General features: G+C 59.6%; 51 protein-coding genes and 3 pseudogenes (2 of these 54 cut by a window edge). 24 read left to right on the forward strand and 30 right to left on the reverse strand.

What is annotated here, in order from left to right; all coding sequences use genetic code 11:
- The 4 genes from uvrD to P3G59_RS29110 all read left to right on the forward strand — a co-directional run.
- Positions 1-678, forward strand: the end of a protein-coding gene (gene uvrD / locus P3G59_RS29095; protein ID WP_277759906.1) for a DNA helicase II. It extends 1,506 nt beyond the left edge of the window; only the last 678 of its 2,184 coding nucleotides appear in the window; its start codon lies beyond the left edge, outside the window; the stop codon is at positions 676-678.
- Between the two features lie 74 nt (positions 679-752).
- Positions 753-1,193 (forward strand): EamA family transporter, encoded by a 441-nt coding sequence (locus P3G59_RS29100; RefSeq protein ID WP_016984014.1) that lies wholly within the window; start codon positions 753-755, stop codon positions 1,191-1,193.
- A 176-nt stretch (positions 1,194-1,369) separates the two neighbouring features.
- The gene (locus P3G59_RS29105; RefSeq protein WP_277759907.1) at positions 1,370-2,245 is read left to right on the forward strand and encodes a Tim44 domain-containing protein; all 876 of its coding nucleotides are present in this window, start codon (positions 1,370-1,372) and stop codon (positions 2,243-2,245) included.
- A 138-nt stretch (positions 2,246-2,383) separates the two neighbouring features.
- Complete coding sequence (locus tag P3G59_RS29110) at positions 2,384-2,791, forward strand: SMI1/KNR4 family protein (protein ID WP_003187120.1); 408 nt, start codon at positions 2,384-2,386, stop codon at positions 2,789-2,791.
- Between the two features lie 20 nt (positions 2,792-2,811).
- On the opposite strand, the gene P3G59_RS29115 is transcribed toward P3G59_RS29110, so the two are convergent.
- On the reverse strand, positions 2,812-4,575 hold the full coding sequence (locus P3G59_RS29115) for a cation:proton antiporter (RefSeq protein WP_277759908.1): 1,764 nt from the start codon (positions 4,573-4,575) through the stop codon (positions 2,812-2,814).
- Between the two features lie 279 nt (positions 4,576-4,854).
- On the opposite strand from P3G59_RS29115, the gene P3G59_RS29120 reads away from it, so the two are divergent.
- Positions 4,855-5,337 carry an acyl-CoA thioesterase gene (locus P3G59_RS29120; RefSeq protein ID WP_145593770.1) on the forward strand — a complete coding sequence of 161 codons (483 nt, stop codon included), beginning with the start codon at positions 4,855-4,857 and terminating at the stop codon, positions 5,335-5,337.
- A 127-nt stretch (positions 5,338-5,464) separates the two neighbouring features.
- Here P3G59_RS29120 and pdxY read toward each other — a convergent pair whose 3' ends face one another.
- Positions 5,465-6,337, reverse strand: coding sequence for a pyridoxal kinase PdxY (pdxY, locus tag P3G59_RS29125; RefSeq protein ID WP_277759909.1), 873 nt, complete (start codon positions 6,335-6,337; stop codon positions 5,465-5,467).
- A 117-nt stretch (positions 6,338-6,454) separates the two neighbouring features.
- Here pdxY and P3G59_RS29130 point away from each other — a divergent pair, with 117 nt between their 5' ends.
- On the forward strand, positions 6,455-6,868 hold the full coding sequence (locus tag P3G59_RS29130) for a DUF3301 domain-containing protein (protein WP_026000521.1): 414 nt from the start codon (positions 6,455-6,457) through the stop codon (positions 6,866-6,868).
- 39 nt (positions 6,869-6,907) lie between these two features.
- Here the strand turns inward: P3G59_RS29130 and P3G59_RS29135 are convergent, their stop codons facing one another.
- On the reverse strand, positions 6,908-7,873 hold the full coding sequence (locus P3G59_RS29135) for a CobW family GTP-binding protein (protein ID WP_277759910.1): 966 nt from the start codon (positions 7,871-7,873) through the stop codon (positions 6,908-6,910).
- Between the two features lie 30 nt (positions 7,874-7,903).
- Here P3G59_RS29135 and P3G59_RS29140 point away from each other — a divergent pair, with 30 nt between their 5' ends.
- Positions 7,904-8,260, forward strand: a complete 357-nt coding sequence (locus P3G59_RS29140) for an NADH:ubiquinone oxidoreductase (RefSeq protein ID WP_277759911.1) — start codon at positions 7,904-7,906, stop codon at positions 8,258-8,260.
- A 4-nt stretch (positions 8,261-8,264) separates the two neighbouring features.
- Here P3G59_RS29140 and P3G59_RS29145 read toward each other — a convergent pair whose 3' ends face one another.
- Together P3G59_RS29145 and zigA are read right to left on the reverse strand one after the other, a co-directional pair.
- Entirely contained in the window at positions 8,265-8,909 is a 645-nt protein-coding gene (locus P3G59_RS29145) for a DUF1826 domain-containing protein (RefSeq protein WP_277759912.1), read from the reverse strand.
- Positions 8,909-10,114: a zinc metallochaperone GTPase ZigA gene (gene zigA, locus P3G59_RS29150; RefSeq protein WP_277762218.1), complete on the reverse strand. Its 1,206-nt coding sequence runs from the start codon at positions 10,112-10,114 to the stop codon at positions 8,909-8,911. Before zigA ends, P3G59_RS29145 begins: the two co-directional genes overlap by 1 nt.
- Before the next feature lie 219 nt (positions 10,115-10,333).
- On the opposite strand from zigA, the gene P3G59_RS29155 reads away from it, so the two are divergent.
- Positions 10,334-10,711: a glutamine synthetase gene (locus tag P3G59_RS29155; RefSeq protein ID WP_277759913.1), complete on the forward strand. Its 378-nt coding sequence runs from the start codon at positions 10,334-10,336 to the stop codon at positions 10,709-10,711.
- On the opposite strand, the gene P3G59_RS29160 is transcribed toward P3G59_RS29155, so the two are convergent.
- Positions 10,708-11,910 carry an N-acetylmuramoyl-L-alanine amidase gene (locus P3G59_RS29160; protein WP_277759914.1) on the reverse strand — a complete coding sequence of 401 codons (1,203 nt, stop codon included), beginning with the start codon at positions 11,908-11,910 and terminating at the stop codon, positions 10,708-10,710. The two genes, P3G59_RS29155 and P3G59_RS29160, sit on opposite strands and share 4 nt — an antisense overlap.
- An 84-nt stretch (positions 11,911-11,994) precedes the next feature.
- On the opposite strand from P3G59_RS29160, the gene folE2 reads away from it, so the two are divergent.
- The 5 genes and pseudogenes from folE2 to P3G59_RS29485 form a co-directional block, all read left to right on the forward strand.
- Positions 11,995-12,891, forward strand: coding sequence for a GTP cyclohydrolase FolE2 (folE2, locus tag P3G59_RS29165; protein ID WP_277759915.1), 897 nt, complete (start codon positions 11,995-11,997; stop codon positions 12,889-12,891).
- On the forward strand, positions 12,888-13,556 hold the full coding sequence (locus P3G59_RS29170) for an ATP-binding cassette domain-containing protein (RefSeq protein ID WP_277759916.1): 669 nt from the start codon (positions 12,888-12,890) through the stop codon (positions 13,554-13,556). Before folE2 ends, P3G59_RS29170 begins: the two co-directional genes overlap by 4 nt.
- Complete coding sequence (locus tag P3G59_RS29175) at positions 13,556-14,422, forward strand: metal ABC transporter permease (RefSeq protein ID WP_277759917.1); 867 nt, start codon at positions 13,556-13,558, stop codon at positions 14,420-14,422. The genes P3G59_RS29170 and P3G59_RS29175 overlap by 1 nt, the downstream gene beginning before the upstream one ends.
- 11 nt (positions 14,423-14,433) lie before the next feature.
- Positions 14,434-15,309, forward strand: coding sequence for a metal ABC transporter substrate-binding protein (locus P3G59_RS29180; protein ID WP_277759918.1), 876 nt, complete (start codon positions 14,434-14,436; stop codon positions 15,307-15,309).
- 27 nt (positions 15,310-15,336) lie between these two features.
- Positions 15,337-15,529, forward strand: a pseudogene (locus tag P3G59_RS29485) (hypothetical protein); the annotation flags it as partial.
- Positions 15,530-15,611: 82 nt separating this feature from the next.
- Here P3G59_RS29485 and P3G59_RS29185 read toward each other — a convergent pair.
- Entirely contained in the window at positions 15,612-16,130 is a 519-nt protein-coding gene (locus P3G59_RS29185) for a DUF3617 domain-containing protein (protein WP_007912033.1), read from the reverse strand.
- 131 nt (positions 16,131-16,261) lie between these two features.
- On the opposite strand from P3G59_RS29185, the gene cls reads away from it, so the two are divergent.
- Complete coding sequence (cls, locus tag P3G59_RS29190) at positions 16,262-17,701, forward strand: cardiolipin synthase (protein WP_277759919.1); 1,440 nt, start codon at positions 16,262-16,264, stop codon at positions 17,699-17,701.
- A 34-nt stretch (positions 17,702-17,735) separates the two neighbouring features.
- Here cls and cfaB read toward each other — a convergent pair whose 3' ends face one another.
- The 6 genes and pseudogenes from cfaB to P3G59_RS29220 form a co-directional block, all read right to left on the reverse strand.
- A complete protein-coding gene (cfaB, locus tag P3G59_RS29195) occupies positions 17,736-18,923 on the reverse strand; it encodes a C17 cyclopropane fatty acid synthase CfaB (protein WP_277759920.1) in 1,188 nt (395 codons plus the stop codon).
- An 85-nt stretch (positions 18,924-19,008) separates the two neighbouring features.
- Positions 19,009-19,122, reverse strand: a pseudogene (locus P3G59_RS29200) (DUF2063 domain-containing protein); the annotation flags it as partial.
- 24 nt (positions 19,123-19,146) lie between these two features.
- Positions 19,147-21,057 (reverse strand): heavy metal translocating P-type ATPase, encoded by a 1,911-nt coding sequence (locus P3G59_RS29205; protein WP_277759921.1) that lies wholly within the window; start codon positions 21,055-21,057, stop codon positions 19,147-19,149.
- Positions 21,054-22,103: a protease modulator HflK gene (locus tag P3G59_RS29210; protein WP_277759922.1), complete on the reverse strand. Its 1,050-nt coding sequence runs from the start codon at positions 22,101-22,103 to the stop codon at positions 21,054-21,056. Before P3G59_RS29210 ends, P3G59_RS29205 begins: the two co-directional genes overlap by 4 nt.
- Complete coding sequence (locus P3G59_RS29215) at positions 22,100-23,134, reverse strand: protease modulator HflC (protein ID WP_277759923.1); 1,035 nt, start codon at positions 23,132-23,134, stop codon at positions 22,100-22,102. The genes P3G59_RS29210 and P3G59_RS29215 overlap by 4 nt, the downstream gene beginning before the upstream one ends.
- Positions 23,131-25,092: a protease modulator HflK gene (locus tag P3G59_RS29220; RefSeq protein WP_277759924.1), complete on the reverse strand. Its 1,962-nt coding sequence runs from the start codon at positions 25,090-25,092 to the stop codon at positions 23,131-23,133. The genes P3G59_RS29215 and P3G59_RS29220 overlap by 4 nt, the downstream gene beginning before the upstream one ends.
- A 209-nt stretch (positions 25,093-25,301) precedes the next feature.
- On the opposite strand from P3G59_RS29220, the gene lpdA reads away from it, so the two are divergent.
- Positions 25,302-26,702 (forward strand): dihydrolipoyl dehydrogenase, encoded by a 1,401-nt coding sequence (lpdA, locus tag P3G59_RS29225; RefSeq protein ID WP_277759925.1) that lies wholly within the window; start codon positions 25,302-25,304, stop codon positions 26,700-26,702.
- Between the two features lie 130 nt (positions 26,703-26,832).
- On the opposite strand, the gene P3G59_RS29230 is transcribed toward lpdA, so the two are convergent.
- Positions 26,833-27,306, reverse strand: a complete 474-nt coding sequence (locus P3G59_RS29230; protein WP_277759926.1) for an Lrp/AsnC family transcriptional regulator — start codon at positions 27,304-27,306, stop codon at positions 26,833-26,835.
- Between the two features lie 144 nt (positions 27,307-27,450).
- Here P3G59_RS29230 and P3G59_RS29235 point away from each other — a divergent pair, with 144 nt between their 5' ends.
- Complete coding sequence (locus tag P3G59_RS29235; protein WP_277759927.1) at positions 27,451-28,080, forward strand: LysE family translocator; 630 nt, start codon at positions 27,451-27,453, stop codon at positions 28,078-28,080.
- Here P3G59_RS29235 and P3G59_RS29240 read toward each other — a convergent pair.
- The 6 genes and pseudogenes from P3G59_RS29240 to P3G59_RS29265 form a co-directional block, all read right to left on the reverse strand.
- Positions 28,077-30,215, reverse strand: a complete 2,139-nt coding sequence (locus P3G59_RS29240) for a hypothetical protein (RefSeq protein WP_277759928.1) — start codon at positions 30,213-30,215, stop codon at positions 28,077-28,079. The two genes, P3G59_RS29235 and P3G59_RS29240, sit on opposite strands and share 4 nt — an antisense overlap.
- Positions 30,202-31,386 (reverse strand): DUF3142 domain-containing protein, encoded by a 1,185-nt coding sequence (locus tag P3G59_RS29245; protein ID WP_277759929.1) that lies wholly within the window; start codon positions 31,384-31,386, stop codon positions 30,202-30,204. Before P3G59_RS29245 ends, P3G59_RS29240 begins: the two co-directional genes overlap by 14 nt.
- A gap of 143 nt (positions 31,387-31,529) precedes the next feature.
- Positions 31,530-32,681 carry an acyltransferase gene (locus tag P3G59_RS29250; protein WP_277759930.1) on the reverse strand — a complete coding sequence of 384 codons (1,152 nt, stop codon included), beginning with the start codon at positions 32,679-32,681 and terminating at the stop codon, positions 31,530-31,532.
- Positions 32,671-33,519, reverse strand: coding sequence for a class I SAM-dependent methyltransferase (locus P3G59_RS29255; protein WP_277762219.1), 849 nt, complete (start codon positions 33,517-33,519; stop codon positions 32,671-32,673). Before P3G59_RS29255 ends, P3G59_RS29250 begins: the two co-directional genes overlap by 11 nt.
- Positions 33,511-34,776 (reverse strand): annotated as a pseudogene (locus tag P3G59_RS29260) (glycosyltransferase); the annotation flags it as partial. The gene P3G59_RS29255 and the pseudogene P3G59_RS29260, both read right to left, overlap by 9 nt.
- Positions 34,770-36,350, reverse strand: a complete 1,581-nt coding sequence (locus P3G59_RS29265) for a glycosyltransferase (protein ID WP_277759931.1) — start codon at positions 36,348-36,350, stop codon at positions 34,770-34,772. The pseudogene P3G59_RS29260 and the gene P3G59_RS29265, both read right to left, overlap by 7 nt.
- A gap of 416 nt (positions 36,351-36,766) precedes the next feature.
- Here P3G59_RS29265 and P3G59_RS29270 point away from each other — a divergent pair, with 416 nt between their 5' ends.
- Genes P3G59_RS29270 through P3G59_RS29305 form a run of 8 tightly spaced genes read left to right on the forward strand, consistent with a single transcriptional unit; the run spans position 36,767 to position 45,755 of the window.
- Positions 36,767-37,681: a GDP-mannose 4,6-dehydratase gene (locus P3G59_RS29270; RefSeq protein WP_277759932.1), complete on the forward strand. Its 915-nt coding sequence runs from the start codon at positions 36,767-36,769 to the stop codon at positions 37,679-37,681.
- On the forward strand, positions 37,678-38,649 hold the full coding sequence (gene gmd, locus P3G59_RS29275) for a GDP-mannose 4,6-dehydratase (protein WP_277759933.1): 972 nt from the start codon (positions 37,678-37,680) through the stop codon (positions 38,647-38,649). The genes P3G59_RS29270 and gmd overlap by 4 nt, the downstream gene beginning before the upstream one ends.
- Before the next feature lie 3 nt (positions 38,650-38,652).
- Positions 38,653-40,095 carry a mannose-1-phosphate guanylyltransferase/mannose-6-phosphate isomerase gene (locus P3G59_RS29280; RefSeq protein WP_277759934.1) on the forward strand — a complete coding sequence of 481 codons (1,443 nt, stop codon included), beginning with the start codon at positions 38,653-38,655 and terminating at the stop codon, positions 40,093-40,095.
- Positions 40,096-40,893: an ABC transporter permease gene (locus P3G59_RS29285; protein ID WP_277759935.1), complete on the forward strand. Its 798-nt coding sequence runs from the start codon at positions 40,096-40,098 to the stop codon at positions 40,891-40,893.
- Positions 40,893-42,146, forward strand: coding sequence for an ABC transporter ATP-binding protein (locus tag P3G59_RS29290; protein ID WP_277759936.1), 1,254 nt, complete (start codon positions 40,893-40,895; stop codon positions 42,144-42,146). The genes P3G59_RS29285 and P3G59_RS29290 overlap by 1 nt, the downstream gene beginning before the upstream one ends.
- Positions 42,143-43,510: a glycosyltransferase family 1 protein gene (locus tag P3G59_RS29295; RefSeq protein WP_277759937.1), complete on the forward strand. Its 1,368-nt coding sequence runs from the start codon at positions 42,143-42,145 to the stop codon at positions 43,508-43,510. The genes P3G59_RS29290 and P3G59_RS29295 overlap by 4 nt, the downstream gene beginning before the upstream one ends.
- A complete protein-coding gene (locus P3G59_RS29300; protein WP_277759938.1) occupies positions 43,494-44,624 on the forward strand; it encodes a glycosyltransferase family 1 protein in 1,131 nt (376 codons plus the stop codon). Before P3G59_RS29295 ends, P3G59_RS29300 begins: the two co-directional genes overlap by 17 nt.
- A complete protein-coding gene (locus P3G59_RS29305; protein ID WP_277759939.1) occupies positions 44,625-45,755 on the forward strand; it encodes a glycosyltransferase family 4 protein in 1,131 nt (376 codons plus the stop codon).
- Positions 45,756-45,888: 133 nt separating this feature from the next.
- Here the strand turns inward: P3G59_RS29305 and P3G59_RS29310 are convergent, their stop codons facing one another.
- The 10 genes from P3G59_RS29310 to atpA all read right to left on the reverse strand — a co-directional run.
- Positions 45,889-47,919 carry a pyridoxamine 5'-phosphate oxidase family protein gene (locus P3G59_RS29310; protein WP_277759940.1) on the reverse strand — a complete coding sequence of 677 codons (2,031 nt, stop codon included), beginning with the start codon at positions 47,917-47,919 and terminating at the stop codon, positions 45,889-45,891.
- A gap of 46 nt (positions 47,920-47,965) precedes the next feature.
- Positions 47,966-48,592, reverse strand: a complete 627-nt coding sequence (locus P3G59_RS29315) for a glutathione S-transferase (RefSeq protein WP_277759942.1) — start codon at positions 48,590-48,592, stop codon at positions 47,966-47,968.
- 105 nt (positions 48,593-48,697) lie between these two features.
- Positions 48,698-49,624: a LysR family transcriptional regulator gene (locus P3G59_RS29320; protein WP_277759943.1), complete on the reverse strand. Its 927-nt coding sequence runs from the start codon at positions 49,622-49,624 to the stop codon at positions 48,698-48,700.
- Between the two features lie 121 nt (positions 49,625-49,745).
- Positions 49,746-51,578 carry a glutamine--fructose-6-phosphate transaminase (isomerizing) gene (glmS, locus tag P3G59_RS29325; protein ID WP_277759944.1) on the reverse strand — a complete coding sequence of 611 codons (1,833 nt, stop codon included), beginning with the start codon at positions 51,576-51,578 and terminating at the stop codon, positions 49,746-49,748.
- A 2-nt stretch (positions 51,579-51,580) separates the two neighbouring features.
- Entirely contained in the window at positions 51,581-52,357 is a 777-nt protein-coding gene (locus tag P3G59_RS29330) for a DeoR family transcriptional regulator (RefSeq protein ID WP_141126027.1), read from the reverse strand.
- A 158-nt stretch (positions 52,358-52,515) separates the two neighbouring features.
- Complete coding sequence (gene glmU / locus P3G59_RS29335) at positions 52,516-53,883, reverse strand: bifunctional UDP-N-acetylglucosamine diphosphorylase/glucosamine-1-phosphate N-acetyltransferase GlmU (RefSeq protein WP_277759945.1); 1,368 nt, start codon at positions 53,881-53,883, stop codon at positions 52,516-52,518.
- A 118-nt stretch (positions 53,884-54,001) separates the two neighbouring features.
- Positions 54,002-54,427: a F0F1 ATP synthase subunit epsilon gene (locus P3G59_RS29340; protein WP_007911962.1), complete on the reverse strand. Its 426-nt coding sequence runs from the start codon at positions 54,425-54,427 to the stop codon at positions 54,002-54,004.
- A gap of 45 nt (positions 54,428-54,472) precedes the next feature.
- The gene (gene atpD / locus P3G59_RS29345) at positions 54,473-55,852 is read right to left on the reverse strand and encodes a F0F1 ATP synthase subunit beta (RefSeq protein WP_007911961.1); all 1,380 of its coding nucleotides are present in this window, start codon (positions 55,850-55,852) and stop codon (positions 54,473-54,475) included.
- Between the two features lie 27 nt (positions 55,853-55,879).
- Positions 55,880-56,740: a F0F1 ATP synthase subunit gamma gene (atpG, locus tag P3G59_RS29350; protein ID WP_007911960.1), complete on the reverse strand. Its 861-nt coding sequence runs from the start codon at positions 56,738-56,740 to the stop codon at positions 55,880-55,882.
- Between the two features lie 50 nt (positions 56,741-56,790).
- On the reverse strand, positions 56,791-57,295 hold the final stretch of the coding sequence (gene atpA, locus P3G59_RS29355; RefSeq protein WP_103302851.1) for a F0F1 ATP synthase subunit alpha. 1,040 nt of this gene lie beyond the right edge of the window; the window shows 505 of its 1,545 coding nt (coding positions 1,041-1,545); its start codon lies off the right edge, out of view; its stop codon occupies positions 56,791-56,793.

Below are 57,295 nucleotides of genomic sequence, written 5' to 3' on the forward strand. Positions count from 1 at the left end.
AAAGGCCAGGCCCGGGTAGAAAACCTTGAGGAACTGGTCAGCGCCGCGCGCAACTTCGAGAACACCGAAGAAGACGAAGAGCTGACGCCACTGGCAGCTTTCCTCGGCCACGCTTCGCTGGAAGCCGGCGACACTCAGGCCGACGAGCACGAAGACAGTATTCAGTTGATGACGCTGCACAGCGCCAAAGGCCTGGAATTCCCTTACGTGTTCCTCGTGGGCATGGAAGAAGGCCTGTTCCCGCACAAGATGAGCCTGGAAGAGCCGGGTCGCCTTGAGGAAGAGCGGCGCCTGGCCTACGTCGGCATCACCCGGGCGATGCAAAATCTGGTGATGACCTACGCTGAAACCCGACGCCTGTACGGCAGTGAAACCTACAACAAGGTTTCGCGTTTCGTACGCGAAGTGCCGAAAGGTCTTATTCAGGAAGTGCGTTTGTCGAATAGCGTCAGCCGTCCGTTCGGCGGTAATCAGTCGATGAGCGGCAGCAACCTGTTCAGTGGCAGCGAAATCCCGGAAACGGGTTTCAGCCTAGGTCAGGCGGTACGCCATTCGATCTTTGGTGACGGCGTGATCCTCAACTTCGAAGGTGCCGGCGCGCAGGCTCGGGTGCAGGTTAACTTCAGCGAAGGCAGCAAGTGGCTGATGCTGGGTTACGCCAAGCTGGAAGCTATTTAAAGGCAGCCCGTCGTTGCTCATCGTTCCCACGCAGAGCGTGGGAACGATCGGACACGAACACTGGAGGCAACAACATGGGCTCGGGCTTCTTTTCTTCCTGGACATTCTGGGCCCTGCTCTCGGCCACTTTCGCCGCATTGACGGCGATCTTCGCGAAAGTCGGCATCGAAAACGTCAATTCCGACTTCGCCACTCTATTGCGCACGATCGTGGTACTGGTCAGCCTGGCCTTGATTTTGTACGCAACGGGCCAATATCAGTCATTAGGATCGATATCCGCCAAGAGCTACCTGTTCCTGCTGTTGTCCGGACTGGGCACGGGCGCGTCGTGGTTGTGCTACTTCCGCGCGTTGAAGGTCGGCCCGGCCTCACTGGTCGCGCCGGTGGATAAACTCAGTGTGGTGCTGGTGGCGGTGCTCGGCGTGATCCTGCTAGGCGAGAAACTTGATCTGCGCCAGTGGGGCGGTATCGGCCTGATTACCGCCGGTGTGGTGATGCTGGCGTTTCGTCGCTAAGCAGATTTCTCACTGAACCTGTCTCGATTTCCTACAGACAAAAGTACATGGCCTTATTGCCCCGACCGAGCTGAACGTAACCTGTCAGGCAAAAGCCCGAAACACTCTCTCGCTAGCCAGTAACACTTCAGCTGTGCAACATGGCGCGCGTGTCTCCACAAACGGGAATTCCCTTTATGAAACGTTTTCTTAGCATCGCCATGGCGTTGTGCATCGGCCTGACGATGAGCCTCGACGCCAACGCCAAGCGCTTTGGTGGTGGCAAAAGCGCCGGCGCTGCGCCGACGCACCAGACCAGCCAGATGGCTCCTTCTTCTCCAGGTGTCGGCGGCGCTGCTGCGACCGCAGGTGCTGCCGGTGCCGCAGGCGCTGCGGCCAAGGCCGGCGGTGCTTCGAAATGGCTCGGCCCACTGGCCGGTATCGCCGCCGGTGGCCTGCTCGCGTCCATGTTCATGGGTGGCGGCTTCCAGGGCATGCAGATCTTCGACATCCTGATCATGGCCGTGATCGCGTTCGTGATCTTCCGCTTCATTGCCGCGCGTCGACGCAAGCAGCAGGAGCAATTCGCTCCGGCCGGCGCGCCAATGCAGCGTGAAGTGTTCGAGCAGAAGCCTGCGGCCATGGGTTCGATCTTCGGTGGTTCGGCCGCACCGGTTGCCGCTCGTCCGGTAATCAACGCGCCGGCCTGGTTCAACGAAGAGCGCTTCCTTGAAGCTGCACGCAGCCACTTCCAGGCACTGCAACAGCACTGGGACGCCAACGAAATGGACAAGATCGCCGAGTTCGTAACCCCGCAAATGCTCGAGTTCCTCAAGCGTGAGCGTGCGGATCTGGGCGACGCGTTCCAGTCGACCTACATCGACAACCTCCAGGTACAACTGGACGGCGTCGATGACCGTGCCGACAAGACCATCGCGACCCTGACCTTCAACGGTGTATCGAAGACCTCGCGCTTCGACCAGGGCGAAGTGTTCAGCGAAAGCTGGAACATGGAGCGTCCGCAGGGCGACAACCAGCCTTGGCTGGTCGCCGGTATCCGCCAGAACGGCTGATCCCTTCCAGGCGTCACCTGCCGTAATAAAAAACCCCAGCCTCGGCTGGGGTTTTCTATTTCGCGGTTGCATCTATAGCGAGCTACTGTATAAACTGGCCCATATAAACCGCGCCATTCAAGCAAGAGGATCCCGGACATGGAAGAAATCATCGAACAACTGCGTGAAGCCAACGAACCCGTGCCGGTTCCTTTGGAGTTGCCTGACGAAGATCTGCTGGTCGAAATCGAAGAACAACTGTTCATCGACATTCCGTTTGTCTTCAGAGAGTTTTTGCTGACCGTCAGCGATGTGGTTTATGGCAGCCTCGAACCGGTGACTGTCACCGACCCACAATCCCACACCTACTTGCCGGATGTTGCCGCCAACGCCTGGGATGCCGGTGTTGATCGCAGCCTGATTCCAATCTGTCAGGACGGCGACGACTACTACTGTGTCGAGGAGGATGGCACGGTGGTGCTGTGGCAGGCCGAAGAAGAGTTGATTGCCGAGGAAACCTGGGAATCGGTGTGGCACTGGGCGCGGGACGTCTGGCTGGAAAGCTGATCGCCAGCCGCCCCGGGTGGTCAATGCCCCGACGACTCCTTGTGGTTATCGAGGGTTTCCAGCAGCGCCACCTGCATCCGCGTGTGCACGCGGATGAACCAGCGCCAGAGCAGCGCCGCCACGGCGGCCGCGACCACGGCGATCAGTACCAGCAACTTGTTGGTCGGCAAAATACTGGCCGACAAGGCTGCCAACAACAGGAAAATCACCAGCAGCGAGAGAATCGGGATCACTTCGGAGATCACCCGGCGCACTCGCTGCGTGTGACGCCCGGCCATCTCCGGCTTCACGCCCATCTCAGCCAGCAGCATCGACAATGCCTTGAGCTTGCGATACGCCGCAATCAAAAACGGCAGCGAGACCAGCAACGCGCCGCCCCAGATCAACGCCTTCTGCCAGCTCGGATCGCTGATCCAGTCCTGTAGCCAGGCCGAGAGGCGTTCAGCGAAGAATGCCCCGCTAAAGAAGATCGCAATCACCAACGCCAGATTGACCCCGACCTGGAGCAAAATCTTGCGGATAATCGACGCCAGCATCGCGCCCTCGCCTTGCGGCTGGATACTGCGCAACCATTCACCGTACATGCCCAGCACACGACCGAGACGCTTGGGCACGGCCGCCGACAATTTGATCGACAGCGGATCGGCCGCGCGAATCAGATACGGTGTCAGCAGCGTGGTGATCACCGACACGGCGACAGCGACCGGATAGAGGAAGTTACTGGTGACCTGCAAGGTCATACCAAGCGCGGCGATGATGAAGGAAAATTCGCCAATCTGTGACAGCCCCATCCCGACGCGCAGTGAGGTGCGTCCGTCATTGCCGGCGATAAAGGCCCCGAGGCCGCAGGAGAACATCTTGCCGAGCACAACCGCCACGGTGATCACCGCAATCGGCCACGCATATTCGAGAAGAATCATCGGATCGAGCATCAGGCCGATGGCAACGAAGAAGATCGCACTGAACAGATCGCGAACCGGCTCGATCAGCCGCTCGATCTTCAGCAATTGCCGCGACTCGGCCATGATCGCGCCGATCAGGAACGCTCCGAGCACCATGCTGTATTCAAGCTTGACCACCAGCAGGCAAAAGCCGAAACACAGGCCCAGCACAGTGATCAACAGCATCTCGTTGCTTTCGAATTTGGCCACGTAAGCCAGCAAACGCGGCACCAGCAGAATGCCGATGACCAACGCGACGATCATGAACAGCGACAGCTTGCCGACCGTGGAAAACACTTCACCGGAGCTGACGGTACCGCTGACGGCAATGCTGGAAAGCAGCGCAATGATGCCGATACCGAGGATGTCTTCGACGATCAGCACGCCGAAGATCAACTGCGCAAAACGCTCATTCTTCATCTTCAGGTCATTGAGCGCCTTGACGATGATGGTGGTCGAGGAAATCGCCAGGATTGCGCCGAGGAACAGCGAGTCCATGGTGTTCCAGTCGAACCAGCGGCCGATTTCATAGCCGATCCAGATCATCAGGACGATTTCGAGGAACGCCGCAATAAACGCCGTGGCACCGACCTTGAACAACTTGCGCAGGCTGAACTCCAGCCCGAGGCAGAACATCAGGAAAATCACTCCAAGCTCAGCGAGGGTCTTGATGGTTTCTTCGTCGTGGATCAGGCCGAACGGCGGAGTGTGCGGGCCGATGATGAATCCGGCGACGATATAGCCGAGCACCACCGGCTGCTTGAAGCGATGAAACAACACGGTCACCACACCTGCGACCAACATGATCACTGCCAGATCCTGAATAAAACTGATGGCATGCATGGCGTGGGCTCCTTGAATGACAAGGCTCGCGGGCAGACGTCAGAAAAGTCTGGGCGAGCTAAGTAAAAATCCGCTTTTGATGTGGGAATTGCCCTTGAGGCGGGCTTTTGCAGGGTAACACCGCGACTTCCGGCTGGAAGGCGGTGCAATATATGGAAACAGATCGATTCCGGCGTGACGGCGGCGAGTCGCCCGGCGTCCCGATAACGGTGCTTTAGAAAAGCGACCAGGCACCCGCAGAGGTGCTTCCAGCAACCAGCCTTGATCCGTGAGAACGTTATGGAACCCGGAAACGCCCAGCTGTCGATGACGGTACTGATGACCCCCGACATGGCCAACTTCTCTGGCAATGTCCACGGCGGCACCCTGCTCAAATACCTCGACGAAGTGGCCTACGCCTGCGCGAGCCGCTATGCCGGCCGCTACGTGGTGACGTTGTCGGTGGATCAGGTGATTTTCCGCGAGCCGATCCATGTCGGCGAACTGGTGACCTTCCTCGCTTCGGTCAACTACACCGGTAACACGTCGATGGAAGTCGGCATCAAAGTGGTGACCGAAAACATCCGCGAACGCTCAGTGCGCCACACCAACAGCTGCTTCTTCACTATGGTCGCCGTGGATGACCAGCGTAAGCCGGCCGCCGTGCCGCCGCTGCAACCGCAGAACAGTGAAGACAAGCGCCGCTATATTCAGGCGCAGCAGCGCCGGCAGATTCGCCAGGAGCTGGAGAAGCGCTATCAGGAGATCAAGGGCGACGCCTGATCAGTCTTTGAATTGATGCTGTCTGAGCTTTAGCCTTCGCGAGCCAGCTCGCTCCCACACTGGATCTGTGGCGTACACAAAACCAAATGTGGGAGCGAGCTTGCTCGCGAATGGGGGCAGCGCGGTCTTACAGACTGATCGCGGTTGCCTCGAACTTCACCCGTGGATGCGCAATCCGGTCCTGCGCCCGCACCAGTTGCAACTCATAACTGGCGCACGCCTGAGTCTCCAGCAGCACCTCATGCACCGCCGCCGCGGTGAATTCGAACGCCGCCACCAGGCTATCGCCCAACAGTACCCGCGCCAGAAACAGGCCAGACGTCAGATCGCCCACGCCCACGGGCTGACGCGGAAACGCCAGCAGCGGACGGCGCAGATGCCAGCTGCCTTCGGCTGTCACCAGCAACATTTCAAAGCCATCGGCTGGTTTGCCCGGATAATCCAGATGCTTGACCAGCACCGCTTTCGGCCCGCGTGCCAACAGTGCCCGCGCCATCGCCAGGCAATCGAACAACGATTGCGGCTTGCGCCCGGAAAAGCTGTCCAGCTCCAACTGGTTCGGGCACATGATGTCCGCCACGGCCGCCGCCTCTTGCAGGAGGAAATCGCTGACCTCGGTCGGCACGCTGCAACCCTTCTCCGGATGGCCCATCACCGGATCACATAGATAAAGCGCTTTCGGATTGACCGACTTGATGCGTTCGACACCGCTGAGAATCGCCCGGCCTTGCGCCGCGCTACCGAGGTATCCGGACAGCACCGCATCGCAATTGCCCAGCTCGCCAATCGCAGCGATGCCTTCGACCAGCTCGGGAATCTGCTGCGGCGCCAACACTTCGCCGGCCCATTGGCCGTACTGGGTGTGGTTGGAAAACTGCACAGTGTTGAGCGGCCAGACATTGACCCCGACCCGTTGCATCGGAAAAACCGCGGCGCTGTTACCGGCGTGGCCGAACACCACATGAGACTGAATGGCGAGCAGATGAGGCGTACGTTTCATTCGGGTCATTCCGTAAAACGATTGAAATTCAAGCCGCGCAGTATGCGACGAAACGCAGCCTGTACGACAGACCGGCGACGCAGTTAAGCTGACGCTATCTTTTGGAGTTCGATGTTGATGCTGACCCTGGAAAACATCTTCGTGCTGATACTGTTCGCCGCTGCCGGCGCCTGGCTATGGCACAACCACGGCTTGCGCGAACGGGCGCTGGAGCGGGTCAAACAGCATTGCCTGAACGTGCGGGTCGAGTTGCTCGACGGCAACGTCGCGCTGAAGAAGATCGGGTTCATCAAGGACGCCAACGGTCGCCGACGACTGGCGCGGGTGTATAACTTTGAGTTCACCGTGACCGGCGAAACCCGCCATAACGGCACCATCACCCAGTTTGGCGCGCACAGTGCGCAGATCGAACTGGCGCCCTACCCGGCACCGTTCGACGACACGCCGCCGGTGGTTGAGGTGCACAAGCCTCGAGCGGAGGTCATCGAGCTAAGCCAGTGGCGCCAGGAACACACCAAGTGGAAGCCCTGACGGCCATGCAGGAGCAGCCGGAGGCTGCGATCTTTTGATCTAATCCGCCCGGCATCCCGACAATCCACGCTGCAACCCCTCAATATCCTGCGCCTCAGCAAAGATCAGCTCGATGCGCGAATCTTTGCGCCATTCACTGCTATGCCAAACCAACTCCGCATTCTCCGGCGCATTCGCCGAAACCCAGCCATCTGCGCAGTGGATAACCAGCTTCGCTCTCTTCCAATGAAGCCCGTTTAGCCAATCGGCGATCCGTGCCTTGTCGAACTTTTGCCCCGGATGCCAACGCCAACCGATACTCCAGCCACCCTCCTGGGCCTGACTCAAGCAGATCGGTATCGTCGGATCGCTCCAGATGGCCGGCATTTGTCCTGATCCCTTGGGCACGATCAGACTGTCCAAACCATTGACCGCTTGCGCAGCCAGGCCGGGAAGTTCGCTCAGGGACAGTTGCGCCTGTTGCGTCCATATCAGCCTGACTGGCGGCAACAGGCTGGTTATTTTCTGCCGTTCACTTTCAGCAAGGTTTTCCGCCTTGTTCAGCAGCAACAAACCCGCACCGGCCAACGCTTCCTGCTGAGCTGCCGGCAATGCTTTTCCAGCCCGGAGCGCCTGAGCATCCAGCACCAGAACACACGGCTGCAGCGCCAGCACACCGAGCCACGGCGCTTCATTCAATTGTTTAATCAACTGCGCCGGATGGCCCAACCCGGACGGTTCGATGAACAGCCGATCCGGCTTCGCCTTGCGCAACAACCGCCCGAGGCCGATCTGAAAAGGCGCGCCATTGACGCAGCACAGGCAGCCCCCGGCCACTTCGCCCAGTGCGATACCATCGGCATCACTCGCCAGCAGCGCGGCATCGAGGCCGATCTGGCCGAACTCGTTGATCAGCACCGCCCAGCGCTCGCCGGCCGACCGCTGAGCCATGAGCTGGCGAATCAGGCTGGTCTTGCCGGCACCCAAAGGGCCAGCAATGACATGGGTAGGAATGTTCTGCAACATGACCGTGAGCTTTCTTGGGGGATTCAAAAGATGCGTTGGATGGGATGGTCGTTGCTGTTGACGCTGCTGTCGAGCGAAGCGTGGGCTCAGGCCTGCGTAGTGCACAGTCAGGGCGAGCGGCTCGACGTCAAAGTCTGTCAGCAGAACCGCAATATTCCGCAGAAACTGTTCAACGACGGTTTCTGCCAGCCAACGCTGGCCGGACAGAAAGTCGAAGTGCAGTATGTCGATCAATGCCCGGGCGGAGCGTTCGGCGTGTGCAGCAACGCGCAAGTCGCCAATATGCCTTATCGCCAGGATATCCACTATTACGGCGTCGCCACTGATGCTGCATATCTGAAGCCGTACTGCGAAGGCCAGAGCCAGGGTTCGTGGCTCAAGCCTTGAGGCATCAGCCGAGCCAGTCGAGGGTCAGTATCAGGCGACGCTCGCCCGCGCCCGGTTGCGACGAGCGGTGAATCAGGCCGAAGCCTTCATTGCCATGCCATTTCTCGCCTTTCAACAGCGCCACGTCACCCCTTCCGAGTTGCTGGATGTGTATGTGCGGCTCGGCGTTGGCCTGCCCCAGTTGTTGTCGATCCATCGCGCCTTCCTTGAGCCATTGGCTGCCGACGCCGGCGTAGGTTGTGATCAGCCGCACCGGCACATGATCGACATGGAAGCGCGGGCACATGGCTTTATCCAGCAAGCGCAGGCGCAGGCCGATGCGCCGCGCACCGAGCAAGCAGGCGAAGGCGCTCACTAACCATTTCAGGTCGGCGAGGAAGCCCTCATAGCCTTCCAGATCGCGAAATCCTGAAGCCAGTCCGGTGAGATCAGGCTCCGCGTCCTCACTCGGCAACTCCAGGCACAACGACTCCGCCAGCGGTTCGTTGAGCGACAGAAGTAACTGGGCGAAATCGCTGATGTGCAACGGCAGTTGGCGTTGCCAGACGGCAAGATTGGTGTCGTCTTCGAGAATTCGCGTCAGCGCCTTCGGTGTCGGGCCTTGATGCTGGTGGCGCGTACGGTTCTGCTGCAGTTTAAGCGCGAGCATCAGGCGGCCTCCTCGTGCCAAGGACCGAACGGATCTGGCAACAATCGCCAGCCTTCGACACCGAGCGCCATTTCTTCATCGGTGAGCTGGCAAGCATCGAGTTCGGCAGAGAGCTCTAGGAAATCGATGTTCTGCCCGATGAACACCAGTTCCTGGCGGCAATCTCCTACGCTCGGCTCCCAGTTTTCCATGATGGCTGCGGTGCTTTCCTGATCTTGCGGCCATTGGTTTTTTGGCACAAAACGCCACCAGCGTCCGGCAAAACCGTGGCGCATCAATCCGCCGGCCTGCGACCAGCTACCGGCGTCGGTGGGTTTGCTCGCGAGCCAGAAGAAGCCTTTGGAGCGCAGCAGTTTGCCGTTCAGCCACGGACGATCGATGAAGCTGAAAAAGCGTTGCGGGTGAAACGGGCGACGCGCGCGGTACGCGGTTGAAGCGATGCCGTACTCGTCAGTTTCCGGCACGTGCTCACCGCGCAACTCCAGTAGCCAGCCTGGTGCTTGCGCGGCCCTTTCAAAGTCGAAACGACCGGTATTGAGGACTTTCTCCAGCGGCACCTCGCCCATCACCATCGGGATGATTTCGGCTTGGGCATTAAGGCGTTTGAGGATGGCGATCAGCTCTTCCCGCTCGCACTGGCTGATCAAGTCGATCTTGCTGATCAACAGCACGTCGGCGAATTCGATTTGTTCGATCAACAGGTCGGTGATGGAGCGTTCGTCTTCCTCGCCGAGAATCTCGCCCCGGGAGGCGAGGCTTTCCGCTGCCTGGTAGTCCGGCAGAAAATTCATACCGTCAACTACAGTGACCATAGTATCGAGGCGCGCGATGTCGGAGAGGCTTTGGCCCTGCTCATCACGGAAGGTAAAGGTTTCGGCCACGGGCAATGGTTCTGAGATTCCGGTGGATTCGATGAGCAAATAATCGAAGCGGCCCTCGCGAGCGAGTTTGCTGACTTCTTCGAGCAGATCTTCGCGTAACGTACAGCAGATACAGCCATTGCTCATTTCCACGATTTTTTCTTCTGCGCGGTTCAGGCTGACATCTCGCTGTACTTCGCTGCCATCGATATTGATCTCGCTCATATCATTGACGATGACGGCTACACGAAGTCCCTTGCGATTACGTAGTACGTAATTCAAAAGCGTACTCTTTCCAGCACCCAGAAATCCTGAAAGTACGGTGACGGGCAACTCGGCTGACATTGGATAATCCTCTTTAAATGGCAGCCGATTAGCGTTTTGCTTGCGCTTGGCGTTTTTATGTTTCATGCGAAGGGCTCGCTGAAAATAAACGCTTGAAATCGGCCCGCTCAGGCTCGGTTAGTATTTATGTTATAGTATAACAATGGATATAAACCAGCCCCCTCTTGTCCTGAACGACGAACCACAGGAAGCTGAGCGGAAACCACCCCGGAACTCGAAATGAAAACTGCGCTGAAATCTGCGTTGTTGAGCCTTGGATTGTTGATGATCGGCAACGCATCAGCTCAGGTACCGGCACTTGCGACCTGCACACGCAGCGCAAATCTGTTGGCCTGCGTCGATGCCGACGGCAACGCCTACAGTGTCAACACCGTCGGCAGCACGCTTTATCTGCGTGGATTTGAAAAAACTGGCCAGCGTTATTGGGCGCAAACCAACAGCCGTTTCGGCCAACTGACGTTCTTCACCGGCATTGCTTCTGACGGCGAAGCCTGGGTGGGCTACACCCGACGTGTTGGCTGGACGACGATCAATCGCTTCTCCAGTTCAGGCGGCAGCAGCGCAAAGTTCACCTGCAGCCGGATTACCGGATGTTAGACCTGTGCTTTTTGCTGCTCTTGCTGCCAGGCAAGGTAGCTGTCAACGGGAGGATTCTTTTCAAAATAGCGCTGCAATCCTTTAAACAACCCGTCTGCCACGGCTTGCTGATGCCGAGCGGTGACCAGACGCTGACTGTCGCGCACATTGGAAATGAAGCCGGTTTCCACCAGAATTGAAGGCACATCGGGTGATTTCAGTACTGCAAAACCCGCTTGCTCCACACGCTTCTGGTGCAGAGTGGTGATACCGGCAAGACTGCTCAGCACCGTGCTGCCAAGCTGCAAACTGGCGGCGATTGTCGCGTTCATCGACATGTCGAGAATCACCCCGGCGAGCATCGGATCCTTGTCCTTCAAATTGAGCAGACTTGTCGCACCGAGCAGGTCTGCACCATTCTCTCGCTGCGCCATGAAGCGCGCAGTCGCAGAAGTCGCGCCACCCTCGGACAAGCAATAAACCGATGCGCCAGAAGCGGTCAGGCGCGGCGCCGCGTCGGCATGTACCGAGATAAACATGTCGGCCTTGTGCTGCCTGGCGATCTCCACACGCTTGCGCAACGGAACGAAAAACTCGTCATTGCGCACCAGTTTTACGTCAAAGCCTTTCTCTTTTTTCAGGCGTTTAGCGAGCAACTGCGCGATGGAAAGCACTACATCTTTTTCCCGTTCGCCCTTGGCGCCAACCGCACCGGGGTCCTTGCCGCCATGTCCCGGGTCGACGACTACGATGATGTCGCGCTTCGGATGAGCACTAATCTGCGGTGTTTCACGTGGAACCTTTGGGGCTATTGCCATCGGTTTCGCGCTGACCAAATCCAGAACCAAGCGATGGCTTTGCCCATTCTGCGGCGCCAAAAGGAAACTATTCAGCAGCACGGGTTTGCTCAGGTCGAGAACAATCCTCGTATTTCCCAGACCAAACGGCCCGGATCGGATCGACCGTATAACCGAGCCATCTAGTGCCATCTGACTGAAATCTCCGCTCAAGCTAGCGCCACTCACGTCAATGATTAGCCGTTCCGGCGCACTGAGCGTGAAGGTCTTGTAGCGGACCGGGCCACTCAAATCGAACACCAACCGCAGCTTTTCCTCAGATCGCCAAAGTCGCGCCTGACGAATTTGCGTAGCCGATACGCTGAAGGGCAAAACGAAAGCAGCGCTGGCCAAAATCAGATTGAGCACCTGACGTCTGTGCATATGAAAACCCGTTCATGAAAAAGACATAGTGATTTGAATTGTTATAATGTAACATCGAATTGAATCACCATGATGGTCCCGAACATGAATTCGCTTTCACTCCCGGATATTGCTGCGCAGGCCACTCGCCAAGTTTTGCCACTCGAATGGGTAGGCATGCACGGCATCGCATTACCTGTTTTGTTGGAAGGCCAACACCTGAGTGCCAAGGCTGATGCTGGAGTGAATCTGGATGACGGCGAGGCGCGTGGCATTCACATGTCGCGGCTGTATTTGGCTCTGGAAGCGCTCGAACATGAGCGTCTGACACCCGCCCTTCTGCACCAGGTACTCAAGCGTTTTCTGGAAAGTCACGAAGGTTTATCCAACCGTGCTTACCTGAATATTCACACCGATCTGCTGATTAAAAGGCCTGCGTTAGTCAGTCCATTGGCTGGCTGGAAATCCTATCCAACGAGAATTTCGGCAAGCCTGAAAAGCAATATGTTCCACGTGGAACTGAAAATTGAAGTGCCCTACTCTTCCACTTGCCCTTGCTCCGCGGCTTTGGCGCGGCAGTTGATCCAGCAACAATTCATCAACGACTTCGCCAACAAAGGCCTTCAGCACGCCGACGTTCTGGCTTGGTTAGGCTCGACACACGGCATCGTTGCCACGCCTCACAGTCAGCGCAGCACCGCGCAACTGCATCTACATCTCGACGAGTTCATAGATGAGCTCCCATTGAGCGTGATCATCAATGACGCCGAAGCGGCCCTTGGCACCGCCGTACAGACCGCAGTGAAACGCGCGGACGAACAAGCCTTCGCCCTCGCCAACGGCCAGAACCTGATGTTCTGTGAAGACGCAGCGCGCCGTCTAAATCTGGCACTGCGTCGCACCCCGGGAGTCCGTGCATTCCATCTGCGAGTGATTCACGCCGAAAGCCTGCACGCCCATGACGCCATCGCCGAAAGCCACTGGCAGCGTGAGCAAGCATGATCCGCTGCCAATCGCTGAGTTGGGGCGCGCCCGGCCAACCACTGACTGCGCCACTGAGCCTCGAGCTCGACAGCGGCAGCCTGACGGCAATCATCGGCGCCAACGGCTGTGGCAAAAGCAGCCTGCTGAAAGTGATCGCCGGGCTGCAAAAACCATTGGCCGGCAATGTCGGCCTGAGTGTTCCACGTCAAAGCGGATTGTCCTTCCTGCCCCAGCAACAACATCTGGATCGTCAATTCCCCATCAGCCTCGAAGAACTGGTTGCCGCTGGTTTCTGGGGACGAAGACTATCGACCCAACTACGAAACCAGCGCCTGAAAGATGCACTGGCGAACTGGCACCTGAGTGGACTCGAGCATCGTCCCCTCATGGCTCTGTCCGGTGGCGAACTGCAACGCGCCCTGCTCGCTCGGCTGAGCCTGACCGACGCGCCCGTGCTGCTGCTCGACGAACCCCACGCCGCGCTCGATGAATCCGGTCAGCAGTTGCTCTGGCAGCACATCCACACCTGGCATGGTGAAGGGCGAACGCTGATCGTGGTGTGCCACGACCTTGCCGCCGTGCGCCAACACATACCACAAACCTTGCTGATCAAAAACAGCCAGTGCGTGTTCGGCGCGAGCGTCGAGCTGATCCAGCAAACACCTCGCACGCAGGTGGCCTAATGCTCGCCGTCGCCCACTTCTGGCAGCCGTTCAACGAGTTCGTGTTCATGCGCCGCGCCCTGCTCGGCGGCCTGGTACTCGCTTGCAGTACCGCACCGCTCGGCGTGTTCTTGATTCTGCGACGGATGAGCCTGATCGGTGATGCAGTGGCCCACGGCATACTTCCCGGCGCCGCACTGGGTTTCTGGTTTGCCGGACTCAGCCTGCCGGCACTGACGCTCGGCGGTCTCGGGGCCGGACTGAGCATGGCCGGCCTTGCCGCCTGGATCACCCGCCGCACTGGCCTGCGTGAAGACGCCAGCCTCGCCGCAATCTACCCAATATCCCTTGCCTGCGGCGTGCTGATTCTCGGCATCGCTGGCAAACGTCTCGACTTGCTTCACTTGCTGTTTGGCTCAGCATTGGCCGTCGACGGCCCAACCCTCACCGGAATGTTGTGGGTCTCGGCTTTCAGCCTGATTGCCATGGCGCTGATCTACAAACCACTGTTGCTCGACACCCTCGACCCTTTGTTCTTGAGAACCGTGAGCCGCCTCGGCCCACTCGCCCACGGCGTCTTCCTGACTCTGGTGGTACTCAATCTGGTGATCGGCTTCCAGGCCATCGGCGCCCTGATGGTGGTCGGACTGATGATGCTCCCCGCCGCAGCCTCACGATTCTGGAGCCGTCGTCTGCCGATCCTGATTGCGATCGCAGCCGTCATCGGATGCCTCTCGGTGTGGTTCGGCTTGCTGCTGTCGTTCTACTACTCGCTACCCAGCGGCCCGGCCATCGTGCTGGTCGCAGGCCTCGGCTATCTGTTGTCAGTGGTGTTCGGGCCGGTGCACGGTCTGTTGCGCCGCCCGCCTTTGCTCACGTCCCCATGAGGTGTTCCCCGATGCGCGCTCTACTCGTGTTGTTCAGCCTGATGCTGTCGATGTCATTGTCGGCGGCGGAAAAATTATCGGTAGTGACCAGCTTCAGCATTCTCGACGACATGGTTCATCAGGTCGGCGGCGAACATATCCAGATCACCAACATGGTCGGCCCGGACGCCGACGCGCACACCTACGAGCCGACACCGGACGATGCCAAAGCGTTGCTTGACGCAAAATTGATCATCAAAAACGGGCTCGGCTTCGAGCCTTGGCTGGACCGACTGGTGACCAGCACCGAGACCAAAGCCACAGTGGTCAGTGCCAGTCATGGCGTGATTCCGCGCTCACTGAATGAAGATGGCGAAACCGTTCCCGACCCGCACGCCTGGCACAATCTGGCGAACGCCGAGTTGTATATCGCCAATATCACCAATGCACTGATCGCTGCGGATCCCGCGAACAAAGCCGACTACGAACGCAACAGCAAAACCTACCTGAAGCAGATCTACGCCCTGCTCGCCGAAGCCAAAACCAGGCTCGGTGCGCTGCCACCGGGCAACCGCAAGATCGTCACCAGCCACGATGCCTTCGGTTATCTCGGCCAGGCGTACGGCATCGACTTTATGGCGCCGCAAGGTTTGTCCACCGAACGCGAACCCTCGGCCGCCGAAGTCGCTGCACTGATTACCCAGATTCGCCAGGCTCACGTCAAAGCGGTGTTCATGGAAAACATCAAAGACCCACGCCTGCTCAAACAGATCGCCGACGAAAGCGGCGCGCACGTGGGTGGCACGCTCTACTCAGATGCCCTCGCTGCCAGCGGCCCGGCCAGCACCTTCACCGGTCTGTTCGAATACAACCTCAACACTCTTTACAACGCGCTGAGCCAACCATGATCCGCTAGACCACGACTCGCATCGGAGGTGAAACGGCAAGCCATTCTGTCGCAGTGCGGATGGACGCCGTTTGCCAGACGCAGCTTTGGGCATCGGGTCAGTACAACGATTGTCTCGGAGCAGTTTGCGTGGCGGGAAGGTCGGGTGCATGAGGTGTCGAGGATTAGCACTATGGTTTATGCGCTTAACCCACAACCCAACTGTAGGTGCTGACGACTGAAACGGGGCTGCGATCTTTTGATCTGGTTTTTACAGTCAGGATCGAAAGATCGCAGCGTGCCGCAGCACCTGCATGGAACGCTTTAAGCCCGGGGTTTAACGGCGCCGCAATCCTGGCCCAGCCAGACTGCACGAGTTTCCAGACTGCCCTTCTGGTTGATTCCGATTGCGTTGAACGTGCCGTTGGCCACGGTGGTGAACTCACGATCACTCAGGAACGTCGCCACCCCGGTGCCCTGGGCTTTCGGGCAACTGAAACGGAATTTCCACTGGTTGCCCGTGCGCTCGGTGATCTGTTGTTTGCAGCCCGATTGCGGGTCGGCCAATGGAATATCGTTGGTTGCCACTTGCTCCGGCGTCAGACACGCCCGGATACCCTTGCCGCCGATATTGATGCCGTTTTTTTCCAGCGCCGCACGCTGTTGCGGGGTCATCTGGCCTTGCAGTTGGCCGAGGATCGATTGCACATCCATCGGCTGGTCATCGACCTTGACGTTGCTCGATGTCATTTCCCACAGCCCTGGCTGCAGCATCTGCGCCTGCGCAACCACCGGCAATGCCAAACCCAGGCCCAGCGCCAAACCCAGCAGACGAACGTTCATCGAAAAACTCCTGATCAGTAGTGGCCGTTAGACGTCGGCCGATTGCTTCGGTTCATGCACCAATTAAATAGCGACATTCGCAACAGAACATGGTCTGTTAAGCATTGAATCTTCCGGAGCAAGGCTGCCCCATGGATTATTTTGGACCGCACATTTTCGGTTATCTGATCGCCCTGATACACACCCTCGGCTTGATCGCCGCCGTTCACGCGGTGCTCACCGTGCGCACGGCTCAAGGCTCGATTGCCTGGGCATTGTCGCTGATCTTCATTCCCTATCTCACGCTTATTCCGTACCTGGTGTTCGGCCGCAGCACCTTTGATGGTTACATCAACGCGCGACGTCAGGCCAACGAACAGATGCGTCAGGCCATCTCCGAGTTGAACTGGCGCCCGTGGGTGGAGGAAGCACTGACGGCACGCGCCTCGAATGCCTACGCTTCGTTACGGGCGATGCCCAAACTTGGACGTATGCCTTGTCTGGCGAATAATGAAGTGCAATTGCTGGTAAACGGCACGGCCACCTTCGAGGCGATTTTCCAGGCCATCGATCAGGCGAAAGAAGCGGTGCTGATCCAGTTTTTCATCATTCACGATGATCGGCTCGGCCAGCGCCTGCGTGATCTGCTGCTGAAGAAAGCCGCCGAAGGCGTGGCGATTCATCTTCTCTACGACCGTATTGGCAGCCATGCCCTGCCCCACAGTTATGTGCAAGCGTTACGTGATGGCGGCGTTGAGGTCAAAGCCTTCGCGACGCGTAGCGGCTGGCTCAATCGCTTTCAGGTCAACTTTCGTAATCATCGCAAGATCGTCGTGGTCGACGGCGTGGTCGGCTTTGTCGGCGGGCATAACGTCGGCGATGAATACATGGGCGAAAACCCCCCGCTGGCGCCGTGGCGCGATACCCATGTGAAGGTCCGCGGCCCGGTGGTCGCGTGCATGCAGGAATCCTTTGCCGAGGACTGGTTCTGGGCCGCGCGAACTTTGCCTCCGCTGATACTGCCGGATGAATACCCGGACGACGGCGTGCTCTGCCAACTGCTCGCCAGCGGCCCGGCCGATGCTTACGAAACCTGCTCGCTGTTCTTTGTCGAAGCCATCCATGCGGCCACCGAACGCGTGTGGATCACCAGCCCTTACTTCATTCCCGACGAGGCTGTATTTGCCGCATTAAGGTTGGCGGTCTTACGCGGTGTCGATGTGCGCCTGCTGCTGCCGTCGCGTCCCGATCATCGCATCGTTTACGCCGCTTCCAGTCTCTACGCATTTGAAGCCGTGCGGGCCGGCGTGCGGGTGTTTCGCTACAAACCCGGTTTCCTTCATCAGAAAGTAGTGCTGATCGACAGCGAGATCAGCGCCATCGGCAGCGCCAATCTGGACAACCGTTCGTTCCGGTTGAATTTCGAAGTGATGCTGCTGACCGTCGACAGTGACTTCGCCGCCAGCGTGGAAAACATGCTCATCGCAGATTTCGACCAAGCCTACGAAGTTGACAAAGAAGAAAGCCGGGAAATCCACCGCCTGCAACAAGTCGGCATGCGGATCGCCCGGCTGATTTCGCCGATTCTCTGAAAGCCCTCTGCGATAAGGAGAGGGCTGCATGAGATCAAGGGGTGTAGATATCGTCGCGCGTCCACGGCAGTTCATGGCTGCCATCCGGATGCGCCTTCACCGCGAGGATCTGGTGCAGATTGATCCAGCCGCGCGCAAACGCATAAGCACAGCCGGCCAGGTACAGACGCCAGATGCGTAGCGCCTGATCCGGCACCAGTTTGCCTGCGGTTTCAAGGTTATCCTCCAGCCGCTCGCTCCAGTGATCCAGCGTGCGCGCGTAATGCAGGCGCAGGCTTTCGACGTCGACAATCTCCAGCCCCGCTTCGCTGATCTCGGCCGAGATCATCGCAAGGTGCGGCAACTCGCCGTTGGGGAATACGTATTTCTCGATGAAATCCCCTGCACCGCGTCCCACCGGACGACCATCGGTGTGTTTGGCGGTGATGCCATGGTTCATCACCAGGCCGCCCTCCTTCACCGCACCGAACAGGGTTTTGCAGTACTCGGCGAGATTGGCGTGGCCAACGTGCTCGAACATGCCGACGCTGACTACCTTGTCGAAACGCCCGTCCTGAGGCAGATCGCGATAGTCGAGCAATTGCAGTTCGATCTGGTCTTCCAGGCCTTCGGCCTTGACTCGTTCGCGTGCCAGTTCCAGCTGTTCCTTGCTCAGGGTAATGCCGAAGACTTTGGCGCCGAACTCCCGCGCGGCATACCGCGCCAGCCCACCCCAGCCGCAACCGACATCCAGCAGGTAGTCGCCTGGCTGCAAGCGCAGCTTGCGGCATAAATGGCGGAATTTGGCTTGCTGCGCCTGCTCAAGGGTTTCGCTGCCCGTTTCGAAATACGCGCAGGAATACGCCATGTCGCTGTCCAGCCAGAGCTGGTAGAACGCATTGGACAGGTCGTAGTGATAGGAAATGGCTTTGGCGTCGGTTTCCTTGTCGTGCACCGAACGCACTGGCTGACTGTCTTCATCTTCGCCGAGCAAAGCGTTGCTCAATTCGTCGCAGACCCGGATGACCTCGCTGATCGAGCCCTCCAGTTCCAGCTTGCCTTCAACGAATGCCGCGCCGAGCGCATCCAGGCTTGGATGGGTGAACTGGGTGACCATCTGCGGGTCCTTGACCACGATGGTGACGCTGGGCGCCGGCCCCAGATTGAACTCATGGCCATCCCAGAGTCGCAAGCGAAGCGGAAGCTGCAGATTCTGTAAGGCCGGTGGAAGTTGCGCGAGCATGGAAAATCCCCCTTGTTTCAGACGTCAAGATCTGAGGGTAGACCATCCCAGAAAAATAGCAGGCTATCGATTTGATTAGCCTGATCTATCGTTGCAGACGCTCCAGCAAACCATCCTGAATCCACTGCTTCAACCAGGTAACGGCTTGAAGTGGCGCGCCCTCACCCTAAGTGACTGCTAACGCCGCGCACAGTTCAGCCATTGCAGCGAGAGATCATAGCGATCAGACGATTTCCTCCTTGAGCTTTAACAACGGCTCCTGAAATCGCAGCAAGCGCCCGGCATTGCCCAGCACCAGCAGCGTGCTCAGGTTGTGTAGCAGCGCGGCGATCATCGCCCCGGCAGCGCCAAGCCAGCCGAATGCAGCGAACAGGACGATGGCCAGCGTCCAGCCCAGTCCGATCACCACGTTGACTTGCAATGTCCGGCGACACTGGCGACTGAGCCGCACACAGGTGCCGAGCCGGCGCAAATCGCTGCCGATCAGCACGATGTCAGCCGAGGCCAATGCGATGTCGGCACCACCCGCGCCCATCGCCACACCGACCACGCCTGCCTTGAGCGCGAGGGAATCATTAATGCCGTCACCGACCACCATTGGCCGGAAACCATTGTCGATTTCCTTGAGCACGCGATTGAGTTTGTCCTCGGGCAAGGCCTGGGCTTCGACCTCATACAAACCGACCTCCCTGGCGAGCGACCGGGCCACGCTTTGACGATCGCCGGTCAGCAGCAATTGCCGTCCGAGCCCCAACTCACGCAATTCGTCGAGGGCGAAACGGGCTTCCGGTTTAACCGTGTCGGCGAGCAATAGCCAAGCGAGGAATTCCCCGTTCAATGCCAGCCCGGCGATGGGGCCATCGTGATCGGGGACCGTTGTCGTGGTGATGCCCAGTTGCGCGAACAATTCCGGCCGACCGAGCGCCGCTTCGCCCTGCCCGGTCATGGCGACAACACCAAGGCCCTGACGCTCGTGAATATCACTCAGCGCCAGACATTGATCCTGACTGACCAAGCCTGCGAGCGCACGACTGACCGGGTGACTGCTCGCCGCGCCGAGGCTGGCGGCAAGCGCCATGACCACAGACGACTCTGCTTGCGGGCTGTTGATCGACTGCAAGCGCAATGTGCCGTAAGTCAGCGTCCCGGTTTTATCGACGACCAGCGATGTCAGGTCCGCCAGTTCTTCGAGGAACGCCGAACTGCGAATCAAAATCCCGTGACGCGCTGCCACCGCGACACCGGCAATCGCCGTCGCCGGAGCGGACAACACCAACGCGCACGGACACGCTGCCACCAACACCGCGAGCATCGCTTGCGCATCGTTGGTGATGAACCAGGTCACCGCTGCCAGCAACAACACCAGCACCATGTAGCTGCCGGCGTAACGTTCGAGCAAACGGGTGATCGGTGGCTTCGAGCGCTCGGCGTTCTGCATCAGCGCGATGACTTTGCCGAGGGTCGACTCATTGCCAGTGCGGGTCACTTCAATGCGCAGCAGGCCATCGAGGTTGATCGCGCCGCCGAACACCGTCATGCCGACAGCCGCCTCGACTGGCACAGACTCACCGGTAATCGAAGCCGTATCGAGACTGGCCTGGCCGGACAAAACCCGACCGTCCGCCGGCACCCGATCACCCGCGCGCACCTCAACGGTGTCGCCGGATTTCAGCGTGCCGTTGTCCACTTCAATGATCGAACCATCGGCCAGAAGCTTGCGCGCGTGACTGCGCGTCAGTTGGCCGAGCGCGTGAATCGCTTCCTGCGAACCGATCACGCTGCGCTCTTCCAGCACATGGCCGAAGATCATGATGATCGGCAGCAGCGCCGCCGTCAGTAAGTCGCCGGTCGCCCACGCGCCGAGCATGGCCAGGGCAATCAGTTGATCGGTGATGCCGTGCAAACTTGGATAGCGCAGGCTGTACCACGCCGAACGCATCACCGGGACGGCGACTAATAAAGAAGCAAAACCGAGCAGCAACTGACTGACGCCGGTTTGCTCAGGCACCAGCCAACGCCAGATCAAACCCAGACCCAGCAGACCCAATGCAAGCATCGCCAACGTCAGCTGGCGTGCAGCGCGGCGTTGTTCGGCCGAGGACAACAGGCTCGGTGCAGCGGTCGTCGCAGTCATTTACTGGCTCCCTGAATGATCAGGCGGGAATCGTCTTTCGGGTCGACCGTTGTGACCGATCCAGCTTGGCCGAGGATCTTCGGCATGCGCTCGCGGTAAAGGCGCAGGAGCATTTGCGGGTCTGTACTTTTGGCCAGACTCGATACCGTTGCAGTGTCGGCCGTGGCTTTGGCCAAGCGTTCACTGGCCTGCGCGTGAGCGACTTGTAGCGCCCGATCGGCTTGTTCGTTGGCGGTCTGGGTGAGCTTTTCGGCATCGGTACGTGCGTTAGCCACAGCTTTGTCGGCTTGCTGACTGGCAGTCAACACCGCGTTGAATGCGCTGATCGCCGGATCCGGCAGACTCGATTGCACATCGACTCGCGCCACTTCGATCCCGATGCCCTGCCCGCTCGCCTTCAACTCGGCCAAGCGCTTGTTGATGCCCTGCACCAGATCACCGCGCAATCGCTCACGGCGTTCGGCGGCCTGGCTGTCAGCGCCGATCAATTCAGGACGTGCGACCAGAATAGTGTCCAGATCCCTGGCGGCGGTCAGCGCTACGGCACTGCGAGTGACCAATCGATCGAGCGCCGGCAGCACATGATCGGCCTGCAATACAAAGTCGTATGGGTCAGTGACTTTGTAAAATACCCGCACATCCAGTTGCACCACACCGGCATCACCGGTCAATAAATAACCAGACCCCGCCAGGGCATCGCTCAGTGGTGTGGCGAAGGAAGCGACCCGATCAGCCTTGAGTGCTTCATCGCTGCGCAACAGATTTTCCACCCGCCGCTCGATCACCCGATCCGCGGCCGGCAACAAAACCACCTGTTCGAACGGCTGCGGCCATGCCAACAACAGCCCGGCGTTCTGCACGCGATCCAGTGCACCAAAGTGCAAAACCACCGCACGATTCTGCGGATCGATCTGTCGCACATTGGAAAACGCCCAAGCCAATGCGGCCAACACCGTCACCGCATAAAGGGCAAGAAATGCCAAACGACCAGCCTGAATCCACGGGCTGTTTAGCGAATGTGTTCCACGTGGAACTTCTTCACTCATGGCTGCGTTCCGGTGTTTCTGTCGAGTGCTGGCGGGCCATCGACCAGCACGCGGAATGGCGCCGCGTCAGTGCGCAAGATCAGTTTGGTGTCCGGCGTGACAATGGTGCCGAGGGTGTCTAGCGAACGCAGCAAGTTGTACAGCTGCGGCGAACTGGCGTACGCACGGCCGTAAATCTGCGCGGCTTCAACGCGAGATTGTGCTTCGATTTCTGCGGCTTTCACGGTGGCGTCGGCCTGCACAATTCGCGCATCGCGTTCGGCAGCAGAGCGGATTTGCGCAGCCTCACGTTTGCCGATCGCCGTGCGTTCGGTAGCGATTGTTTCACGCTCGGCGCGCATGCGATCGACGGTGGCGGTAAGGGTCACAGAAGGCAAAGTCAAACGCTCGACGCCGACTTGCACAACACGCACGCCATAGGTGGCGAGCAATTGTTGATCGATCTGCTGACGCAACTGCGCTTCGAATTCAGCGATGTGCACCAGACTGGCATCGGTGTTCACCAGATTCGCCAGATCGAAACTGCTGGCGGTGGTTTCCAGCGCCGAGCCAACGAAGGTGCGAATCTGCCGCGCCGCTTCATCGGGCTGGTTCTGCACCGCGCGCATGAAACGCTGCACATTGTCCGCATCACCCTGCACCTGCCACGCCACATAGGCCTGAACGATGATGCGCAAACCGTCGCGGGTACCGACATCCTGCAAGCCGCTGGAGGTGGTGCGCAGACGCAGATCCACCGGGATCGCCGCTTCGAACGGCGCCGGCCAACGCCAGCTCAAACCCGGATCAAGCAGTACCCGCGATGGATTACCGAAACGGGTAATCACCGTGGCTTCACCCGAGCGTACTTGCACCAGGCTCGCTGCTGCGATGGCGAACGCCACCAGCAACACAGCCCAACTCATGCGTCGCCACGGGAAAGGCCCCGCCTCTTCCGGCGCACCGTGGTGATGGTGATGATGGTGATGTCCACCGTGGCCATGATCATGGTCGCGGTGATCATGCGGTTCGTGAGTGTGCGACTGGCTCAATGGGCGACTCCTGGTTGAGCGGTATTGCGCGCGGGCGACGGGTCAGCCGGCAGCGTGAAGGTACGCAGATCGATGGTCGGCGCATTGCTGCTGCCGCCCAGGCGATGGTCAAGCACCAGCAATGAGGCTTTACTCAGGCCTTGGCTGAGCTGACCGAGATATTGCTCAAGCACGAAAGCCTGACCAGCACTGGCGTAGGCTTTTTGTTCGGCCGAGAATTTCAGATCCGCCGCCTGCGTCGCAGCACGGGTTTCGCGCGCGTTGGCGCTGGCCTGATCGCGGGCAAGGCTGGCCTGCAATTGCGCCTGATTGCTCGCTTCGGCCGCAGCGCCACGCTCGCGGTAGATCAACGCCTGCGCGCCGATCTGTGCCGCTTGCACGCTGTGGTAGGCATTGGCGGCGCCGGCCGGCGGGTGAATGGCTTCAACTACCGTGGCGAGAATTTCCACGCCACTGTTGAGTCGCTGCAGATCACTTTGCACCGCGCGACCGATCTCTTCGCCCAGCCCGACCCGATCTTCACCGAGCAAACCGTCGAGCGTGCGTGAGGCAAAATCGTGCACCAGAATCCGGCTGGCCGTGCTGCGAATCAGCGTCGGCACATCGGAACTGTTGTAAGTCGCGGCCAGCGCCGCCTGATCAGTCAGGCCGATGCGATAAACGAAGCGCACGTCCATGTTGACGATCTGAAAGCTCTGTTGAGCGCCACGGCTGCTGGCGATGACTTGCGACTTGTCGTTGACGTGGCTGGCGTCCCACAAGCGGTTTGCTGTCATCGGCGCTGGGCCTTCGGCAGGATCGGCTTGCAGCGGCGCCGGGTTCTCGCCGACGCTGGTGGCCAATTCGTGCACCACGCCGTTCTCGACGATCAGCACACGCCCCAGCGGCCACGGCAAACCGGTGTGCAACCCTGGGCCGAACACCTGCACCGGTTTGCCGAAGCGCTCATAGATGCCACGGCCCTGTAGCGGGATTTCATTAATGCCGGTGAGCAACCATCCCACCGCTGCGACGAGCGCCAGCACCGGCAGAAATGCTCGGCGCATGAAACTGAACGCCCAGATCTGGCGCAGATCGATGCCAAAGCGGTTGTGCAATTCATGCTGCAATGCGAGTAATGGTTGTGGTGGCCAACGCAGCATGTCGGCGACGAAACTGCGCGCCAGGAGCGTCGGCTCAAGCTGTTCGCGGTGGGGACTGAAGACGGAGAGAACAGCGCGCAAGAGCAATTCGATCGCGACCAATCCCGGCAAGATACCGATCAATACGCAAAAGCGAACCGGCCAAATAGCATTCTCGCCAGCAAACAACAAACACAGCGCACCGAGCACCAGACTGATAATCGCCACGCGCACCAGTTGCGCCAGTGACCCGGCTTCGGGCCATTGCGCGGGTATTTCCTGAGCGAGTTGTCGCTCAAACACCAACAAGCCGAACGCCAGCAACAATGCCAACGCCGCGCCCACCGTGGCGGACAATCCAACGGCTGCGGCGGGCAGTGCTAGGTTCCATACCTGTTCGATGCTCAGCGCCACCAGTAACGCCCAGCCACCCAACCACAGCGTTGCGGCACCGATCTGGCCCAGCACATGCAAACCACGCTGGCTGAGGCGATCCAGAAGGCGCTCGTACCACCCTTGCGGTGCAGCGAGTTCATCTTCGGCTATCGGCGTCAGCACCACAGGATTGATCACCCGCGCGCGCCATTGCGTCACCCACCACGCTGATTGCAACCCGGCGACCAACACCAGCAGCGCCGCGCTCTGATTAACCAGCAGCGGCAGCCACAGTGATTGAGGCGCAAACAACCCGACGAAAAACGCCGACACCCAGCCTGCCCCAGCCAAGCCGCCAAGGCCCAAAGCCCAGCGCCGCAGATGTCTGCCCTGTGTGGCCGCCTGCTGAAAACGCGGCAGTCCGGTCACCGGCGTGCCATCCACCTCCAGATCAACTTGCATATCACCCCAATCATTGGCTCGCGGTTCATATCGTTACGATATAACGAAAAACGTGAAATATTCGTACACAATTACGCGTATTCAAAGACGCCCAACCTGTCGCTTGCCTGAAGCCTTGACCGAAAAGCCCCGAAACGCAGATATTACGTTCGTAATTTTTATTCAGAACTACTTTTAGCGATCCGCATCCATCCATCAGGAGCAAGCGCATGAGCAACTATGACGTGGTGATTTTGGGCGGCGGCCCCGGCGGTTATAACGCGGCGATCCGCGCCGGTCAGTTGGGTCTCAAGGCCGCCTGCGTGGAAGGTCGTGCGACGCTGGGCGGCACCTGCCTGAACGTCGGTTGCATGCCGTCAAAAGCCCTGTTGCATGCCTCGGAACTGTACGACGCGGCGATGGGTGCCGAATTCGCCAACCTCGGCATCGAGGTCAAACCGACCCTGAACCTCGCGCAAATGATGAAGCAGAAAGACGAGAGCGTGGCCGGCCTGACCAAAGGCATCGAGTTTCTGTTTCGCAAGAACAAGGTCGACTGGATCAAGGGCTGGGGCCACATCGACGGCCCGGGCAAAGTCACGGTGACCGACGCTCAAGGCAGTAAAGTCGAGCTGACCGCCAAGGACATCATCATCGCGACCGGCTCCGAGCCCACTCCCCTACCCGGCGTCGAGATCGATAACAAACGCATCCTCGACTCAACAGGCGCGCTGTCTCTGAGTGAAGTGCCCAAACATTTGGTGGTGATTGGTGCCGGGGTGATCGGCCTGGAACTGGGTTCAGTCTGGCGACGCCTGGGCGCGCAGGTCACCGTGGTCGAATACCTCGACCGCATCTGCCCCGGCGTCGATGGCGAGGCCGGCAAAACCCTGCAACGCTCACTGAGCAAACAGGGCATTACGTTCAAGTTGAGTTCGAAAGTCACCAGCGCCACCTCTTCCGCCAACGCTGTGCAACTCAGCGTCGAGCCGGCCGCTGGCGGTACGGCCGAATTGCTTGAAGCCGATTACGTGCTGGTCGCTATCGGTCGTCGCCCGTACACCCAAGGCCTCGGTCTGGAAAACGTCGGCCTGAGCACTGACAAGCGCGGCATGCTCGCCAACCAACAGCACCGTACCGAAGCCGCCGGGGTCTGGGTGATCGGCGACGTGACCTCCGGACCGATGCTCGCGCACAAGGCTGAAGATGAAGCGATGGCGTGCGTCGAGCAGATCCATGGCAAAGCGGGCGAGGTCAATTACGACCTGATCCCCAACGTGATCTACACCAGACCGGAACTGGCCAGCGTCGGCAAGACGGAAGAACAACTCAAGGCCGAGGGCCGTGCCTATAAGGTCGGCAAGTTTCCCTTCACCGCCAACAGCCGGGCGAAGATCAACCATGAGACCGAGGGTTTCGCCAAAGTCCTCGCTGATGAGCGCACCGATGAGGTCCTCGGCGTGCACCTGGTCGGCCCGAGTGTGAGTGAAATGATTGGCGAGTTTTGTGTGGCGTTGGAGTTCAGTGCGTCGGCGGAAGACATTGCGTTGACGTGTCACCCTCATCCGACCCGGTCCGAAGCGTTGCGCCAGGCGGCGATGAATGTCGAGGGGATGGCGACGCAGATGTAAGCAGGAAAGTATCTGGTGACTGGGCGTCCGCTATCGCGAGCAGGCTCACTCCTACAGTTGATCGCGTTTGTTTCAGGAGCCCGCGATCAATGTGGGCGCGAGCCTGCTCGCGATTGGGGACAACTCGGTCTCAGGCAGGAAGATGCCCCAGCGGTAACGCCCCCGGCGTCTTCACCGTGTGAATGGCAAAGTTGCTGCGAATGTCACTCACGCCTGGCAGCTTCAGCAGACAACTGCTGAGGAAGCGATCGTACGCACGCAAATCCGGCACCACCACTTGCAGCAAAAAGTCTGACTCTCCCGACACCAGAAACGCCGAAATCACCTCCTGCAATGCCGTCACTGCGGTGTAAAACGCCTCGGCCTGTTCATCGTTGTGCCGCTCGACCTTGACCCCGACAAACACCGTCAGTCCCAGCCCGACTTCATCGCGATCGAGATTGGCCTGATAACCGCGAATCACCCCGGCCTCCTCCAGCATCCGCACCCGGCGCAGGCACGGCGAGGCCGACAGGCCGATTTCATCCGCCAGTTCGACATTGCTCAGGCGCCCGTTACGTTGCAGGGCCGCGAGAATCTTGCGATCGAAGGCGTCGAGTTTCATGTTTGGCAGATCCCGATAGTCGTGCGATGGAAAACCAGCAGATTATGCCAATCAAGAAGCTTTTTGAAGCTGACTACGCAAGCACCTGCCCCGCCCCTTGGCCCTAGACTGGGCGCACCAAATCGACAACGAAAGGGCGGCAACATGGCGAGTCTCTGGCTGTTTTTTATGGCATTGGCGGTGGTCTATCTGTTGCCCGGCCCGGACATGATCCTGCTTCTGCAAACCGGTGCGCGACAGGGACGCGGCGCCGCACTGTCCACCGCTATCGGCCTGGGCGTTGCTCGCGGTTGCCACGTAGCGCTGGCGGCGCTGGGGCTGGCAGCGCTGTTCAAGGCTGCACCGTGGACATTCGAGGTCGTGCGGTTGGCGGGGGCGGCGTATCTGTTGTGGATCGGCATGCAATGCCTGCGCAGCACCCTGCTGCCGAACCTCAATGCGGGTGAGGCGGGTGAACCCCACGGGCAATGGCGCGAGGCGATCCGTCGCGGTCTGCTGACCAATCTGCTCAATCCCAAGGCGTTGCTGTTCTGCTCGGTGCTGCTGCCGCAGTTCATCGTCAATGACGGCGCACCGGTGCTGAGCCAGTTCGCCGTGCTCGGCATGTTGCTGGTCGGCGTCGGCCTACTGTTCGACAGCGCCTACGCCCTCACCGGCGCCGCATTGGGTCGTTGGCTGCAACACAGTCCAACGGCCCAACGCGTACAACAATGGCTGTTCGGCAGCCTGCTGATCGGTTTCGCCCTACGTCTGACCTTTGTCCAGCAGGCTTAGCCTTTGCGGACCTTACGCTGGCGACGGGTGATCAGCAGCAATGCCGCAGCGCTGAACAGCACGATCGCGCCGATCTGCACCGGCCATTTGTACGGCCGCAGCGATGAACGCACGGCATCCGTGACCTGAGTGACGTAACGCTTGTCAGCGTTTTCGAAATCCGGGTACGGGCACTGATTGCCGAAGTCCACCGCCCACGGTACGAACGGGCCTTCCTTGATGTAACGCTGATACAGCGCACTCTGGTCTTCCAGGCTGCTGTTCCAGCCGGCAGCGTTGCACAGCACAGCGGCAAACGCCTGACTGGTGTGCGGCAGGTTGTCAGCGGCGCGTCCGGCAAGCTCGGTCGCGACAAAACGGTAGTGATAGCGTTGATCCGGTTTCGCTTCACTGGCGACCTGACGTTGCACTTCTGCCTCGCTCACCAGCGGACCGACCTTCAGCTCAGCGCTTTCCAGGCTGTAGTTGCCTGCGAACGTGGCGTAGTCCGGCGCCATCTCGTAACCGAGAATATCCATGCCCCACTCGCGGGCCGTCCACGCGGCGTTGTACAGCGCACTGGCGCGCTTGGTCGGCCACCATGCGGCATCGGCCTTGAGCCGTTGCTCGCCGTAGAGGCGAGCCTTGTTTTGCAAGTCGGGATTGTCGAAATAAGCGACCGCGTCGGCGTAATGCCCTTCGCGCAGCAAACGCCGGCCGAGCAGATTGCGCAGGCTGGCGGCGACCGGCAGCGGCACGTAGTTATCACGTTCCTGTTGAGTCAGCGCGGGCGGAGCCGGGACGTTATCGTCGACGTATTTTTTCAGCTCATCGACTGTCAGTACGCGCTCGGCCACGGTCGCGGCATCGAACCAATAGACACTGTTGCTGCGATACAACTGCACGAAAGCCTGCAGGTACTCGCCACGTTGCAACGCGAGAATCGCGCTTTCGCCCTCGACCCGGCATTTCGGCTGAACCGTTTCAAACGCCCAGTCCGGCGTACGGCGATAACCCCAGTCTTCGCTCTGCGGGAAGGCTTGCGCGGCTTTCGAATAGGCTGCGGCTGCGGCGTTCCTGTCGCCGTTACGCACCGCCAGTTTGGCCCGCAGCCACCACGCCAGTCCGCCATCACCGGCATTTTCAAGGAAGGCTTTGGCGCCGGCGTAATCACCTTGCTGATAACTCATCGCCGCCAGACGATCCGCGTTTTCGAGGCTACCGCGGGTGCTGTTTTGCAGGAGTTTCACCAGTTTTTTCTCGTTCGGCGGCTCATCGCCAAACGACCAGCCTTGACGGCTCACCAGCGATGCCGTGACCAGTTGCTGCACGGCTTTGTGCTGCAGCAACTCGGCGAGTTCGGCCTCGGGCAACTCCGCCAGTTCATTCATCAATTGCTTGAGCGAGGTGTAACCCACGGCCGAGCCGTGCAGGTTTTGCGCTTCATACAATTCGATGGCGCCGCTCCAGTCGCCTGCCGTGCGCAATGCCCGCGCCTCTTCACCGAGGCTGGCAACGCCCAACTCCAGCGGATCGCTGAAACCGTCGATGCTCATCTGCCGGGCCTGACGGAACGCAGCAAGTGATTGTTCCAGCGCTTCGATCGCATCCCCGCCTTCGCGGCTCACGGCAAACCAGGTGCGGCCCAGCGAGTACGCGGCCCAGGTACTGCGCAACGGACGCTGATCCGCCGGCAGCGCCAGCAGCTTGTCGAAATACTCGACCGCCAGTTGATGATCGCCGGTGGCAAACGCCACCGCACCGGCCACGTACAAACGGATTTCCGCCGGCAGACTGGCGCCTTGCACCTCGACCTGACGCGCATCGGTCAGGCCGCGCAGTTGTTTGACCAACGCTTGCTGCGCGGGACTCAGTCCGGCCTGCTCAGCTTTCTCCCGAGCTTCGGCGGCCGCGTTTTCCTCAGCGTACATATCGTTCGGATTGTGCGTCGCCGCAGTGACATTCTTCAGCCCGGCGATGGCTTTGCCGAGGCGACTGAGTTCGAAGTTGAAGTTGCCCTCAGGCAGATCCGCCAGGGTCTGCCCGCGATTGTCGAGCAGGCGCAGCGGGAAATCCGGTCCGCAGGCCAGCACCGAACCCAGTGGCAAACAGAGGCTCAGGCAGAGCAGATGGCGGGGCCAGTTACGGGTCAACATGCGAACCTCCTTGATCAATAATTGCGCAACGCGCCCAACCGATGGCGCGCTGCCCGCCCGCTGGCAAGCGGCCGTCGCGCAGGCGGGTGAAGGTAAGCAGATCCGGGCTTTGTTGCAACGAGTAACCGGCGAGCGCATCGGCACCTTCACAGCTTTTCGCCTTGAGAGTGATCCGCGCAGGCCAGGCACTGTCGAGGTTGCCGGGATTGTCGAGTTTGATGTCGTAGAGACCGTTGTGTTCGCTGAACGTCACGCCGAGCCGACTTTTAAGTTGTTCGCCACGGGCAACCGCGCGCAGGGTGGTCAGGCTCCAGGCACGGCGATCATTGGCCAGCGGCAGGCGAAACCAGATCAATCCGGCCAGGTGCGGCGGCGGGTCTTCGCGCAAAGCCTTGCCGAGTTGGCTCAATTGCTGCGGATCTGCGCGCAATTCCTGGCGCTCACCACCCCGCTCAAGTTGCACTTCGCTTTCCACCACCGGCGCCCCGCCATCATCCGGCAACAGCGCCACGCCATAGGCCGGTAGCGCCAGATAGAACGGTTTGTCAGTGATGCGCGCCCAACCCTTGGCCCACTTCAAGGCCTGATCAGGGTCGAACAGACCCCGTCGCGGATCGCTGACGGCGTGCACTTGCAGCACGCTGCTGTCGGCGGTTTGCAGGAGTGTTGGCAATTGCGCACTGCCGAGCCAGGCCGGCAATGCCGTAATGCTCATTGGCAAGGACGAGGGCAAGGCCGAGCGCAAATGTTTGAGGAATTCGGCGTAAGCCGGCAGACGCGCATTACCCGCGTCGTGATCGATCTCGACACCGCTCAGCGTCAGACCTTGCGCCTGCCAGTCGGCAAGCACCTGCAGAATCTGCGCGGTGACCTGATCCTGATCCAGCGACTTGAGCTGTCCGTCGAGACGAATCACCGCGATCAACGGACGGCCGTCGGCTTTCAATAACGGCGCATCGATCCGCGCCCGACTCCATCCCGCGTTCGGAAAGGCTTGCAGCGCGAGGACGCGTAGCGTCGAGAAATCCTGGCGACTGTCACGCAGCGCCGCTTCGTGGGCTGGCGTCCATTGGCGTTGCCAGATGTAAAGTTGTTGGTCGAGGGGAGGTGCGTCCTGCTGCTTGCAAGCAGAAAGCACCATCAACGCGAACAGACCGACGATAAACCGCATACCTTCCAGATCCCTGACACCACAAGGCTGCAAGGTTACACAAATCCGTGGGGGAGCGAGCCTGCTCGCGAAGGCGGTGTATTAGCCGAAAGCCCTGTGACTGACATGGCCTCTTCGCGAGCAGGCTCGCTCCCGCACGTCGATCAGGACGTCACTTCAGAAGAGGCTACGTTCGCTCGGGACGTTGCGAGGCGTTTCACCAATGCGGTGCCACGGTTGCGCATGGGCATTTCGATGCAGCGATAATTCAGCTCGCTGAGCAATACGATCAGGCCGAAGGCAAACAACAAGGTCACGATCGGGTGTCCCGCCGGGCTCGGCAGGCCTGCACTCTGCAAACGGAAAATCACTTCGCGCACCAGGAAATACACCGGAATGTGGATCAGGTAGATGCCGTAGGAACGACTGCCCACCCACGCCATCAACCGCTGCAGGCGTCCGGCGGGCAGCAGATAATCCCTGTTGTATGAGGCGATCCACACCAGCACTGCACTGAGTATCGCGATAGCGCCGATGCGATAGTGACTTGCAGAAAAAGGGTCGGTGGCCAGATAACTCATCAGCAAGCCGAGGACGATCAGCACTGAAGTTCCGGCCCAGGGACGACTGAGAAACGTCGGCTGCAAGCGTCGATAGCTCGCTTGCACACTCCACATTGCCAGCAGCACGCCAAGGGCCAGCGCGTCGGTCCGAACAACCATCAGCAGCGGCGTGCGCACCATCAACAGTTGCACCGCAACCAGCGCCAGCAACACCCACACCAGATGTTTGCGGCACAGCAGGATCAGCAGCGGAAAGAGCAGGTAGAACTGCTCCTCCAGCGCCAGACTCCAGTAGACAAAACTGCTGCCGTACTCGTAGCGAAAGAACGCATCGGCAAAGCGGAAATTGGCGTACTGCAATACCCCCGCGAGCGTGGCCTGCAGGTTGGCGTGTACCGTGCCGAATGCCCCGGAGCGGTTGAAAAACACGCACAGCAGCAGCACCAGCGCCAGCCACAACCAGGCCGATGGCAGCAGGCGAAATGCTCGACGCAACCAGAAGTTACGCGTTTGCTCCCAATATTCCTGCCGGCTGCTGCAACTGCGCAGCGCTGGAATCAGACTGCGGGCAATAACGAATCCGGAAATGGCGAAAAACAGATCCACTCCCCACCACGGCTGCGCCCAGGCATGAATGGAGTCGAGCAGCGGCACAGGATCGCTAAACAGATTGCCGGACAAGTGATGAAACAGCACCCCAAGCACTGCGATGGCGCGCAGCACCTCGATGTCCATGATTCTTTTACTGCTCATCCGGCATCCCCGCATCCAGCGGTTTACGAGCAATGATCACCTGGCTCTTGGGCATGAACTGGTCGAGTACCTGTTTGATCGCAAGCCCGTCGGGCCGGTCAAGCATCTCTTCCCAGGTTCTGGCCCACCCGCCCATCAGATGCGGGAACGGCGCATGAATGCGATCGCGCACCGCACCGCCCGGATCCTTGCCGGCAGCCTTTTCGCTGGCCCAGAAGAAAATCATCCCCATCACCCAGAAGAACCCGGTGGCTTGTCGATGTTCGATGACCAGTCCGGCATCCTCGATCATTGCCTCGAAGCGCTCCGGGGTAAAAATCTGCACGTGGTTGGGCGACTGGTAATAACTCGGCGGGGCAATGCCTTTCTGCAAATGCTCGCCAACCGGTGCTGGCACGCTGAGCAGATACAACGCACCAGGGCGTCCCATACGCGCCAGCTCGGCCATGAACGGCTCGGGCTCGTCGACGTGCTCCAGCACTTCCATGCACACCACCCGGCTCGCACAGCCATCCGCCAATGGCAGGGGCAAGCTGTTGCTGACCAGCCCCAGACTCGGCCTGGAGCTCTTGGCTTCAACCTGACGCGCCAGCTCGCTCACTTTGTCGTGTTCGCTGTCGGTGAAGATCACCGAGGCGCCCTGGCGTACCGCAAACAACGTCGCGGCGCCCTCACCACAACCGACGTCGAGCAAGGTGTCGTCAGGCGTTATGGCAAAGCCCCTGAGCAATTCGCCGCTGTCATTGAGAAACCAGCCGTCCAGCACCGCATCCCGCAAACCGACATCGCGTGGCGACCAGGTGAACAAGGGTTCCGGTTCAGCGTGGCGCTCGAACAGTTGCGTAAAAAATGCCTGCAACCGCTGCTCCGCCACGGCCTGGCTACAAAAACCCCGCAGACTTTCCACCGCTTGCGCCGACATGTGCGCATAACGCTGTGGATCGTTTTTGGCCACCTCGTAACTGGCTCGATACGCCGCGCAAATCGAGGCCCAATTGGTCGCGTAGCGCAATGTCCGGTAAGCCGAGCGCGGATCGTGCGGCCACGTCGTGAACTCCTCGGTCGACTCGATCAGGAACGCGTTATCGACATTCATATAGTCGATCATTGCCGTCGTGCGCGGCGCCACGGCCGGTTTGCCGCAAGACATGAACTCCATCAGCGGCAGGCACTGGCCTTCGCCGTAGGATGTGTTGACGACGTAGCGGGTCGCCTGCACCAGACGTTCGTAATCCGCGTCCGCCAGATAGCCATAGACCAGCACCACGCGGCAGCGATAAGGCTGGTTTTTGTACAAGTGATGAAGGATATCGGTGAGCGCTTCTTCGGCATCGTGGTGGGTCAGTTTGAGCACCAGTGTCGCGTCATCGGTCTCACGGAACGTCGCGCAGAAGGCACTGATCATGTCTTCCCAGTTCTTGCGACCGTCGCGAGGGTTGAACACCGAGGTGTACACCACACCTTCAAGCAACAACGCCTGCTCGGTGACAGGCGCAAGAAAATCGATGCCCGGGCCACGGCGCAGGTGAACCGGGCCGAAGGCATCCAGATCGATCTCGCGACTGTCGACCACCAGCCCTTTGATCATCAATCGCACCGAGTCGACCACAGGTTGCCCTTGCAACTGCACGCCACGCGCCGCGAATCGATCCCAAACGGGGGCGGGTACGGCGACAATCGGGTAATCGGCGCCCATCGCGTCGCGCACTGCATTGACCGTGTAAGTGGAATGGGTGATCGCGGCACCGCAAGCGTCAAGGACCGTGCGCCAGTCGTTCAAGGGATCGCCGGCAAACGGCTCGTTGGGGATGGTGCTGAATTCCCAAGCGAATACGGGCACCGTCGGGCACGCCAGATGCACCGGGGTGCGGTGCGGTGGCGAGAACGACAGAAACACGCAAGGCTCGCCTCGGGACTGGCAGTCGGCGTACAACGCATCGACTTCAGTGTTCGGGTCCATGACCTCGATCACCCGCCCGAGGCGCTCCAGTACCGGCCGGTACTCCTTGAGAACGAAGTAATAGCTGTACTCCGAACGCCCCAGGTTACGGCTGATGGTGTGCTGGTTGGTTTCCGAATGGATGATGATCAGCATGAGGCGTTATCCGTAACCTGGGCAGTGTTGCCGACCGGTGACGGCGGCCCGAAAAAATCCGCAGCACGCTTTTGCAGAGCCGGTGTTGCGCAGTAATCCCGCATGCGTTCGGCGGCCGCCAGCGACATGCGCTGATAGTCCTCAGGCTGCGTCTTGGCCATCCGGTAACTGTTTTCGTAGGCCTTTTTCAACGATCCCCAATCCGGTCGATGACGATGTGCGCGAAAGAGCATTCGCGGGTCATGGGGCCAGGTGCACACCTCGACGCTGGAGCCGACCACGAACGCCACAGACGCGTCGATGTAATCCTGCATCGCCGTGTGATCGGGGGCGATCACCGGTTTGCCGCACGCCATGAACTCCATCAGCGGCAGGCACAGGCCTTCACAATGCGAAGCGTTGACGTAAAAACTCGCCGCCTGGTAGAGCCGCGCATATTCAGCATCATCCAGATAGCCCTGAATCATCACGACCCGGCAGGAAAAGGGTGCCAGTTGCGCCAGCGGCGTCATCAGGTGTGCGTAGACCGCCTCCAGATCGCTCTGAGTGAATTTCATCACCAGTGTGGCGTCGGGGGTGTCACGGAACGCCGCGCAAAAAGCGCTCAGGATCTGCAGCCAGTTCTTGCGCCCGTCGTCGGGGCGGAACACCGTCACGTAGACCACACCGTCCACACGGGTTTGAACCTCTAATGAACTGTCCGGCATGTCCCGCGGCGGCGGTTGAACCGTCACAGGCACAGGTTGCGGGCCGGCGATATTGGGCAGACATTTGCCAAGCCAGCCATGCAACGCCTCCGGAACCAGGTCGCGAATCCCTTCCCAGTACCAGTTATGCAGGAACCTGACGCGCGGCACCGGCGGTTCTTGCTCGTGGCCCAGATTCAGTAGCCACAAGCGCAAGTAATGCCGGGCAACGACAAAGCGCCGCTTCAAGGTCAGCGGTGGAGGACGCGAGGCCTCCAGCTGTGCTTCGATTTCCGCCAGTTCCTCCGGTGTCAGCGCCTTGGGCAGCAGATTGTCCGGGTGCAGGTTCATCTGGCGGGAATCAAAGATGCAACCTTTGACCGTCAACGTCGCACCCGCATTGACCGGCGCGCTGACGTGCTGCTCGCGAAGCGCTGCAAAGCGTTCCCACAGGGGTGCCGGCAAAACCAACACCGGGAAGTCTTCGCCCATGGCGCGACGAATCGCCTGGGCCGTATGGCTGGACAGTGTGATCACGCGACCGTGTCTGGCCAGCATGCGCGTCCAGTCCTGCCGTGGATCGTCGCTCCACTGTTCATCAGGGATCGACTCGTACTCCCACGCCACAACGCAGACGGTGGGGCACTCCAGATCGATAGGGGTTTTCTGGGGTCGGGTGAACGAGAGGAAAACACTCTCCTGACCCGCGGCGAGCAATTGCCGGTAGAGCGGATCGACCTCGGCCACAGCACTCACCACGTGAACTCGCCCGAGTTTTTCGAGCAACGGGTGATAGGCTTTCAGCACAAAGTAATAACTGGAATCGGGATGCCCCAGATTCTGGCTGATGGAACTGTCGTTGATGTCCGAGTAAAGAATGAAGTTCATGGCATTCCACGATGAAACTGCCATCCCGGCAGCCTCACACTATGACGGCCAAGCGTTGAATCGGCTCGATGGCCGTTCTTCGTCTTCGGTTCCGTCTTGTTCTTGTTTTAGTGGTCAGTTTCACCTTTGTGCACGACGATCCCGACGAACCCGGCCAATCGTGACAAGGCGCATTCTAAACACATCCGCAAAGCGTTCGTGAACCGCTCGGCGAGAATAAACCGGACTACGCTGACGAGAACTGACCAGTCACGGTTTGGCCTGTTGAAATTGCCGAGCATTTGGCACAGATTGGCACCAAACAACTACAACAACTGACTTCGCCTTTGTTTTCACCGGTTTTTCTACCGGTCTGACAGACCTTCCTTCAAAGCCTGTGGGAAAGTGGCGCAAGTTCAAGACCAAGGGGTCGCTGTTTGAAAAAGCGTCTGTTCGTCACGGGTCTCAGTGGATTCGTGGGACACCATATTCAGTCGCGTCTGGCATTGCCGGATTCGTCGTGGGAGCTGTTGCCTGCCGCTTCATCCTACGACCTCACCAATCCGCACAGCCTCACCGATCTGTGGCCGCAGTTGCCTGACGCGGTCATTCATCTGGCCGGGCAGACTTTCGTTCCCGAAGCCTTCCGCGATCCGGCACGCACACTCGAAATCAATCTGCTCGGTACGCTCAATCTGTTGCAAGCCCTCAAGGCACGCGGTTTTGCCGGCACGTTCCTGTATGTCAGTTCCGGTGACGTCTACGGCCAGGTCGGCGAAAGCGACCTGCCGATCACCGAACAGCAACCGCCCTGCCCGCGCAACCCGTACGCGGTGAGCAAGCTCTCGGCGGAATTTCTCAGCCTGCAATGGGGCCTGAGCGAAGGTTGGCCAATACTGGTCGCACGACCGTTCAATCACATCGGCAGCGGGCAAAACCCAGGCTTTGCGATTGCCAGTGCCGCGCGCCAGATCAATCGCATCAAACAGGGCCTGCAAGCACCGCAACTGGAAGTCGGCGATATCGACGTGACGCGGGATTTCCTCGATGTCGGCGATGTGATCTCGGCCTATTTCGCGCTGCTGGAAAAAGGCACACCAGGACAGGTCTACAACATCTGCTCGGGCCGTGAGCAAAGCATCCGCAGCCTGATCGAGCAGCTCGGCGATCTGGCCGAAGTCGAGCTGCAACTGGTTCAGGACCCGGCGCGCATGCGCCGCGCCGATCAGCGTCGCGTTTGCGGCAGCCACGCCAGGCTGACCCGGACCACAGGATGGACGCCTGAAATCACTACACAACAATCCCTGCGGGCGATCCTGTCCGACTGGGAGATGCGAGTACGACAAGAATGACAAAAAGTGCACTGATCACAGGGATCACCGGCCAGGACGGCGCGTATCTGGCCAAGCTGTTGCTCGACAAGGGCTACAAGGTTTACGGCTTCGTCGCACGGCGCAGCAGCGATTCGCGCTGGCGCTTGCGTGAGATGGGCGTAGAAGCCGACATCGTCTATCTGGACGGTGACATGGCCGATGCCTGTTCGGTACAGCGTGCGGTCATTCAATCGGCGCCGGACGAGGTCTATAACCTCGCCGCGCAGAGCTTTGTCGCCGCGTCGTGGAATCAACCGGTCACCACCGGCATCGTCGACGGCCTGGGCGTTACTCATTTGCTCGAAGCAATCCGCCAGTTCAGCCCGCACACTCGCTTTTATCAGGCATCGACCAGCGAAATGTTCGGTCTGATCCAGGCCGAACGGCAGGATGAAAACACCCCGTTCTACCCGCGCAGCCCGTACGGCGTGGCCAAACTGTACGGCCACTGGATCACCGTCAACTACCGCGAAAGCTTCAATCTGCACGCCAGCAGCGGCATCCTCTTCAACCACGAATCACCGCTGCGTGGCATCGAGTTCGTCACCCGCAAGGTCACTGACGCCGCCGCCCGCATCAAGCAGGGCAAACAGCACGAACTGGCCCTGGGCAATATCGACGCCAAGCGCGATTGGGGCTTTGCCGGTGACTACGTCGAAGCCATGTGGCTGATGCTGCAACAGGACAAGCCTGACGATTTTGTGGTCGCCACCGGCGTCACCACCACGGTACGGGAAATGTGCCGCATCGCCTTCGATCACGTCGGCCTCAACTACCGCGACTACGTGAAGATCGACCCGGCGTTTTTCCGTCCGGCCGAAGTCGAAGTGCTGCTAGGCAACCCGGCAAAAGCTCAGCGCGTACTGGGCTGGAAGCCGAAAACCGACCTGGATACCTTGATCCGCATGATGATGGATGCGGACATGAAACGCGTCGCCAAGGAGTAGGCCATGCTGATTCCCGTGATTCTGTCCGGCGGTGCCGGCACCCGTTTGTGGCCGGTGTCCCGCGAGGGCCACCCGAAACCATTCATGCATTTGCCCGATGGCCAGTCGCTGCTGGGCAAGACCTATCAGCGTGCGGCAGCGTTGCTCGACGGTTGGGGCGACATCGTCACGGTGACCAACCGCGAGTACTACTTCCAGAGCAAGGATCACTATTGCGCCGCCCACGTATCGCGCCATCGTGGGCACTTCCTGCTTGAGCCGAGCGGGCGCAACACGGCGCCGGCCATTGCGGCAGCGGCATTGTCGCTGCAGGCGCTGCACGGTGACGAGGCGATCATGGTGGTGATGCCCGCCGACCATTTGATCGTCAATCAGGACGCGCTGAAAACCGCGGTCGAGCACGCCGTCAATCTGGCCAAGGACGGTTATATGGTGACCTTCGGCGTGATCCCGACGGCCCCGGAAACCGGCTTCGGCTACATCGAGACCGGCGCCCCACTGGATGCCAAAGGCGCGGCGAAAGTGCAGCGCTTCGTCGAGAAACCCGACCTGCAAACCGCCACGCATTATCTGGAGAGCGGCAACTTCCTGTGGAACTCAGGCATGTTCTGCTTCACCACCGCAGCCGTGATTGCCGAGCTGCAATTGCACGCACCTGAGCTGCTGGAGCAGACCCGTGTCTGCATGGCCGCCAGCGCGCCAATCGAAACCGTTGGTTGCCTGCAGCAGGAATTGTCGCCGGCGTTGTTCGCTGAAATCACCGACATCTCCATCGACTACGCGTTGATGGAGCGCTCGGAAAAAGTCGTCGTCGTGCCCGCCGGTTTCGACTGGAGCGACATCGGTTCGTGGGGCGCCGTCGCGGCGCTGGTGCCGGCCGATGCCGACAACAACCGCGCCAGCGGCGAAGCGATCTTTATCGACAGCCATAACAACTTCGTCCAGAGCGATGGCCGGCTGGTAGCAACGGTGGGTGTGGATAACCTGATCGTGGTCGATACCGCTGACGCGGTGCTGGTGGCCCATGCCGACCGTGCGCAGGACGTACGCCGCGTGGCCAAGCAACTCAAGGACAAATCCCACGAAGCCTATCGGCTGCATCGTACCGTCAGCCGCCCGTGGGGTACTTACACTGTTCTCGAAGAAGGACCACGCTTCAAGATCAAGCGCATCGTGGTCAAACCCGGTGGCAAGCTGTCCCTGCAAATGCACCATCACCGCAACGAACACTGGGTGGTGGTAGAAGGCATGGCCAAGGTCACCAACAATGGCAGCGGCACGACGCTGGTGGCCAAGAACGAATCGACCTTCATTGCCGCCGGCCACAAGCATCGCCTGGAAAACCCCGGGGTAATCGATCTGGTGATCATCGAAGTGCAAAGCGGCGAATACCTGGGAGAGGACGACATCGTCCGCTTCGAAGACCAATACGGCAGGACGGTTTAAATGCTGCTTTCCCTATACCGCTCGCTGCATGAATACCGAAGTTTCATCCTCGGCAGCGTGCAGCGAGAGTTTCAAGCGCGTTACCGCAATTCGCTGTTCGGCGCGCTGTGGCCGATCTTCAATCCGCTGTCGATGATCATCGTTTACACCGTGATCTTTTCCCACATCATGCGCGCGCGCTTGCCCGGTGTGGACGACAGCATGGCCTACAGCATTTACCTGTGCGCCGGACTGCTCGCGTGGGGGCTGTTTTCGGAAATCACCTTGCGCAGCCAGAACATGTTTCTGGACAACGCCAACCTGCTGAAAAAAATCAGTTTCCCCAGAGTCTGTCTGCCGGTGATAGTGCTGCTCAATGCCGGGATCAATTTCGCCATCATCATCGGCTTGTTTCTCGGCTTTCTGCTCGTCACCGGACGCTGGCCGGGCATGGTAGTGCTGGCGCTGGTGCCGCTGGTTGCCCTGCAAATGATGCTCTGCGCGGGTCTGGGCATGGTGCTGGGCGTACTCAACGTATTCTTTCGTGATGTCGGCCAGCTCTTCGGCATCTGCCTGCAATTCTGGTTCTGGCTGACACCGATCGTTTACCCCATCAACATATTGCCGCCGTGGCTACAGAGCCTGCTGCAATTCAACCCGCTGACCAACCTGATCGCCAGCTACCAGAATCTGTTCGTCTACGGCCAGTGGCCGCTCTGGAGTTCGCTGCTGCCGACGTTGGTGATCGGCGCGGTGTTCTGCGCCATCGGTCTGCGCCTGTTCCGCCAACGGGTCGGTGAAATGGTGGATGAGCTCTGATGGGACATATTCGTGTAACCGGGCTGGGCAAAGCCTATAAACAATATCCCAGCCGCTGGAGTCGCCTGGCCGAATGGCTGATTCCTTTTGCCGCGCTGCGGCACCGCCAGCATTGGGTACTCAAGGACCTGACGTTCGAGATCCCGGCCGGCGAGGCCGTGGGCATCGTCGGGGTCAATGGCGCAGGCAAGAGTACGCTGCTGAAGATGATTACCGGCACCAGTCGACAGACGTGCGGCACCATTGAACTGTCGGGTCGGGTCGCCGCGTTGCTGGAACTGGGCATGGGCTTTCACCCGGACTTCACCGGCCGGCAAAACGCCGTGATGGCCGGGCAACTGCTCGGTATGCAACTCGAAGAAATCAACGCATTGATGCCGCAGATCGAGCGCTTCGCTGAAATCGGCGAAGCGATTGATCATCCGGTGCGCACCTACTCCAGTGGCATGCAGATGCGTCTGGCGTTCAGTGTCGCCACCGCCCGCCGCCCGGACATTCTGATCGTCGATGAAGCGCTGTCGGTGGGCGATGCCTACTTCCAGCATAAAAGCTTCGAGCGCATCCGCAGCTTCCGCACGGCTGGCACCACCTTGCTGATCGTGTCCCATGATCGCTCGGCGATTCAATCGATCTGCGATTCGGCAATCCTGCTCGATGGCGGTCGCATGGTCATGCACGACAGACCCGAAGCGGTGATGGATTACTACAACGCCTTGCTCGCCGAGCGTGAAGGTCAGACCGTGCGCCAGGAAATACTCAGCGACGGCCAGGTACAAACCGTGTCGGGCACCGGTGAGGCGGGCATTCTGCGCGTGCGTCTGCTGGACGAATCCGAACGTTCTATCGAAGCCGCCGAGGTCGGTCAGTCCGTGGTACTGGCCGTGGACGTCGAGGTTCGTCAGGACATCGAACGGCTGGTGCTGGGGTTCATGATCAAGGATCGCCTCGGCCAGCCCATGTATGGCATCAACACCCATCGCCAGAACCAGGCCCTGGAAAACCTGCGGGCCGGCGAGCGCATCACCTATCGTTTTGCGTTTGTCATGGGGCTGGGCAAAGGCAACTACTCCGTGGCCTTGAGCCTGTCGCGACTGGACTCGCACCTGGACCGAAATTACGAGTGGCGCGATCTCGGTCTGGTGTTTCATGTCATCAACAATCGTCGCGAAGATTTCGTCGGTTGCTCATGGCTGAACGCACAGACCACGATCAGCCGTGATGTCGAAGCCAGCCGTGTGGAGCGCACACCATGACGCGCTTGCTGGTGGAGTGCACCCATGTGTTTAAACATCCGACGGTCAACTCGGGTATTCAGCGCGTGGTTCGCAATGTCATCAAACAGCTGCCTGCCAGCGCTGAAGGCGTCGAGTGCCTGCCGGTGGTGGTGCTTAATGGCGAACTCTATCGCGTGCTGCAATTGGCATCGCTCGAAACGCCTTTTTTCAACCGGCTGGAAACCTTCGGGGGACGCCTGGAGCGCCTCGCTCATCGCTTCTGGCAGTGGCATCAGCGTCGTGATGCGCAACTCACCTCGAAACTGGCGCGACGGATTTTGTATGTCGGCTACCGGCTGACGATCTTCGGCGCGTTCGGCCTGCCAATCCGCCTGATCCGACGGATCAACCGCAGGCAACTGCTCAAACGTTGTTCACCCCTGCAGCATCAGCCGGGCGATCAACTGGTGCTGCTGGACTCGTCCTGGCACTCGGATATCTTTGCCCATGTCGAACGGCTCAAACGTGACGGCGTCGGCATGATCGCGGTGATCTACGACCTGATCCCGCTGACTCATCCGCAGTTTTACGACACACGTCTGGTCGAGGTGTTCAGCGAGTGGTTCGACTGGATCACCCGCACGGCCGATGGCTACATGGCGATTTCTGCCACGGTGCGCGATCAGGTGCGAGAAGAATTGCAGCGCAGACTCGGTGCCGAACAAACCGCCCAGCGCTGGTTCGATTTCTTTCACTTGGGCTCTGAACTGGATCTGCACAACGCCGGGGCAACGATTGATCTGCGCCTGAAGCAATTGTTCACCACAACAGACCCGGTCTACCTGATGGTCAGCACCATCGAGCCACGCAAAAACCATGGGTATCTGCTCGATGCCTTTGAACGCGCCTGGGCCACAGGTTCGACGGCACGGCTGTGCATCGCCGGGCGGGTCGGCTGGAAATGCGATGCCCTCCTCGCCCGGGTGCGCAATCATCCAGAGCTGAATCAACGTCTGTTCATGTTTAACGACCTCAGTGACACCAGCCTTGAACACGCCTACGCCCACGCCAGTGCGCTGGTGTTTCCGTCGTTCGTCGAAGGCTTTGGTTTGCCCTTGGTGGAAGCCATGCAACGTGGCTTGCCGGCAATGGGCAGCGACATTGCGGTGTTTCGCGAAATCGGTGGCGAGTTCATGGCGTATTTCGATTTGCAGGATCCGCAAAGCCTTGCCGACTTGATCAACGGCTTCCAGTGCAGCGGCCAGTTCCCTGCCGCCCGCGATGTTGCCGATTGGCAGTGGATCGGCTGGTGTGAAGCCAGTCTGCAACTGGCCGAACGCAGTGTGCGTCATGTTCTGAAAGCGTCGGCGGCGCCAGCGAGGCAACATGCGCATAGCGCTTAACGCTCGCATTCTCCAGGCACCGCGCACCGGCATCGGCCATTACGTTGCCGAACTGGTCAACGCCTTGCGCAACGAGCCCGACATTGACGTGACGCTGTTCCACGGCTGGGGCTGGAGTTCGGCGCTGCCGGAAGCGGCCATGCCCGGTTATTCGCGCCTGACGCCACTGCTGCGGCAGATTCCCGGGGCTTATCAGGCACGCCGCTGGCTGGAGCAGAAACGCTTCGATCAGGGCCGCGTGCAAGGTATCGACCTCTATCACGAACCGAGCCTCTGGCCGCTGGCGTTCGACGGCCCGACCGTGATCACCCTTCATGACCTGACGCACCTGCATTTCCCCGAGACTCAGCCTCCGGCGCGGCTCAAGGAGATCGAACGTCGATTGGCCGTGGGTGTGCAGCAAGCCCAAGTGATTCTCACCGACTCGCAAGCCATTGCCGAAGAGGCTCAAGCGTATTTCAGCCTGCCGGCCGAGCGTTTTGTCGTCGCGCCACTGGGCATCGCCGAGCGCTTTCATCCGCGCGAAGCGAGCGCCATCGACGCGGTACTCAAGGCGCATGCGGTGGCGGCGCGGGAATATTTTCTCTGCGTGGGCACGCTGGAGCCGCGCAAGAACCTCGGGCTGGCCCTGCGCGCCCACGCCCTGTTGCCGGAAACCGTGCGTCAACGCTTTCCGCTGCTGATCGTCGGCATGGCCGGCTGGGAGCGCGAACAGTTCAGCGAACCCCTGCGTCAGGCGCTGGCCAGCGGGCATGTGTGCCTGCTCGGGTATTTGCCCGATGAACAGGTCGCGCAATTGCTGGCCGGCGCGCGGGCGCTGATTTTTCCGTCGCTGTATGAAGGCTTTGGCCTGCCGGTACTGGAAGCCATGGCCAGCGGCACACCGGTGGTGCTCACGCGTTCTTCGGCGATGCCCGAAGTCGCGGGCGCAGCGGGCAACTATATTGAAGCTGACGATGCAGAAGGCCTGCGTGATGCGCTGAGCCGACTGATCGACGATCAAGCGCATTGGCAGGCATGCCAAGAAGCCGGGTTGCAGCAGTCACGGCTTTTTTCCTGGGAGCGTTGTGCACAGGCCACGGCCGGTGCCTACCGCCAGGCCATGGGAGGTTGAATGCGAGTTCTTCATTTTTTCAAGACGTACCTGCCTGACTCGGTCGGCGGCATTGAGCAAGTGATCTTCCAGCTGTGCGAAAGCGGCGCCCAGCATGGCATCGATGGCCAGGTACTGACGCTTAGCACTGACCCGACACCGCCGGTGGTGAAGTTGGGTCAGCACGAAGTGCACCGGGCCAAACTCGACATTCAGTTCGCCTCCACCGGTTTTTCCTGGAGCGTGTTCAAACAGTTTCGCGAGTTGGCGGCGGAAGCGGACGTGGTCAATTACCACTTCCCGTGGCCATTCATGGACCTGGTGCACTTCGCCAGTGCGACGAATAAACCGAGCGTGGTGACTTACCACTCGGACATCATTCGCCAGAAGCACCTGCTCAAACTCTACCGTCCCCTGATGAACCGCTTTCTCGCCAGCGCTGACCGCATTGTCGCGGCATCGCCCAACTACCTGCACACCAGCGATGTGTTGCAGCAGTTCCAGAACAAGACCCGAGTGATTCCCTACGGCTTGAACAAGGCCGGTTATCCACAGCCTGACTCCGAACGGATGAATCGCTGGCGCCAGCAGCTTGGGGATAAGTTTTTCCTGTTTGTCGGCGTGATGCGTTACTACAAAGGCCTGCACATTTTGCTCGAGGCGCTGAAAGACGTGGACTATCCCGTAGTCATTGTCGGCGCCGGGCCATTGGAACTGGAGCTGCACGCTCAGGCGCAGGCGTTGGGCCTGCACAACATTCATTTCCTCGGACGCCTGGGTGACGAAGACAAAGTCGCGCTGCTGCAACTGAGTTACGCGATTGTTTTCCCATCACACCTGCGCTCGGAAGCTTTCGGCATTTCTTTGCTGGAAGGTGCGATGTACGGCAAGCCGATGATCTCCAGCGAAATCGGCACCGGCACCAGCTACATCAATATCCACAACGAAACCGGCCTGGTGGTCCCGCCCAGTCATCCACAGGCATTTCGCGAGGCGATGCGCACGTTGTGGGAAGACCCGGTGCGTGCTGCTGCCATGGGGGTGAAAGCCGAAGCGCGTTACCGGCAGTTATTCACAGCCGATGACATGGGTCGCAAGTGGACGGAGCTGTATCAGGAGTTGCTGGAAGAAAAAGACCTGTCTTACGCCTGACCTCAGGCAGAAACACATCCCCTCGTAGGAGCTGCCAAAGGCTGCGATCTTTTGACTTTGATTTTAAACAACCAAGATCTAAAGATCGTCCGAACGCGGCCCGAGCCTTCGGCAGCTCCTACAGGTGATCGGGTTACAGATCCAGTACCAGCGGTTGGCTGCTCTGGGCCGGAACCGCGCAGCAGATCAGCACATGCCCCGCTTCGGGAATATCCGCCGGCACCTGTGGATAATTCACCGCACCACTGACCAGCCGGGTCTTGCAGGTACCGCACGAACCACCGCGGCAACTGAACTCGGGGCGCAATCCGCGGCTTTCCGCCAGCTCCAGCAAACTGCCGCCATCGGGCTGCCAGCGCGCCTCTTTCGCCGAGCGCTCGAACACTACCGGCACCGATGTGGTCGCTGCGGGCGGTTGTTCGATCACGATCGCGTCCGGATCGGCCTGACGTTTCAGCGTCGACGGGCCAAAGGTTTCCGCATGAATCTGCGCGTCGCGCACATCCAGTTCGCGCAGGGTGTCGTACAAACCTTGGGTAAATCCACCGGGGCCGCAGAGGACAAAGTCGAGCTGGTCGACATCCTCGGCATCCAGCACGTTTCTTAGCACTTGCGCGTCGATACGCCCCGGCAGATCGAAATCCTCACCTTCGTGCAGTTCGGCTTCCGGCTGGCTGAGCAAGCGCAGAACTCGCACAGAGTCGCCTGCCGTTTCGAGCAACCGATCAAGCTCCTGGCGAAATGGCTGATCCGCCAGACTGCGCGAACTCTGCAGCAACAACGTCGGACGAATTCCCCGCGTCCGCAGGCCTTGGTAGACCACCTCGCGCAGCATCGACAGCAACGGCGTGATTCCTACCCCGGCCGCCAATAACACCAACGGCCTGTGTTCCAGTGGCGCGACAGTGAAATGCCCTTGCGGCGCCCGCGCTTCAAGTACGTCGCCGACGCGAATCTGCTCATGCAGATGCGACGAAATCAGTCCTTCGCGCTTCACGCTGATGCGGTAGAAACCATCCGATGGCGCACTCGAAAGGCTGTAGGTGCGGATATGCACCTCGCCATCAATCGTGAAACGCAGGGGCAAATGCTGGCCCGCGAGAAACACCGGCAAACCGGCGCCATCGTTCGGCTCCAGATAGATCGAGCGAATGTGGCGGCTCTCCGCTTCAATTTTCGCCACCCGCAGCGGCCGCCATTGATTGCCCAGCGCCTGCGCCTGCAAACGCGCATCGGCCTCGGCCCAGTTACCGGTCAACAGACTGGTCGGCGACATGCCGTCGAAGCGCCAGCGCAACGCCAGGGCTGCCGGACGCCGCACCAGTTTTTCCACCTCAAATGTCCACAGCCGTTCCGCACCTTGAAAGGCTTCGATCTGCGGGTCATCGAGAAGAATCTCGGTACGCCCGCTGAGTTGCAGCAGATCACCTGTGGAAAAGTCGATGAACAGCAAGCCGGCCTTGGGATTGAGCAGCAGATTGCCCAAAGTGTTGAAATGCAGATTGCCGGCGAAATCGGGGATGGTCAGACGATTGCCTTCCACCCGTACGAAACCGGCCTGGCCGCCACGGTGAGAAACATCCACCGCACGCTGGCCCTCGACATCCACGTAACTGGCGACGAAAAACGTGTCGGCGCCAGCGATCAGCGCACTGGTTGCTTCATCGAGGCCGTTCAGGTGCTGAGCCGGACGAGTATGCGGAGCCGTCAGCGGCATACGTTGAAACTGGCGCAACTGAATGTACTGCGGACAGTTGCCGAAAGCCTGATCCACGCTCACGTCGAACCCGTTGGCCGTCAGATTGCCAACATGACCGTTAAGGCGATTGCGCCGACGGGTGTGCAACTCGATACCGAGCAAACCGATCGGCTCGCCGTTACGCAGTTGCGCGGGATCATCGGCAGCAGGTTGGCTGGCGAAATGCAAATGCTCGGGATCGGGCGAATGGGCAAACCCCGGCGCGCCTTCGAGCACACTGGCCCATGGACGCCCATCAGCATCGACTGCGCCGTACAGCATGAAAGGCAATTGCTGATAGAACTCACGGTGCTGATCCGGCATCCAGGTGCGAATCACCTTGCGCCCAAAGGCTTCCATGCGTTCGGCAACGCCGACATGAGCCTGCAATTGCTGTTCGCCAGCGTGCCACGGTGAACGTTCCATCACGACCTCTCCCCTGCACCGTCGGCACAGTGTGGATTGCAAAAAATCAGGCGGTGGTTTGCAGACCGGCAACGGTGCGCGGCATGCCGACGAAACCGGGCAAGGCTTCGACCCGGGCCAGCCAGGCGCGAACGTTGCCGTAGTCGTCCAGCGACACGTTGCCTTCCGGGGCGTGGGCGATGTAACTGTAGGCCGAAACGTCGGCAATGGTCGGTTCGTCGCCGGCCAGATACGCGCTTTTGCCCAACTCGGCGTCCATCACTTTGAGCAGGTTGTGTGCCCGGGTGATTGCCTCGTCCGCGTTCAGTTGTGCGCCAAACACCGTGACCAGTCGCGCGGCAGCGGGCCCGAAAGCAATCGGTCCGGCGGCGGCCGACAACCAGCGCTGCACCCGTGCGGCACCGACAGGATCGGTTGGCAGCCAGCGACCGTGGCCGTATTTCTGCGCCAGATAAACCAGAATGGCGTTGGAATCGGCGAGCACGACGCCATTGTCATCAATGGCTGGAACCTGGCCGAAACTGTTGATCGCCAGATACGCCGGCTGCTTGTGCTCACCCTTGGCCAGATCGACGAAGATCAGCTCGGTGGGCAATTGCAGCAGGGACAGCATCAGCTCGACACGGTGGGCGTGGCCGGAACGTGGAAAGTTGTAGAGTTTGATCGCTTGCATGGTCGACTCCGCTGAACAGAGGCGCCACTGCGGGGATGAGAGCGCCGATGGAGGACATCTTCCCCCTGCTGCGAAAAGAACAGAATCACCAGCAACTGCAATCGATTATTTCAGCTCATGCAATAACGCAGCATTTTTAAGCGCCGGGTGCTCACGCAAAGCCTTTACCGTGAAATCGACAAAACTGCGAATCCGCGCCGGCGCCTTGCGCCCGCCCTGATACACGACATGAATCGGCAGCGGCGGCAGTTCGAATTCGGCGAGGACGATTTCCAGCTCACCGCTCGCGATTTTGCTGGCGACTTGATAAGACAGCACCCGAGTCAGGCCCAGCCCCATGCAGGCTGCGGTAATCGCCGCCTGATTGGCGGTCACGATCAGACGCGGCTCAGGACGCACACTGAGCGGTTCGCCTGCTTCGAGAAACGGCCAATTGCGTTGCTGACCAATCGCCGAAGTCGCCACCACTGGCGCTCCCGCCAACGCGTGGGGATGAACCGGCCGACCATGCGCGGCAAAGTATTTCGGCGCGCCGCAAATGACCCGACGCACCTCACCCACCCGAATCGCATGCTGACTGCTGTCCGGCAGATCACCGATGCGCACCGCAACATCGATGCCCTCCTCGACCATGTTGACGATCCGATCCACCAGCACAGCGTTGATCGTGACATCCGGGTACTGCGCGAGATAATTCGCCATCACCGGCGTCACAAACAAATCCCCGAACAACACCGGCGCCGTGACCGTCAGTTGCCCACGCGGCTCGGCATGACTGCCCGCCGCCGAATCCTCGGCCTCCTGCACTTCGGCGAGAATCCGCCGACAGTCTTCCAGGTAACGCTGCCCGGCTTCGCTCAAATGCACACTGCGCGTAGTACGAATCAGCAACTGCGTGCCGATGCGCAACTCCAGCGCCGCCACAGCCCGCGTGACGCTGGCGGCGGACAGACCCAGACGTCGCGCGGCCGAGGAGAAGCCTTGCTCCTGAGCGACGGTGGTGAAGATCTGCATTTCCTGGAAGCGATCCATGGGCTCATCCCCTCAAAATCAAAAGATCGCAGCCTCCGGCAGCTCCTACAGGTGAACCACCAGGCCCGTGTAGGAGCTGCCAAAGGCTGCGATCTTTTCAGCCATACAAACTGTGGATAACTTATTCCACCGTTACCGACTTCGCGAGGTTACGCGGCTGATCCACGTCCGTGCCCTTGAGCACAGCAACGTAGTACGACAGCAACTGCAGCGGAATCGTGTAGAGGATCGGCGAGAGGATGTCGTGGATGTGCGGCATCTGCACGACGTGGGTGCCTTCGCCGTTGGTCATCCCGGCTTTCTCGTCGGCGAACACGATCAGTTCGCCGCCACGGGCGCGGACTTCCTGCAGGTTGGATTTGAGCTTTTCCAGCAGTTCGTTGTTCGGTGCCACGGTAACCACCGGCATGTCGTTATCCACCAGCGCCAGCGGGCCATGTTTCAGTTCGCCGGCCGGGTAGGCTTCGGCGTGGATGTAGGAGATTTCCTTGAGCTTCAAGGCACCTTCCATCGCCACCGGGAATTGCGCGCCACGGCCGAGGAACAAGGTATGGTTCTTCTCGGCGAACAGCTCGGCGATTTTTTCCACCGTGCTGTCCATGGCCAGAGCTTCGCCGAGACGGGTTGGCAGGCGACGCAGCTCCTCGACCAGGCGTGCTTCAACGCCGTCGGCCAAGGTGCCGCGTACCTGACCCAGCGACAGAGTCAGCAGCAACAGACCGACCAGTTGCGTGGTGAAGGCTTTGGTGGAGGCCACGCCGATTTCGCGGCCAGCCTGGGTCAGCAGAGTGAGATCGGATTCGCGCACCAGCGAGCTGATACCGACGTTGCAGATCGCCAGACTGGCAAGGAAACCCAGCTCCTTGGCATTGCGCAGAGCAGCCAGAGTGTCAGCGGTTTCACCCGATTGTGAGATGGTGACGAACAGGGTGTCCGGTTGTACCACCACCTTGCGGTAGCGGAATTCGCTGGCGACCTCGACCTGACACGGGATCCCGGCCAGTTCTTCGAGCCAGTAACGCGCGACCATACCGGCGTGATAACTGGTGCCGCAGGCGACGATCTGCACGTTGCGTACTTTGGCGAACAGTTCGGCGGCTTGGGGGCCGAACGCTTGCACCAAAACCTGATCGTTGCTCAGGCGACCTTCGAGGGTGCGTTGAACAACCGCAGGCTGCTCGTGGATTTCCTTGAGCATGTAGTGGCGAAATTCACCTTTGTCGGCGGCTTCGGCACCGTCGGTGTATTGCACGGTCTGGCGCTCGACGGCATTGCCGTTGATATCCCAGATCTGCACGTTATCGCGGCGAATTTCGGCGATATCGCCCTCTTCCAGGTACATGAAACGGTCGGTGACCTGACGCAGGGCCAACTGGTCAGACGCGAGGAAGTTCTCGCCCAGACCCAAACCAATCACCAGTGGGCTGCCACTGCGCGCGGCAACCAGACGATCCGGTTGTTTCGCATTGATCACGGCCAGGCCGTAAGCACCGTGCAGTTCCTTGACCGTCGCTTTAAGCGCAACGCTCAGGTCTGGCTGATCCTTGAGCTTGTGGCTGAGCAGATGGGCGATGACTTCGGTATCGGTGTCCGACGTGAACACGTAACCCAGCGCTTTCAGTTGTTCACGCAGGGCTTCGTGGTTTTCGATGATGCCGTTGTGCACCACGGCAATGTCGCCGGAAAAATGCGGATGGGCGTTGCGCTCGCACGGCGCACCGTGAGTCGCCCAACGGGTATGGGCAATACCGAGGCGACCCACCAGTGGATGCTCGGCCAACGCAGCTTCAAGTTCGCTGACTTTACCCGGACGACGCATGCGCTCAAGGGTCTCGTCGTTGGTGAAGACCGCGACACCGGCGCTGTCATAGCCGCGGTATTCAAGGCGCTTGAGGCCTTCGAGCAGGATGGCGGTGATATTACGTTCAGCAACTGCGCCGACAATTCCACACATGCTTATTTCTCCTGACTGACAGCCGCGCAAATCACGGTGATACCGCGGGCCTGAATCTGATCGCGTGCCTCGCTAGGCAGGCGATCATCGGTAATTAGGGTATGGACGCTGCTCCACGGCAGTTCCAGGTTGGGAATCTTGCGGCCAATCTTGTCGGCTTCAACCATGACGATGACTTCCCGCGCCACTTCCGCCATGACCCGGCTCAAACCGAGCAGTTCATTGAAGGTCGTTGTGCCACGCACCAGATCGATACCGTCGGCGCCAATGAACAACTGGTCGAAGTCGTAAGAGCGTAGTACCTGCTCGGCCACCTGGCCCTGAAAGGATTCCGAATGCGGGTCCCAGGTGCCGCCGGTCATCAACAGCACCGGTTCGTGCTCAAGTTCGCTCAAGGCGTTGGCGACGTGCAGGGAATTGGTCATCACCACCAGACCCGGCTGCTGGCCAAGTTCGGGGATCATCGCAGCGGTGGTGCTGCCGCTGTCGATAATGATGCGCGCGTGCTCGCGGATGCGTTTCACCGCTGCGCGGGCGATGGCCTGTTTGTATTTGGAAACGCTCTGCGCGGTTTCCGCGACCAACTCCTGGGGCATGGTGATCGCCCCGCCGTAGCGGCGCAGCAGCAGACCATGACTCTCAAGCGCAGCAAGGTCCTTGCGGATCGTAACTTCGGAGGTTTCGAAGCGCTTGGCCAGTTCATCCACACTGACTTCGCCCCGCTCATTGAGCAAGGCGAGGATGTTGTGACGGCGCTGGGGCGTATTGCGTTTCGACATGGCGACTTAAGTTTCGATTCGAAAGATAACGGAAGCAATCAAAACCTATCGCCAACAAATCGTCAACCCATCGCCCATAAAAAATCGCAACCACCGACAATTCCCTTAGGAGCTGCCGAAGGCTGCGATCTTTTGATCTTGAAGTCGCTGTGGATAACTCAGTTCTTCTTGATCTTCTCCGGCCGCTTCCAGCCATCGATGTTTCTCTGCCGTGCGCGGCCTACGGCTAACTGTGCGTTATCCACATTCTGCGTAATGGTCGAACCGGCTGCCGTCGTCGCACCATTAGAGATATCCACAGGCGCGACCAAGGAGTTATTGGAACCGATGAACACATCGGCACCCAACACGGTTTTCCACTTGTTGGCGCCGTCGTAGTTACAGGTAATAGTGCCGGCGCCGATATTGGTGCGCGCACCGACTTCGGCATCGCCCAGATAGGTCAGGTGACCGGCCTTGGCGCCTTCACCCATGTGGGCATTTTTCAACTCGACAAAGTTACCCACATGCGCGCGCGCTTCGAGCACGGTGCCTGGACGCAGACGCGCAAATGGGCCGGCATCGCTGCCCTCGCCCATCACGGCGCCTTCGATATGACTGTTGGCCTTGATTACCACGCCTTTGCGCAGAGTGCTGTCCTTGATCACGCAGTTCGGGCCGATGACCACGTCGTCTTCGATGACAACGGCGCCTTCAAGGATCACGTTGATGTCGATCAGCACGTCGCGGCCCACGGTGACTTCGCCTCGCACGTCGAAACGCGCCGGATCACGCAGGGTCACGCCTTGCGCCATCAAGCGGCGACCCGCACGCAGCTGGTAATGACGCTCCAGCTCGGACAACTGCTTACGATCATTGGCGCCCTGCACTTCCATCGGGTCGTGCGGTTGTTCGGTGGCCACCACCAGACCATCGCTGACCGCCATTTCGATCACGTCGGTCAGGTAATACTCGCCCTGGGCATTGTTGTTCGACAGCCGGCTCATCCAGTCGGCCAGACGATTGGCCGGCACCGCGAGAATGCCGGTGTTGCCTTCAGTGATCGAGCGCTGCGCTTCGCTGGCATCTTTGTGCTCAACGATCGCGGCCACCTTACCGTCGGCATCGCGCACGATGCGGCCATAACCGGTCGGGTCATCCAGCTCGACGGTGAGCAAGCCCATTTGCCCAGGCACGACATGCTTGAGCAGACGTTGCAGGGTTTCGACTTCAATCAGCGGCACGTCACCGTAAAGGATCAGCACAGTGTCGGCAGTAATGAACGGTACTGCTTGAGCAGTGGCGTGGCCGGTGCCGAGTTGCTTGTCCTGCAGGACGAAATTCAGATCGTCAGCGGCCAGACGTTCACGCACCACATCGGCGCCATGGCCGATCACGACATGAATGCGTTGTGGGTCAAGTTGCCGGGCGCTGTGGATAACATGACCCAGCATGGAGTTGCCGGCAATCGGATGCAGCACCTTCGGCAGGGCTGAACGCATACGGGTGCCTTGACCGGCCGCGAGGATAACGATTTCAAGAGACATGACTGGCTACCAATCCTGGGTGGTCAGCAACTGCGACCGGTTTTTGGGAATTCGGAAAAGAAAAAAGGGTAGCCGAGGCTACCCTTTTTTATCAATCGCACAACAAGTGGCTGACGGATTAACCGCCAAACTTCTTGCGGATCTGCTGGACGGTGCGCAGCTGAGCTGCAGCCTCGGCCAGACGTGCTGACGCAGCGCTGTAGTCGAAATCAGCGCCTTTTTCATGCAGAGCATGCTCGGCAGCCTTGAGAGCTGCTTGAGCCTGAGCTTCATCCAGGTCGGCGGCACGTTGCACGGTATCGGCAAGCACTTTGACCATGTTCGGCTGAACCTCGAGGAAACCACCGGAGATGTAGAACACCTCGGGTTCCCCGCCTTGCTTGATCAGGCGGATCGGACCTGGCTTCAGATTAGTGATCAGCGGCGCGTGACCCAGAGCGATACCAAGATCACCCAGTGCACCGTGCGCAATCACCATCTCGACCAGGCCGGAAAAGATTTCCCCTTCCGCGCTGACGATATCGCAATGGACTGTCATAGCCATCTGATTGCCTCAACCTAAATTAGCGCCCGTTGCCGGGCGCCGGGATTACAGTTTCTTGGCTTTCTCGATCGCTTCTTCGATGCCGCCAACCATGTAGAACGCTTGTTCTGGCAGGTGGTCGTAGTCACCGTTGAGGATGCCTTTGAAGCCAGCAATGGTGTCTTTCAGGGAAACGTATTTACCCGAAGCACCGGTGAAGACTTCAGCCACGAAGAACGGCTGCGACAAGAAGCGCTGGATCTTACGAGCACGGTTTACCAACTGTTTGTCGGCTTCCGACAGCTCGTCCATACCCAGGATCGCGATGATGTCCTTCAGCTCTTTGTAACGTTGCAGAACGTACTGAACGCCGCGAGCGGTGTCGTAGTGGTCCTGGCCGATTACGTTCGGGTCCAGCTGGCGCGAAGTCGAATCCAGTGGATCTACCGCTGGGTAGATACCCAGGGAAGCGATGTCACGGGACAGAACGACGGTGGCGTCCAAGTGGGCGAAGGTGGTCGCTGGCGACGGGTCGGTCAAGTCATCCGCAGGTACGTATACCGCTTGGATCGAAGTGATCGAACCTTCCTTGGTCGAAGTGATACGTTCTTGCAGAACGCCCATCTCTTCAGCCAGGGTCGGCTGGTAACCTACTGCCGAAGGCATACGGCCCAGCAGTGCGGATACTTCAGTACCGGCCAGGGTGTAACGATAGATGTTGTCGACGAACAGCAGAACGTCGTTACCTTCGTCACGGAACTTCTCGGCCATGGTCAGGCCGGTCAGTGCTACGCGCAGACGGTTACCCGGCGGCTCGTTCATCTGACCGTAAACCAGTGCCACTTTGTCCAGAACGTTGGAATCCTTCATCTCGTGGTAGAAGTCGTTACCCTCACGAGTACGCTCACCCACACCGGCGAACACGGAATAACCGCTGTGCTCGATGGCGATGTTACGGATCAGTTCCATCATGTTTACGGTTTTGCCTACACCGGCACCACCGAACAGACCGACTTTACCGCCTTTGGCAAACGGGCAAACCAGGTCGATAACCTTGATGCCGGTTTCCAGCAGGTCGTTGCCGCCTGCCTGTTCAGCGAACGAAGGCGCTGGACGGTGAATGCCCCAACGCTCTTCGGTGTCGATCGGGCCAGCTTCGTCGATCGGGTTACCGAGGACGTCCATGATCCGGCCCAGGGTCGCTTTACCGACCGGTACGGAGATGGCTGCGCCGGAATCGGTAACTTCCAGACCGCGCTTCAAGCCCTCGGTGGAACCCATCGCAATGGTGCGAACCACGCCGTCGCCCAGCTGTTGCTGAACTTCCAGAGTGGTTTCAGCCGCGCTCACTACTTTCAGCGCGTTGTAGATGCTCGGTACGCTGTCGCGTGGAAATTCCACGTCGATAACGGCGCCGATGATTTGAACGATACGTCCGCTACTCATAGCTGGATCCTCTGAATATTTGAACCGTTAAACCGCGGCAGCGCCGCCGACGATTTCCGAGATCTCTTGGGTGATCGCAGCCTGACGCGCCTTGTTGTAGATCAGCTGCAAATCGCTGATCAAATCACCGGCGTTGTCGGTAGCGTTCTTCATCGCGATCATCCGCGCAGCTTGTTCAGCCGCGTTGTTCTCGACCACCGCCTGGTAGACCTGCGACTCAACGTAGCGGACCATCAAGCCGTCAAGCAGCTCTTTGGCATCCGGTTCGTAGAGATAGTCCCAGTGGTGCTTGAGATCCTGATCCGGGGTGGCCACCAGTGGAATCAACTGCTCCACGGTAGGCTGTTGCGTCATGGTGTTGATGAACTTGTTGGACACCACGGACAGGCGGTCAATACGGCCGTCCAGGTAGGCATCCAGCATCACCTTGACGCTGCCGATCAGATCATTGATCGACGGCTCTTCACCCAGGTGGCTGATAGCTGCAACGACGTTACCGCCGAAGTTGCGGAAAAAGGCCGCACCCTTGCTACCCACGACACACAGATCAATCTCGACGCCGTTTTCGCGGTTTACCGCCATGTCCTTGACCAGGGCCTTGAACAGGTTGGTGTTCAAGCCGCCGCACAAACCACGGTCACTGCTCACAACGACATAACCCACACGCTTGATTTCGCGGTCGATCATGAACGGGTGGCGGTATTCCGGGTTGGCGTTGGCCAGATGCCCAATTACCTGGCGGATACGCTCCGCATAAGGACGGCTAGCAGCCATGCGCATTTGTGCCTTGCGCATTTTGCTGACCGCCACTTTTTCCATGGCGCTGGTAATCTTTTGCGTGCTTTTGATGCTCGCAATCTTACTGCGAATCTCTTTTGCGCCTGCCATGTAACACCTATCAGGTTAGCAAGCGGGAGCCTCGCGGCTCCCGCTGCGGCTTACCAGGTTTGGGTGGCCTTGAACTTCTCGATACCGGCTTTCATGCCAGCGTCGATTTCGTCATTGAAGTCACCTTTAACGTTGATCTTGGCCATCAAATCGGCGTGATCGCGGTTGAAGAAAGCAATCAGCGCTTGTTCGAAGCTGCCGATCTTGGCGATTTCAATGTCAGTCAGGAACCCACGCTCAGCGGCATACAGCGACAGCGCCATGTCAGCGATCGACATTGGTGCGTATTGCTTCTGCTTCATCAGCTCGGTAACGCGCTGACCATGCTCAAGTTGCTTACGGGTCGCTTCGTCCAGGTCAGAAGCGAACTGGGCGAATGCCGCCAGTTCACGGTACTGAGCCAGAGCGGTACGGATACCACCGGACAGCTTCTTGATGATCTTGGTCTGAGCGGCACCACCCACACGGGATACCGAAACACCGGCGTTCACTGCAGGGCGAATGCCCGAGTTGAACATGGCCGATTCCAGGAAGATCTGACCGTCGGTGATGGAA

It is taken from the genome of Pseudomonas sp. A34-9 (assembly GCF_029543085.1).
In the GTDB taxonomy this organism is placed as follows: Bacteria; Pseudomonadota; Gammaproteobacteria; order Pseudomonadales; family Pseudomonadaceae; genus Aquipseudomonas.

Bases quoted from the DNA above. Each gene is read 5' to 3' on its own strand.
- P3G59_RS29100 (WP_016984014.1), top strand. From the start codon at position 753: ATGGGCTCGGGCTTCTTTTCTTCCTGGACATTCTGGGCCCTGCTCTCG.
- P3G59_RS29105 (WP_277759907.1), top strand. From the start codon at position 1,370: ATGAAACGTTTTCTTAGCATCGCCATGGCGTTGTGCATCGGCCTGACG.
- P3G59_RS29110 (WP_003187120.1), top strand. From the start codon at position 2,384: ATGGAAGAAATCATCGAACAACTGCGTGAAGCCAACGAACCCGTGCCG.
- P3G59_RS29115 (WP_277759908.1), bottom strand. From the start codon at position 4,575: ATGCATGCCATCAGTTTTATTCAGGATCTGGCAGTGATCATGTTGGTC.
- P3G59_RS29120 (WP_145593770.1), top strand. From the start codon at position 4,855: ATGGAACCCGGAAACGCCCAGCTGTCGATGACGGTACTGATGACCCCC.
- pdxY (WP_277759909.1), bottom strand. From the start codon at position 6,337: ATGAAACGTACGCCTCATCTGCTCGCCATTCAGTCTCATGTGGTGTTC.
- P3G59_RS29130 (WP_026000521.1), top strand. From the start codon at position 6,455: ATGCTGACCCTGGAAAACATCTTCGTGCTGATACTGTTCGCCGCTGCC.
- P3G59_RS29135 (WP_277759910.1), bottom strand. From the start codon at position 7,873: ATGTTGCAGAACATTCCTACCCATGTCATTGCTGGCCCTTTGGGTGCC.
- P3G59_RS29140 (WP_277759911.1), top strand. From the start codon at position 7,904: ATGCGTTGGATGGGATGGTCGTTGCTGTTGACGCTGCTGTCGAGCGAA.
- P3G59_RS29145 (WP_277759912.1), bottom strand. From the start codon at position 8,909: ATGCTCGCGCTTAAACTGCAGCAGAACCGTACGCGCCACCAGCATCAA.
- zigA (WP_277762218.1), bottom strand. From the start codon at position 10,114: ATGTCAGCCGAGTTGCCCGTCACCGTACTTTCAGGATTTCTGGGTGCT.
- P3G59_RS29155 (WP_277759913.1), top strand. From the start codon at position 10,334: ATGAAAACTGCGCTGAAATCTGCGTTGTTGAGCCTTGGATTGTTGATG.
- P3G59_RS29160 (WP_277759914.1), bottom strand. From the start codon at position 11,910: ATGCACAGACGTCAGGTGCTCAATCTGATTTTGGCCAGCGCTGCTTTC.
- folE2 (WP_277759915.1), top strand. From the start codon at position 11,995: ATGAATTCGCTTTCACTCCCGGATATTGCTGCGCAGGCCACTCGCCAA.
- P3G59_RS29170 (WP_277759916.1), top strand. From the start codon at position 12,888: ATGATCCGCTGCCAATCGCTGAGTTGGGGCGCGCCCGGCCAACCACTG.
- P3G59_RS29175 (WP_277759917.1), top strand. From the start codon at position 13,556: ATGCTCGCCGTCGCCCACTTCTGGCAGCCGTTCAACGAGTTCGTGTTC.
- P3G59_RS29180 (WP_277759918.1), top strand. From the start codon at position 14,434: ATGCGCGCTCTACTCGTGTTGTTCAGCCTGATGCTGTCGATGTCATTG.
- P3G59_RS29185 (WP_007912033.1), bottom strand. From the start codon at position 16,130: ATGAACGTTCGTCTGCTGGGTTTGGCGCTGGGCCTGGGTTTGGCATTG.
- cls (WP_277759919.1), top strand. From the start codon at position 16,262: ATGGATTATTTTGGACCGCACATTTTCGGTTATCTGATCGCCCTGATA.
- cfaB (WP_277759920.1), bottom strand. From the start codon at position 18,923: ATGCTCGCGCAACTTCCACCGGCCTTACAGAATCTGCAGCTTCCGCTT.
- P3G59_RS29205 (WP_277759921.1), bottom strand. From the start codon at position 21,057: ATGACTGCGACGACCGCTGCACCGAGCCTGTTGTCCTCGGCCGAACAA.
- P3G59_RS29210 (WP_277759922.1), bottom strand. From the start codon at position 22,103: ATGAGTGAAGAAGTTCCACGTGGAACACATTCGCTAAACAGCCCGTGG.
- P3G59_RS29220 (WP_277759924.1), bottom strand. From the start codon at position 25,092: ATGCAAGTTGATCTGGAGGTGGATGGCACGCCGGTGACCGGACTGCCG.
- lpdA (WP_277759925.1), top strand. From the start codon at position 25,302: ATGAGCAACTATGACGTGGTGATTTTGGGCGGCGGCCCCGGCGGTTAT.
- P3G59_RS29230 (WP_277759926.1), bottom strand. From the start codon at position 27,306: ATGAAACTCGACGCCTTCGATCGCAAGATTCTCGCGGCCCTGCAACGT.
- P3G59_RS29235 (WP_277759927.1), top strand. From the start codon at position 27,451: ATGGCGAGTCTCTGGCTGTTTTTTATGGCATTGGCGGTGGTCTATCTG.
- P3G59_RS29240 (WP_277759928.1), bottom strand. From the start codon at position 30,215: ATGTTGACCCGTAACTGGCCCCGCCATCTGCTCTGCCTGAGCCTCTGT.
- P3G59_RS29245 (WP_277759929.1), bottom strand. From the start codon at position 31,386: ATGCGGTTTATCGTCGGTCTGTTCGCGTTGATGGTGCTTTCTGCTTGC.
- P3G59_RS29250 (WP_277759930.1), bottom strand. From the start codon at position 32,681: ATGAGCAGTAAAAGAATCATGGACATCGAGGTGCTGCGCGCCATCGCA.
- P3G59_RS29265 (WP_277759931.1), bottom strand. From the start codon at position 36,350: ATGAACTTCATTCTTTACTCGGACATCAACGACAGTTCCATCAGCCAG.
- gmd (WP_277759933.1), top strand. From the start codon at position 37,678: ATGACAAAAAGTGCACTGATCACAGGGATCACCGGCCAGGACGGCGCG.
- P3G59_RS29280 (WP_277759934.1), top strand. From the start codon at position 38,653: ATGCTGATTCCCGTGATTCTGTCCGGCGGTGCCGGCACCCGTTTGTGG.
- P3G59_RS29285 (WP_277759935.1), top strand. From the start codon at position 40,096: ATGCTGCTTTCCCTATACCGCTCGCTGCATGAATACCGAAGTTTCATC.
- P3G59_RS29290 (WP_277759936.1), top strand. From the start codon at position 40,893: ATGGGACATATTCGTGTAACCGGGCTGGGCAAAGCCTATAAACAATAT.
- P3G59_RS29295 (WP_277759937.1), top strand. From the start codon at position 42,143: ATGACGCGCTTGCTGGTGGAGTGCACCCATGTGTTTAAACATCCGACG.
- P3G59_RS29300 (WP_277759938.1), top strand. From the start codon at position 43,494: ATGCGCATAGCGCTTAACGCTCGCATTCTCCAGGCACCGCGCACCGGC.
- P3G59_RS29305 (WP_277759939.1), top strand. From the start codon at position 44,625: ATGCGAGTTCTTCATTTTTTCAAGACGTACCTGCCTGACTCGGTCGGC.
- P3G59_RS29310 (WP_277759940.1), bottom strand. From the start codon at position 47,919: ATGGAACGTTCACCGTGGCACGCTGGCGAACAGCAATTGCAGGCTCAT.
- P3G59_RS29315 (WP_277759942.1), bottom strand. From the start codon at position 48,592: ATGCAAGCGATCAAACTCTACAACTTTCCACGTTCCGGCCACGCCCAC.
- P3G59_RS29320 (WP_277759943.1), bottom strand. From the start codon at position 49,624: ATGGATCGCTTCCAGGAAATGCAGATCTTCACCACCGTCGCTCAGGAG.
- glmS (WP_277759944.1), bottom strand. From the start codon at position 51,578: ATGTGTGGAATTGTCGGCGCAGTTGCTGAACGTAATATCACCGCCATC.
- P3G59_RS29330 (WP_141126027.1), bottom strand. From the start codon at position 52,357: ATGTCGAAACGCAATACGCCCCAGCGCCGTCACAACATCCTCGCCTTG.
- glmU (WP_277759945.1), bottom strand. From the start codon at position 53,883: ATGTCTCTTGAAATCGTTATCCTCGCGGCCGGTCAAGGCACCCGTATG.
- P3G59_RS29340 (WP_007911962.1), bottom strand. From the start codon at position 54,427: ATGGCTATGACAGTCCATTGCGATATCGTCAGCGCGGAAGGGGAAATC.
- atpD (WP_007911961.1), bottom strand. From the start codon at position 55,852: ATGAGTAGCGGACGTATCGTTCAAATCATCGGCGCCGTTATCGACGTG.
- atpG (WP_007911960.1), bottom strand. From the start codon at position 56,740: ATGGCAGGCGCAAAAGAGATTCGCAGTAAGATTGCGAGCATCAAAAGC.